At 57.6% G+C, this 56,672-nt stretch carries 53 protein-coding genes (1 of these 53 cut by a window edge); 19 read left to right on the forward strand and 34 right to left on the reverse strand.

The window, feature by feature from the left end:
- The first annotated feature begins 180 nt into the window (after positions 1-180).
- Entirely contained in the window at positions 181-969 is a 789-nt protein-coding gene (locus ACR0J7_RS03670; protein ID WP_480564229.1) for a lytic murein transglycosylase, read from the forward strand.
- A gap of 200 nt (positions 970-1,169) precedes the next feature.
- Positions 1,170-2,072, forward strand: a complete 903-nt coding sequence (locus ACR0J7_RS03675; RefSeq protein ID WP_480545397.1) for a hypothetical protein — start codon at positions 1,170-1,172, stop codon at positions 2,070-2,072.
- A gap of 36 nt (positions 2,073-2,108) precedes the next feature.
- Here the strand turns inward: ACR0J7_RS03675 and ACR0J7_RS03680 are convergent, their stop codons facing one another.
- Positions 2,109-2,852: a heme-dependent oxidative N-demethylase family protein gene (locus ACR0J7_RS03680; protein WP_480913310.1), complete on the reverse strand. Its 744-nt coding sequence runs from the start codon at positions 2,850-2,852 to the stop codon at positions 2,109-2,111.
- A gap of 122 nt (positions 2,853-2,974) precedes the next feature.
- Here ACR0J7_RS03680 and dddP point away from each other — a divergent pair, with 122 nt between their 5' ends.
- Complete coding sequence (dddP, locus tag ACR0J7_RS03685; RefSeq protein WP_480485264.1) at positions 2,975-4,318, forward strand: dimethylsulfonioproprionate lyase DddP; 1,344 nt, start codon at positions 2,975-2,977, stop codon at positions 4,316-4,318.
- A gap of 10 nt (positions 4,319-4,328) precedes the next feature.
- Here the strand turns inward: dddP and ACR0J7_RS03690 are convergent, their stop codons facing one another.
- Positions 4,329-4,523, reverse strand: coding sequence for a hypothetical protein (locus ACR0J7_RS03690; RefSeq protein ID WP_480485263.1), 195 nt, complete (start codon positions 4,521-4,523; stop codon positions 4,329-4,331).
- A 275-nt stretch (positions 4,524-4,798) separates the two neighbouring features.
- Here ACR0J7_RS03690 and ACR0J7_RS03695 point away from each other — a divergent pair, with 275 nt between their 5' ends.
- Positions 4,799-6,013 carry a bifunctional alpha/beta hydrolase/OsmC family protein gene (locus ACR0J7_RS03695; RefSeq protein ID WP_480485262.1) on the forward strand — a complete coding sequence of 405 codons (1,215 nt, stop codon included), beginning with the start codon at positions 4,799-4,801 and terminating at the stop codon, positions 6,011-6,013.
- A gap of 32 nt (positions 6,014-6,045) precedes the next feature.
- Here the strand turns inward: ACR0J7_RS03695 and ACR0J7_RS03700 are convergent, their stop codons facing one another.
- Both ACR0J7_RS03700 and ACR0J7_RS03705 read right to left on the reverse strand, forming a co-directional pair.
- Positions 6,046-6,378, reverse strand: coding sequence for a hypothetical protein (locus ACR0J7_RS03700; protein ID WP_480538140.1), 333 nt, complete (start codon positions 6,376-6,378; stop codon positions 6,046-6,048).
- A gap of 11 nt (positions 6,379-6,389) precedes the next feature.
- Positions 6,390-6,950 carry a hypothetical protein gene (locus ACR0J7_RS03705; protein ID WP_480485258.1) on the reverse strand — a complete coding sequence of 187 codons (561 nt, stop codon included), beginning with the start codon at positions 6,948-6,950 and terminating at the stop codon, positions 6,390-6,392.
- A gap of 355 nt (positions 6,951-7,305) precedes the next feature.
- On the opposite strand from ACR0J7_RS03705, the gene purB reads away from it, so the two are divergent.
- From purB to ACR0J7_RS03725, 4 genes are all read left to right on the forward strand, one after another.
- A complete protein-coding gene (purB, locus tag ACR0J7_RS03710; RefSeq protein ID WP_480485256.1) occupies positions 7,306-8,610 on the forward strand; it encodes an adenylosuccinate lyase in 1,305 nt (434 codons plus the stop codon).
- Positions 8,611-8,988: 378 nt separating this feature from the next.
- Positions 8,989-9,531 (forward strand): tetratricopeptide repeat protein, encoded by a 543-nt coding sequence (locus tag ACR0J7_RS03715; protein WP_480480357.1) that lies wholly within the window; start codon positions 8,989-8,991, stop codon positions 9,529-9,531.
- A 69-nt stretch (positions 9,532-9,600) separates the two neighbouring features.
- Positions 9,601-10,701 (forward strand): flagellar motor switch protein FliG, encoded by a 1,101-nt coding sequence (locus tag ACR0J7_RS03720; protein ID WP_480485254.1) that lies wholly within the window; start codon positions 9,601-9,603, stop codon positions 10,699-10,701.
- A gap of 120 nt (positions 10,702-10,821) precedes the next feature.
- The gene (locus tag ACR0J7_RS03725; RefSeq protein ID WP_480485253.1) at positions 10,822-11,745 is read left to right on the forward strand and encodes a lysophospholipid acyltransferase family protein; all 924 of its coding nucleotides are present in this window, start codon (positions 10,822-10,824) and stop codon (positions 11,743-11,745) included.
- Here ACR0J7_RS03725 and ACR0J7_RS03730 read toward each other — a convergent pair whose 3' ends face one another.
- Complete coding sequence (locus tag ACR0J7_RS03730; RefSeq protein ID WP_480538141.1) at positions 11,746-12,447, reverse strand: DUF1223 domain-containing protein; 702 nt, start codon at positions 12,445-12,447, stop codon at positions 11,746-11,748.
- Positions 12,448-12,673: 226 nt separating this feature from the next.
- Here ACR0J7_RS03730 and acnA point away from each other — a divergent pair, with 226 nt between their 5' ends.
- Together acnA and ACR0J7_RS03740 are read left to right on the forward strand one after the other, a co-directional pair.
- Positions 12,674-15,364 carry an aconitate hydratase AcnA gene (gene acnA / locus ACR0J7_RS03735; RefSeq protein ID WP_480869516.1) on the forward strand — a complete coding sequence of 897 codons (2,691 nt, stop codon included), beginning with the start codon at positions 12,674-12,676 and terminating at the stop codon, positions 15,362-15,364.
- Between the two features lie 126 nt (positions 15,365-15,490).
- On the forward strand, positions 15,491-15,775 hold the full coding sequence (locus tag ACR0J7_RS03740; protein ID WP_480480348.1) for a putative quinol monooxygenase: 285 nt from the start codon (positions 15,491-15,493) through the stop codon (positions 15,773-15,775).
- Positions 15,776-15,793: 18 nt separating this feature from the next.
- Here the strand turns inward: ACR0J7_RS03740 and ACR0J7_RS03745 are convergent, their stop codons facing one another.
- The 10 genes from ACR0J7_RS03745 to yajC all read right to left on the reverse strand — a co-directional run bounded on the left by ACR0J7_RS03745 (position 15,794) and on the right by yajC (position 22,794).
- Positions 15,794-16,330: a DsbE family thiol:disulfide interchange protein gene (locus ACR0J7_RS03745; protein ID WP_480913313.1), complete on the reverse strand. Its 537-nt coding sequence runs from the start codon at positions 16,328-16,330 to the stop codon at positions 15,794-15,796.
- Positions 16,323-16,481 (reverse strand): heme exporter protein CcmD, encoded by a 159-nt coding sequence (gene ccmD, locus ACR0J7_RS03750; protein ID WP_480480344.1) that lies wholly within the window; start codon positions 16,479-16,481, stop codon positions 16,323-16,325. Before ccmD ends, ACR0J7_RS03745 begins: the two co-directional genes overlap by 8 nt.
- Positions 16,478-17,251 carry a heme ABC transporter permease gene (locus ACR0J7_RS03755; protein ID WP_209596843.1) on the reverse strand — a complete coding sequence of 258 codons (774 nt, stop codon included), beginning with the start codon at positions 17,249-17,251 and terminating at the stop codon, positions 16,478-16,480. The genes ccmD and ACR0J7_RS03755 overlap by 4 nt, the downstream gene beginning before the upstream one ends.
- A gap of 61 nt (positions 17,252-17,312) precedes the next feature.
- Positions 17,313-17,969 (reverse strand): heme exporter protein CcmB, encoded by a 657-nt coding sequence (gene ccmB / locus ACR0J7_RS03760; RefSeq protein WP_209503504.1) that lies wholly within the window; start codon positions 17,967-17,969, stop codon positions 17,313-17,315.
- The gene (gene ccmA, locus ACR0J7_RS03765) at positions 17,966-18,580 is read right to left on the reverse strand and encodes a heme ABC exporter ATP-binding protein CcmA (protein WP_209596845.1); all 615 of its coding nucleotides are present in this window, start codon (positions 18,578-18,580) and stop codon (positions 17,966-17,968) included. The genes ccmB and ccmA overlap by 4 nt, the downstream gene beginning before the upstream one ends.
- A 144-nt stretch (positions 18,581-18,724) precedes the next feature.
- A complete protein-coding gene (locus ACR0J7_RS03770) occupies positions 18,725-19,078 on the reverse strand; it encodes an Mth938-like domain-containing protein (protein ID WP_480480338.1) in 354 nt (117 codons plus the stop codon).
- Positions 19,079-19,090: 12 nt separating this feature from the next.
- Complete coding sequence (locus ACR0J7_RS03775) at positions 19,091-19,843, reverse strand: sulfite exporter TauE/SafE family protein (RefSeq protein ID WP_480913316.1); 753 nt, start codon at positions 19,841-19,843, stop codon at positions 19,091-19,093.
- On the reverse strand, positions 19,836-20,810 hold the full coding sequence (gene secF / locus ACR0J7_RS03780) for a protein translocase subunit SecF (RefSeq protein ID WP_480480334.1): 975 nt from the start codon (positions 20,808-20,810) through the stop codon (positions 19,836-19,838). The genes ACR0J7_RS03775 and secF overlap by 8 nt, the downstream gene beginning before the upstream one ends.
- Position 20,811: 1 nt before the next feature.
- Complete coding sequence (secD, locus tag ACR0J7_RS03785) at positions 20,812-22,473, reverse strand: protein translocase subunit SecD (protein WP_480913318.1); 1,662 nt, start codon at positions 22,471-22,473, stop codon at positions 20,812-20,814.
- A 33-nt stretch (positions 22,474-22,506) separates the two neighbouring features.
- Positions 22,507-22,794, reverse strand: coding sequence for a preprotein translocase subunit YajC (yajC, locus tag ACR0J7_RS03790; protein ID WP_209503494.1), 288 nt, complete (start codon positions 22,792-22,794; stop codon positions 22,507-22,509).
- Between the two features lie 201 nt (positions 22,795-22,995).
- Between yajC and ACR0J7_RS03795 the strand changes: the two genes are divergently transcribed.
- Entirely contained in the window at positions 22,996-24,660 is a 1,665-nt protein-coding gene (locus ACR0J7_RS03795) for a mechanosensitive ion channel family protein (protein ID WP_480913320.1), read from the forward strand.
- A 72-nt stretch (positions 24,661-24,732) separates the two neighbouring features.
- The gene (serS, locus tag ACR0J7_RS03800) at positions 24,733-26,025 is read left to right on the forward strand and encodes a serine--tRNA ligase (protein WP_480480328.1); all 1,293 of its coding nucleotides are present in this window, start codon (positions 24,733-24,735) and stop codon (positions 26,023-26,025) included.
- Positions 26,026-26,083: 58 nt separating this feature from the next.
- Here the strand turns inward: serS and ACR0J7_RS03805 are convergent, their stop codons facing one another.
- From ACR0J7_RS03805 to ACR0J7_RS03825, 5 genes are all read right to left on the reverse strand, one after another.
- Positions 26,084-26,650: a helix-hairpin-helix domain-containing protein gene (locus ACR0J7_RS03805; RefSeq protein WP_480480326.1), complete on the reverse strand. Its 567-nt coding sequence runs from the start codon at positions 26,648-26,650 to the stop codon at positions 26,084-26,086.
- Between the two features lie 92 nt (positions 26,651-26,742).
- Entirely contained in the window at positions 26,743-27,726 is a 984-nt protein-coding gene (locus tag ACR0J7_RS03810) for a fatty acid desaturase (protein ID WP_480898119.1), read from the reverse strand.
- A 165-nt stretch (positions 27,727-27,891) separates the two neighbouring features.
- Entirely contained in the window at positions 27,892-29,355 is a 1,464-nt protein-coding gene (gene der, locus ACR0J7_RS03815) for a ribosome biogenesis GTPase Der (protein WP_480913321.1), read from the reverse strand.
- 49 nt (positions 29,356-29,404) lie between these two features.
- The gene (locus ACR0J7_RS03820) at positions 29,405-30,727 is read right to left on the reverse strand and encodes a PQQ-like beta-propeller repeat protein (RefSeq protein ID WP_480913323.1); all 1,323 of its coding nucleotides are present in this window, start codon (positions 30,725-30,727) and stop codon (positions 29,405-29,407) included.
- 44 nt (positions 30,728-30,771) lie between these two features.
- Positions 30,772-31,443, reverse strand: a complete 672-nt coding sequence (locus ACR0J7_RS03825; RefSeq protein ID WP_480480318.1) for a hypothetical protein — start codon at positions 31,441-31,443, stop codon at positions 30,772-30,774.
- A gap of 225 nt (positions 31,444-31,668) precedes the next feature.
- Between ACR0J7_RS03825 and ACR0J7_RS03830 the strand changes: the two genes are divergently transcribed.
- Entirely contained in the window at positions 31,669-32,895 is a 1,227-nt protein-coding gene (locus ACR0J7_RS03830) for an efflux RND transporter periplasmic adaptor subunit (RefSeq protein WP_480564192.1), read from the forward strand.
- On the forward strand, positions 32,892-36,743 hold the full coding sequence (locus ACR0J7_RS03835; protein ID WP_480913325.1) for an efflux RND transporter permease subunit: 3,852 nt from the start codon (positions 32,892-32,894) through the stop codon (positions 36,741-36,743). The genes ACR0J7_RS03830 and ACR0J7_RS03835 overlap by 4 nt, the downstream gene beginning before the upstream one ends.
- Before the next feature lie 43 nt (positions 36,744-36,786).
- Here ACR0J7_RS03835 and ACR0J7_RS03840 read toward each other — a convergent pair whose 3' ends face one another.
- The 3 genes from ACR0J7_RS03840 to ACR0J7_RS03850 form a co-directional block, all read right to left on the reverse strand.
- Positions 36,787-37,125 carry a DUF2147 domain-containing protein gene (locus ACR0J7_RS03840; protein ID WP_480913327.1) on the reverse strand — a complete coding sequence of 113 codons (339 nt, stop codon included), beginning with the start codon at positions 37,123-37,125 and terminating at the stop codon, positions 36,787-36,789.
- A gap of 118 nt (positions 37,126-37,243) precedes the next feature.
- Entirely contained in the window at positions 37,244-39,067 is a 1,824-nt protein-coding gene (locus ACR0J7_RS03845) for an ABCB family ABC transporter ATP-binding protein/permease (RefSeq protein WP_480913329.1), read from the reverse strand.
- Positions 39,068-39,125: 58 nt separating this feature from the next.
- On the reverse strand, positions 39,126-40,508 hold the full coding sequence (locus ACR0J7_RS03850; RefSeq protein ID WP_480913331.1) for a LysM peptidoglycan-binding domain-containing protein: 1,383 nt from the start codon (positions 40,506-40,508) through the stop codon (positions 39,126-39,128).
- Positions 40,509-40,635: 127 nt separating this feature from the next.
- On the opposite strand from ACR0J7_RS03850, the gene ACR0J7_RS03855 reads away from it, so the two are divergent.
- Positions 40,636-41,187 carry an LOG family protein gene (locus tag ACR0J7_RS03855; protein WP_267366848.1) on the forward strand — a complete coding sequence of 184 codons (552 nt, stop codon included), beginning with the start codon at positions 40,636-40,638 and terminating at the stop codon, positions 41,185-41,187.
- A 104-nt stretch (positions 41,188-41,291) separates the two neighbouring features.
- Here the strand turns inward: ACR0J7_RS03855 and ACR0J7_RS03860 are convergent, their stop codons facing one another.
- Positions 41,292-42,170 carry a metallophosphoesterase gene (locus ACR0J7_RS03860; RefSeq protein ID WP_480913332.1) on the reverse strand — a complete coding sequence of 293 codons (879 nt, stop codon included), beginning with the start codon at positions 42,168-42,170 and terminating at the stop codon, positions 41,292-41,294.
- A 4-nt stretch (positions 42,171-42,174) separates the two neighbouring features.
- Positions 42,175-42,774: a superoxide dismutase gene (locus ACR0J7_RS03865; protein WP_170704218.1), complete on the reverse strand. Its 600-nt coding sequence runs from the start codon at positions 42,772-42,774 to the stop codon at positions 42,175-42,177.
- Between the two features lie 100 nt (positions 42,775-42,874).
- Here ACR0J7_RS03865 and ACR0J7_RS03870 point away from each other — a divergent pair, with 100 nt between their 5' ends.
- Positions 42,875-43,630, forward strand: coding sequence for an FkbM family methyltransferase (locus tag ACR0J7_RS03870; RefSeq protein WP_480913334.1), 756 nt, complete (start codon positions 42,875-42,877; stop codon positions 43,628-43,630).
- 71 nt (positions 43,631-43,701) lie between these two features.
- Here ACR0J7_RS03870 and ACR0J7_RS03875 read toward each other — a convergent pair whose 3' ends face one another.
- From ACR0J7_RS03875 to ACR0J7_RS03895, 5 genes are all read right to left on the reverse strand, one after another.
- Complete coding sequence (locus tag ACR0J7_RS03875) at positions 43,702-44,211, reverse strand: hypothetical protein (RefSeq protein ID WP_480558212.1); 510 nt, start codon at positions 44,209-44,211, stop codon at positions 43,702-43,704.
- Positions 44,212-45,337: 1,126 nt separating this feature from the next.
- Positions 45,338-45,904, reverse strand: a complete 567-nt coding sequence (locus tag ACR0J7_RS03880; RefSeq protein WP_480480299.1) for a sarcosine oxidase subunit gamma — start codon at positions 45,902-45,904, stop codon at positions 45,338-45,340.
- A complete protein-coding gene (locus tag ACR0J7_RS03885) occupies positions 45,897-48,911 on the reverse strand; it encodes a sarcosine oxidase subunit alpha family protein (RefSeq protein ID WP_480564170.1) in 3,015 nt (1,004 codons plus the stop codon). Before ACR0J7_RS03885 ends, ACR0J7_RS03880 begins: the two co-directional genes overlap by 8 nt.
- A gap of 67 nt (positions 48,912-48,978) precedes the next feature.
- Positions 48,979-49,308: a sarcosine oxidase subunit delta gene (locus ACR0J7_RS03890; protein WP_480473438.1), complete on the reverse strand. Its 330-nt coding sequence runs from the start codon at positions 49,306-49,308 to the stop codon at positions 48,979-48,981.
- Positions 49,309-49,383: 75 nt separating this feature from the next.
- Positions 49,384-50,628 carry a sarcosine oxidase subunit beta family protein gene (locus ACR0J7_RS03895; protein ID WP_267365236.1) on the reverse strand — a complete coding sequence of 415 codons (1,245 nt, stop codon included), beginning with the start codon at positions 50,626-50,628 and terminating at the stop codon, positions 49,384-49,386.
- Between the two features lie 176 nt (positions 50,629-50,804).
- Here ACR0J7_RS03895 and ccmI point away from each other — a divergent pair, with 176 nt between their 5' ends.
- The 3 genes from ccmI to ACR0J7_RS03910 are packed head-to-tail and all read left to right on the forward strand — an operon-like array spanning position 50,805 to position 52,738.
- A complete protein-coding gene (gene ccmI, locus ACR0J7_RS03900; protein WP_480898109.1) occupies positions 50,805-52,025 on the forward strand; it encodes a c-type cytochrome biogenesis protein CcmI in 1,221 nt (406 codons plus the stop codon).
- Positions 52,022-52,486: a Holliday junction resolvase RuvX gene (gene ruvX, locus ACR0J7_RS03905; RefSeq protein WP_267365234.1), complete on the forward strand. Its 465-nt coding sequence runs from the start codon at positions 52,022-52,024 to the stop codon at positions 52,484-52,486. The genes ccmI and ruvX overlap by 4 nt, the downstream gene beginning before the upstream one ends.
- Positions 52,487-52,504: 18 nt before the next feature.
- The gene (locus tag ACR0J7_RS03910) at positions 52,505-52,738 is read left to right on the forward strand and encodes a DUF1289 domain-containing protein (protein WP_209503450.1); all 234 of its coding nucleotides are present in this window, start codon (positions 52,505-52,507) and stop codon (positions 52,736-52,738) included.
- A gap of 621 nt (positions 52,739-53,359) precedes the next feature.
- Here the strand turns inward: ACR0J7_RS03910 and ACR0J7_RS03915 are convergent.
- The 4 genes in view from ACR0J7_RS03915 to dusA are tightly spaced (at most 39 nt apart) and all read right to left on the reverse strand, a layout consistent with a single transcriptional unit that may run on beyond the window.
- Positions 53,360-54,085, reverse strand: a complete 726-nt coding sequence (locus tag ACR0J7_RS03915) for a SpoIIAA family protein (RefSeq protein WP_480913337.1) — start codon at positions 54,083-54,085, stop codon at positions 53,360-53,362.
- A gap of 39 nt (positions 54,086-54,124) precedes the next feature.
- The gene (locus tag ACR0J7_RS03920; RefSeq protein ID WP_480480289.1) at positions 54,125-54,907 is read right to left on the reverse strand and encodes a hypothetical protein; all 783 of its coding nucleotides are present in this window, start codon (positions 54,905-54,907) and stop codon (positions 54,125-54,127) included.
- Positions 54,904-55,728, reverse strand: a complete 825-nt coding sequence (locus ACR0J7_RS03925) for a sulfite exporter TauE/SafE family protein (RefSeq protein WP_480913339.1) — start codon at positions 55,726-55,728, stop codon at positions 54,904-54,906. The genes ACR0J7_RS03920 and ACR0J7_RS03925 overlap by 4 nt, the downstream gene beginning before the upstream one ends.
- A gap of 18 nt (positions 55,729-55,746) precedes the next feature.
- A protein-coding gene (gene dusA / locus ACR0J7_RS03930) for a tRNA dihydrouridine(20/20a) synthase DusA (protein WP_480485219.1) crosses the window boundary here: on the reverse strand, positions 55,747-56,672 show its 3' portion. The gene runs 82 nt beyond the window's last position; 926 of the gene's 1,008 nt are visible here — the last part of the coding sequence; its start codon lies beyond the right edge, outside the window; it ends in the stop codon at positions 55,747-55,749.

Genomic DNA, 56,672 nt, shown 5'->3' on the forward strand with positions numbered 1-56,672 from the left:
TTTTTACCTTCGCCCTTGCTATGCGCCCGATGCTGAGGATCTGAAATCCTTCAAAGGCACTCCGCAGATCAATCAACAGGCATTTGCAGGAACGGTTGGAGACACTCCAACGAACCGCTTTGCCCAATTCAAAGCTCAAGGTAGGCTGGCCACAGATTTCAACACCATCGGATTATCCTCATGTTTCGTCTTTACGTATTAATCGCCCTGCTTGTGTCTTCGCCCCTTCTGGCCGCGCCTTGTGGGAATACCAGCGCGGGGTTCGAGGCCTGGAAGGCCGATTTCGCCCAGCAGGCCCGCAAGGCTGGTGTGAAAAAGATGGGCCTTCAGGCGCTTGCTCAGGCGCAATACGCCACGGGCACAATTGCGGCGGATCGCAATCAGAAAAGCTTCAAATACACGCTGGACAAATTCATGCGTGTCAGAGGCGCTGATGCAATCGTCGCGCAGGGGCGCAAACGCAAGGCGGCAAATCCCGATTTCTATGCTGCTCTTGAACGGCAATACGGTGTTCCGGCGGGCGTTCTGATCGCCATTCACGGCATGGAAACCGGCTTTGGCAATTTTATGGGAGACAGTCAGGTTGTTTCCGCAATCACGACACTGGCCTATGATTGTCGCCGGTCCGAGTTCTTTGTTCCGCACGCAATCGGGGCACTGAAACTGGTCGATGCAGGAAGCATTACCGTGGCGACAAAAGGGGCAAAACATGGCGAGTTGGGTCACACTCAGTTTCTGCCGGGCAACGCCCTGACCTATGGCGTCGATGCCACCGGCGACCGTCGGGTGGACTTCTATGACATGACCGACGCGCTTGCCTCGACCGCCAATTTTCTTCGCAAGAAAGGGTGGAAGCCGGGGCGTGGCTATCAGCCAGGGGAGCGGAATTTTCAAGTGCTGCAACAGTGGAACGCGGCCTCTGTTTATCAGCAATCCATAGCAATCATGGCCGCCCGAATCGACCAATAGCCCGGTCGCACCAAAAACACACTCCGCACCCGCTTTCGCCACATTTCCGCCACAGTGACAAACAAAAGCCTTTAGTTTCTTGGTTTCCAATGCGTAACCAATGCCGGGGTAATATTACCTTTTTTGCATTTTCCGCCAAATTCTCCTCACGAATGGTTGTTACAGTGTTTGCTGAACAGTACGCAAAAAAGGACAGTGCAGTGGCTCGGAAGCACAGCTACCATGGCGGCCTGCAATTCAATGGCGACGCAAATGGCGCGATCGAGCGTTTTGGCACAATCGTTGCCACGACGCTGGAAGATTACGGCCATCTGGTCGAACGCAAGGCGTTGCTGAGCAATTCCGAAGCAAGCATTGTTTCAAGTCAGTACCTTGTGCGACTGACCTTGGATACAGGCACCCCCGAGCAGGAAGACCGGTACGAGCGTATGGATCGCGCCGCGGGGCTAAAAACGATAACAAAACCCCGCGCCGCAAATCCGCAAAACAGGTTGGTTCTTTCGATCACGCCGGTTTCCCCCCTGCTGGATGACTCCGAGATTTCGGAACTGATGATGGTCGTCATTCTGTATCGCATGGTCGATATCTGTTCGACCCGGCGCGTTGAATGGCTGTCGCCACACACGGTTCTGACGGTCGAGCAGTTCATGAGCGCCTTTGACACTCTGACCCCCAGCCGAACACGCGACAGAAAACAAATTTTTCAGTCGCTGACCGGGCAGTTTTCGGCAATGAATTTGCCCGAGAACGATGACACCATAAGTGTTCTTCATGCTTCGACGTCCCGCCCGATCCAGCTGACAGATGAACAATTGCTCAGCATCGCGTTTCGCAGTGAAGATACAAACAGGCCAGGTCAGGAAACGTTCGATGACGAAGATGGTGTCGTAAAGCCAAGTGACGTTTTGCGTCTCAGCAGTTGGTGCATGACGGGTGTACTGGCTGGCGTTTCGACCCCGATTGCCCTGTCAATGGCTGCTGTCAATCTGATCCGGGGTGAAGATTTTCGCCTCAACACACAGGTGCTTGTCTTTACCTTCGCGATAGTTGCCCTGAACGCAACGAACGCGTTTGCCGATGTTGCGGCCGCCTTGGGCCAATAAGAGAATTACAGAAGACCCTCCTTGGATGCCCCGCCTTTAGGCGGGGTTTTCCATTTTGGGAACCGCGTTCGCGGCCAGAATATAAGTGTGGATTGAAAAGACGACCGCATCCGTTTTCGGCAAGCGCAGCAGGGTTTGCCGCTCACTTCGCAAGTAGGACGTTTTACGTCGATCTGTGTCGCCCCGCCTGTCACTGGAGCTTCGGGGCTGAAACAGTTCGGGGTCTTCATACCAAAGCGCGTTAAAGCGCCAGAGTGGACGACCGGGCTGTATCCCGTCGAACAGGCGCTGCACCCGCTTGGCTATATTTTCGTCGTAACTTGCGACAGGCACATGGATGTCGATCAGTGGTCGCATGAATTTTTCCGACAAAAGCCAGCTGGCCGGGAAACACAGGATTGCGCCGGTCAATACATGTACAGTTCCGCGCTTTTGCAGGATGCAAAAATCCTCCTGAACCAGCCTGCACAATGTATCAAGCGGCTGCGCCCGGTCGACTGCGACACTTACTCCGTCGGGTCTCACGACTTCTTCATCCGCATTGGGATAGACCTGCGACAGCACAAGGTCGAGCAGTTCCCGAGCGGCCGGTTCAGCCTGCGGATCAAGCGCCAGAACGTCTTCGCGGCGTTCCGTCAGCAGCTTCTGCCGGCGTTGCATCTGACCGACAAAAGCCTCGTCCCGATGCAACCAGTTTTCCATCGTTGCAGGCTGGATACCCGGTAAAGCACGTAGGTCGCCGACATCATACGGTATTTTATCTTGCAGAATTTTATTCATACCAGTGGCTTAGCATGGGTCGAAATATTTGTCGGTCGAAAACGACAGGATCGCCGTCGCATTTTTCCAAGACGATCGATATGGGCACCTTAGGTTTGACTGAACAAGCAACGAGGTCCGTCATGAACAAGCATTACCGAGACACGCGCAAGATTGACCCCAGCCGAGGCGCTACGCTGGGTGATGGCACGCCAAACGAAAATGACCGGATCGAGATCGGACCGACACAGCTGGCTTTTGACGAATGGGCTGCTGCGGGGCTGGAACTGCCCAATCTTGCCCGGATGCGGGAACACCGCTGGAAACGACTGACGCAGGCCATCGTTGATCGCGGATATGGTGGCTTGCTGGTTTTTGACCCGCTGAACATCCGCTACGCAACCGACAGCACGAACATGCAGTTGTGGAATACGCATAACCCGTTTCGCGCGGTGCTGTTATGTGCCAATGGCTATATGGTGATCTGGGACTACAAGAACTCACCTTTCCTCAGCACGTTCAATCCGCTGGTGCGCGAGCAGCGGTCAGGCGCGGACCTGTTTTACTTCGACCGTGGCGACAAGGTGGATATTGCGGCAGATGTTTTCTCGAACGAGGTGCGCGTACTGATCGATGCGCATGGCGGCGGCAACAAACGTTTGGCTGTCGACAAGATCATGCTGCATGGTCTGCGCGCGCTTGAGGCGCAGGGCTTTGAGGTCATGGAAGGTGAAGAGCTGACCGAAAAGACCCGTGCCGTGAAGGGACCGGATGAGATTCTGGCCATGCGCTGTGCCAATCACGCCTGCGAAACCGCTGTGGCGGAGATGGAGCGCTTTGCACGCGCGAATGTCGGCAATGGAAAGACAACCGAGGATGATATTTGGGCTGTTCTGCACGCGGAAAACATCCGGCGCGGTGGCGAATGGATCGAGACCCGCCTGCTGGCATCAGGCCAACGCACGAATCCCTGGTTCCAGGAATGCGGGCCCCGCATCACGCAGCAAAACGAAATCATCGCCTTCGACACCGACCTGATCGGGTCATACGGGATATGCATCGATATCTCGCGCACTTGGTGGATTGGCGACCAAAAACCCCGCCCTGACATGATCTATGCCATGCAGCACGCGCATGAACATATCATGACCAACATGCAGATGCTGAAGCCCGGCGTAATGATCCCGGAACTTACCGCCATGTCGCACAGGCTTGATGACAAGTTTCAGGCGCAGAAATACGGCTGCCTGATGCACGGAGTGGGATTGTGTGATGAATGGCCGCTGGTTGCGTATCCGGACAAAGCCGTCGAAGGCGCATATGACTATCCGCTTGAGCCCGGCATGGTGCTGTGCGTCGAAGCCTGCGTTGGCGAAGTCGGTGGCGATTTCAGCATCAAGCTTGAGGATCAGGTTCTCATTACCGAAACCGGGTATGAGAACCTGTCCAGATATCCCTTTGACCCCCAATTGATGGGAATCGAATAAGGCCGGGCCCTCAATTCGACCAATGGGACCGGCGGACATTTCCATGCCAATCTTCCGTGGCAAGGCTGACCTGAACCTGTGAACCACCTTGGGGCGCGGGCCAGGATTGGCCAATCGCGAACCCGGCAACGCCGGCCAAAACTATAGCCAGGATCATACGTGAACGCAGGTCGGGTATCCGGGGTGCAATATCTGCATGTGACATCTGTGTCTCCTGTTTCAGCTTTCAGGAACCACAAATGGGATGTGGAGAGACATAAGTGAAACGAATGTTTGTTTGAACCATCATCAAATTTTTTGATATTAAAAGAAGGTAAGAGCTCTGCCGCCATGCGGCCCGAAGGCGGCAGGGATCTTGCGCAGTCTGTGAAACACCCATTCGTTCTCACCTTCCCGTTACGCGTGTGACTTAAGGGTTGTGACCCAAGGGGCAAATACACAGTATTGGGCGTGTTCCCCCGTACCATTCAAGGAGCCGACATGCCCACGGAACGCATCACTTTTGCCGGACATGACGGCAGCCAATTGGCGGCGCGACTGGATTTGCCGGACGGACCGGTGCTGGCTACGGCCCTGTTCGCCCACTGCTTTACCTGCTCCAAGGATATCCCGGCCGCCCGGCGCATTTCTGCCCGACTGGCTGCCATGGGCATTGCGGTGCTGCGGTTCGATTTCACCGGACTGGGCCATTCCGAAGGCGAGTTTGCCAATACGACCTTCACTTCGAATGTCGAGGATCTGATTTCAGCCGCGCAATATCTGGCTGGTCGAAAAATGGCACCTGCCCTGCTGATCGGCCACTCGCTTGGGGGCGCGGCGGTGTTGCGGGCGCGGGCTGGTATTCCGACTGTAAAAGCCGTCGTGACATTGGGTGCACCGGCTGACCCCGCCCATGTGTCGCATCACTTTGAGGCGGCGCTGCCTCAGATCGAAGAGGATGGCAGTGCCGAGGTCTCTCTGGGTGGTCGCCCCTTCCGCATAGGTAAAGCTTTTGTGGACGACATTGCCAAATCGGCCCTGTCATCTGCAATCGCCGACCTCAAAGCCGCCCTGTTGATCCTTCATGCCCCACGCGACGAAACGGTCAGCATCGACAATGCGAGCGCGATCTTTCTGGCCGCGAAACACCCCAAAAGCTTTGTAACTCTCGACGACGCCGATCATCTGATCACGCGCGCCTCTGACGCCGAATATGCAGCGGATGTTATTGCCGCTTGGGTTTCACGCTATGTGAAACTGTGCCCACCCGCTCCGCCACCGGGTGCGCCAGAGGGCGTTGTGCGCATAACCGAAGCAGATCCGGGCGGGTTCATGCAGGATATTCAGGCGGGTCCAAACCACCATCTGGTCGCGGATGAGCCCGCATCTTACGGCGGTACGGACAAGGGCATGTCGCCTTATGGCTTTGTCTCGGCCGGTTTGGGGGCCTGCACATCGATGACAATACGCATGTACGCCCGGCGCAAAGGCTGGCCCCTGACAAATGTCAGCGTCGATGTGTGTCATGACAAGGTTCACGCACAGGATGCCGGATTGGTGAATGATGGCAAGGTGGACCAGTTTCGCCGGAAAATCCGCCTGAGCGGCCCGCTGGATCAGGAGCAAAGGCAACGTTTGCTTGAGATTGCGGACAAGTGCCCGGTTCACCGGACGCTCGAAGGCTCGGCCCACATAACGACCGAGCTTCTTTCATAAGAAAGGCCGCCTGACAGGCGGCCTTTTGTTCCTTAGCGCCGCGGGCCCGGTCGATGAATGGGCGGGCGGGCAACCGGCGGGCGCGCGACAGGTGGGCGCGCGACAGGTGGGCGCGGGCGCGCGGGAGGTTTGGCAACAGGCGGTTTCGGACGCTCGGGGCGCACTGGTCGATCAGGTCGGTTGGGACGATCAACGTCAATATCCACATTAACGTCATGGTAGTAGTCGTTCCACAGCATCGAGTCGTAAAACGGGTCATACCCGTACCCGACCCCAACCGTCACACCGTCACAGGCCGACAGCGTCAAAGTCGCGATCCCAAACCCTAGCGTAAGGGACATCCGTTTGATCAGTCTAACGCTCATCGCTCCCTCCCTCACTGAAGTGCCCGGAACGACGCGAAAACGGCGTTCAGATCATCTGCATAAATCGGGTCTGCCCCGTCCCGCAGAATAGCAACTGCGATGGCAACCCGGCCTTGCGGAAGGTCAATGACGGTGGCGGTAAAGCTTACTCCCTTGCCGTCCCGGTGCCCGGTGCCCCGAAACACGCGGGCTGGCAATCCGCCGATACGGGTATCGCTGGTGCTGGTCGTCGTAGGGTCTTTGACCAGAAACTTGTCGATATCCTGCAAGTACCGGACGCCGCCCTGAATTGTTCCAACCCCCGCAGGTGATACGAAACCCATCCACACCGCGTCGTCTGTCACCGGCCGGAACCCCATGACCCGCGCGACCGCACGGGCGTCGCCCAGTTCGGTATCCTCAATCTCGCGCGGGCCGCCGGTACGAAGGACCCAGAAGTCTGGAACGTCAAACCGAAAGAGCGCTTGGCCTTCATCGGTGTATGTCACGGGTGTGTCAGCCAGTGCTGGTGCAGCTGCGCCGACCCAAAACACACCACAGAGGGCAAGTACAGAACATGATAAAAAACGCATATCTCAATAACCTGGTTATTTCCTTCCGATCAGATTGAACTGTTGCAGCGCTGTTTGTCCAGCATCGCTTGGCAGCAAGGGCAGGACAGGCATCCACCCCAACTGGCGGCATGATCCGGTGAGACCTAGTTGCAGGCGCAAAACCTGCCTTGTTGCGGAACCCTGCCCGTCAATACCGTACCAAATCCTTTGCAGGACAGTTTTCCGAACCCGTCTGCTGCTGAAAAGCCCGAACAAACGGCAAGAATCAGGGCAAACCGTCTCATATACGCTCTCGCATCTTGTTCCCTACCCCGCACGCGGTTAAACCCCGCGCCAACGCCTCATCCAATCTGCAAAAAAGGTGCCGTCGCCTATGATTCCCCGTTATTCCCGCCCCGACATGGTTGCCATCTGGTCGCCCGAGACCAAGTTCCGCATCTGGTACGAGATCGAGGCGCACGCGTGCGATGCCATGGCGGATCTGGGCGTGATCCCGCGTGAAAATGCCGAAGCTGTCTGGAAAGCCAAGGATGTGGAATTCGATGTCGCCCGCATCGACGAGATCGAAGCCGTCACCAAGCATGACGTCATCGCCTTCCTGACCCATCTTGCAGAGCATGTCGGCAGTGAAGAGGCGCGTTTTGTGCATCAGGGCATGACCAGCTCGGACGTGCTGGACACTTGTTTCAACGTACAGCTGACCCGCGCCGCCGACATCCTGATTGCCGACCTTGAAGGGCTTCTGGCTGCGCTCAAGCGCCGCGCGATGGAACATAAGAACACGGTTCGTATTGGACGCAGCCACGGCATCCACGCCGAACCGACAACCATGGGTCTGACCTTTGCCCGCTTCTACGCCGAGATGGACCGCAACCTGTCCCGGATGCGCGATGCACGTGCGGAAATCGCCACCGGAGCGATCAGCGGCGCGGTTGGTACCTTTGCCAATATCGACCCGCAAGTCGAGGAACATGTCTGTGACAAGCTGGGTCTGGTGCCTGAGCCGATCAGCACGCAGGTCATTCCGCGTGACCGCCACGCGGCCTTTTTTGCAACGCTGGGCGTCATCGCAAGCAGCATCGAAAACATTGCCATCGAAATCCGCCACATGCAGCGGACCGAGGTACTGGAGGGGGCTGAGTTCTTCTCGATGGGCCAGAAAGGCTCCTCGGCGATGCCGCACAAGAAAAACCCGGTGCTGACTGAGAACCTGACCGGTCTGGCGCGCATGGTCCGCGCAGCCGTAATACCGGCAATGGAGAATGTCGCGCTCTGGCACGAACGCGACATCTCGCATTCATCTGTCGAGCGCATGATCGGTCCGGATGCCACAATCACGCTGGATTTTGCCTTGGCCCGCCTGACAGGTGTGGTCGACAAAATGCTGATCTTCCCGGAAAACATGCTGGAAAACATGAACAAGTTCCCCGGGCTGGTCATGAGCCAGCGGGTTCTGCTGGCCCTGACCCAGGCAGGTGTCAGCCGTGAGGACGCCTATGCCATGGTACAGCGCAACGCGTTGAAGGTTTGGGAACACCGCACCGACTTCAAGGAGGAACTGTTGGCGGATGCTGATGTAACTGCCGCACTCAGCCCTGCGCAGATCGAAGAGAAATTCGACCTCGGGTATCACACCAAGCATGTCGATACGATCTTTGCGCGCGTGTTTGGCGACTAACGGTTATCTTTTCAGTCTGTTAGCCGGGGGTGTTCTGCCACGTGCATTGTACCCCCTTGTTTTTTGCCAGACCAACGGAAATGCGGTATCCTGCATGTGCTTTTTCCATACGAGGGAAACATCATGATCCGAACACTCCTAAGCGCATTGGCACTGGTTCTTGTGGCCTCGGCCGGGCTTGCCTGCGAACAACATTCCAAACAGACCCAATCCTGCGCACCCGGGACAACGTGGGATACTGAAACAAAAAGCTGCGCGAAATCTGTCAACAGCTGACAATTTTTGTCCAGTTCGTGAATAAAAGCGACCGTTCCCCTGTTAGCTTTTTTGTAGATCACACTATGATTTCAATAAGAGCCCCGAGAACGGAGTAAAGAAATGCGCCTTTTGTTAGCTTCTGCCCTTGCTTTGCAAGCCTTTGCCTTCGCGCCAGCTGTCCATGCCGCAGGTGGTGACAGCAGCAGCCCGCCGAAACCGACGAATACAACCAAGAAATGCCTGTTCGGCCGTGTATATGACGAAACCCGTGGAAAATGCGTCAAACCCGACAAGTCAAGCCTGACAGATGATCAGCTGTATGATGCGGTCCGCGAACTGGCGTATGACGGGCAATACGGGCACGCTCAAGACATTCTGCGCATCATGGATCAGGACGACGATCGTGTCCTGACCTATTGGGGTTTCACCTATCGCAAGATGGGCGAGCTGGAACTGGCAAATGTCTTTTATCAAAACGCGATCAATGCCAACCCAGACAATCTTTTGGCGCGCAGCTACATGGCGCAGGGGTTTGTGTCCGAAGGCCGAACCGATCTGGCGATCGAGCAATGGCGCGAAATAAAGTCCCGTGGCGGAGAAGGCACCTGGGCCGAGGCATCGTTGCGCGAAGCGATCCGAACGGGCCTGACATACAGCTATTAAGGTTCAGGGTTATTTAACCCGACTCTCTCTAATCTGCCTGTGGTTTGAAAACTTTAGCTCCACAGGCAGATGCAGAACACCAACGCATTAATTCAAACGGTTCAAGGGGCTTCGGCCCCATTTTCCGCAGGAGGTGGCGACAGCCCGCGCCTTGTTCCCCGATCTTTGACCAGCCGTCAAAAGGCGGCTGTTGTCGTGCGCCTGTTGTTGAACGACGGCGCCGATCTTCCGCTGGAGGAGCTTCCCGATGACCTGCAAGAGAAACTGACACATCAATTGGGGGAAATGGGCCTTGTAGACCGGGCGACTCTGGGTGCTGTGGCGCAGGAATTCAGCGAAGCCCTGGACAATGTCGGTCTGGCCTTTCCACATGGTCTTGCCGGGGCCTTGGATGCCGTCAGTGGAAAAATCACACCCGCGACAGCCGCGCGTTTGCGCAAAGTTGCCGGAGTTCGTCAGATCGGTGATCCCTGGCAAAGGTTGCGCGACATTCCAGCCCAGGACCTTGCGGCCATGGCACAGGCGGAAAGCACTGAAGTGGCCGCTGTGATGCTTTCAAAAATGGATACGGCACAGGCGGCGCAGATGCTGGGCCACATGCCGGGTCCGGTGGCACGGCGGATCACCTACGCAATCTCGAAAACAGCAAATGTCACGCCCGAAGCGGTTGAGCGGATCGGCTGGTCACTGGCTGCTCAGCTGGATCAGCGGCCTGTTCAGGCCTTCAATGACGGTCCAGGCGCGCGGGTGGGTGCAATTCTGAACCAGTCTGCGTCCGCCACACGTGACGACCTGCTGAACGCGCTGGATGAGGACGACGCCGATTTTGCCGATCTGGTGCGCCGCTCGATCTTTACCTTCGCCCATATCTCCAGCCGGATTTCGCCCCGTGATGTTCCAGCCATATTGAGGGAAGTCGATCAGCCTGTTCTGGTCGCGGCCCTTGCTGGTGCCGCCGCGGATGATGACAAGGCATCTGTCGAGTTTCTGCTGTCGAATATCTCCTCCCGCATGGCAGAAAACCTGCGCGAGGAAATCGCGGAACGCGGGCGGGTCAAGCAATCTGAGGCCGAAGATGCCATGACCCAGATCGTTGGGGCGGTTCGTACCTTGTCTGACGCCGGAACAATTACGCTGATTGAAAAGGAAGACGACGAAAACACGGGTTGAGGCAGGAACAGGCGCACCCGCCAGATCGTTAGGGCAGCCATTTCGCCAGGGTGCTTGAGGTTACGGGTACCGGGTTGTATGTCTGAGGCAACATTTCGCAACACGCGGTGAGACACCTCCATGCCCGTCGAAAAGTCGGAGCTCAGCCGGTTTGAGCTTGGAAAATACTATGTCGCCAATCTGTTCCTGCAGGGAATCATCGGCGCTATGCGCCAGCTTCCTTATGAAAAGCGCATAGCAACCATGGGTGCAATCATGAAAACCCTTGCGCCCGTCGTTGGATTTCGCACCCGTGTCCGCCGGAATCTAAAGCTCACCTGCCCTGAATTGTCTGACGCCGAGATCACAAAGATCTATCGTGACGTGTCGGATAATGCCGGTCGGGCAATAATGGAGCATTTCTCACCCGAAGGTTTCATCGAACGTCAGGTGAACGCCAAGATATCCGGGCCCGGTATTGCTGCGTTTGACGCCGCGATTGCCGAAGGGCGTCCGGTGATGATGATCACGGCGCATTTCGGTCACTATCTGGCCGCGCGTGTTGCCCTGCAGAAACACAGCGGCAAGCCGATTGGATGCCTCTACCGGCGGATGGCCAATCCCTATTTCAACGACGCCTATGTCGAAGCCTTTTACAAAACCGGCGCGCCGATGTTCGAACAGGGGCGGCGTGGTATGGTCGAAATGGTCCGGTCACTCAAGAACGGTGGAATCATTGCCATCGTGTCCGACCTGCATGCGCTGGGGGGCGAAGAGCTGACATTCTTTGGCAAGCCTGCCGTGACATCCGTGCTGAACGCAGAGCTGGCCATCAAGTACAAGGCCGTACTGATACCGTGCTATGCCGTGCGCCAGCCTAATGGCATCGACTTTGAAATCATCCTGCATGATCCCGTTCCGCACACGGACCCAAAGACGATGACTCAGTTCACCAATGACGATCTGGAACAGATCGTGCGGCAGCATATGGGACAGTGGTTCTGGATCCATCGGCGTTGGAAAAGCTGGAACGGGCTTGGCGTTCAACCGGACGACATGCCCTGATCACTTGGCCCAAGACGCGGCAACTATTGGCCCGTGACCGGCCCTTTGCACAAGCACGACGGCTGGCAAGCCTGGTTCAAGCTGCGCCGAGTATGTCTGCGGCGTTTGCCCATCCCACCGGCCCGCAATCTGCCAGGTCTCGACAACATTGGCATAATCCAATTCCCGCCCTGCTAGTTCACCACGGCGGATCGAGGCATGGCGCAGAGGCGAATACTGAACGATACGCACGTCATAGGTCTCACCTTCGGGCAATTCTACAGGCGTCACACTCACGGTCACTTCGTCAGCGTCTCGGATTGCTGTCACCGCTGCCTCGGGGGCGGCCTTTAGATGCGCATCAATCAGACGGTCGAGCTCCTGAGCCTGAGCGCCGACAATATCGTGCTGACCATTTATGATCATCTGGGGCGTATAGATCATGGATTTTCCGTTTTCGCGGGCATAGGCCCGTTGCCGGAGCGTGTGATCAGGATCGGCATATTCGTCCTTCCAGCCGATGTAATCCCAATAGTCGACATGCAGCGCCAGCCCGATGACATCGTCGCGTTTCGCCAGCTCATGCATGATCCGGTCCGCCGGCGGGCAAGACGAACACCCCTGTGAGGTGAACAGCTCAACCACCACAGGATCCTCACCGGCCATGGACTGGGTGGCGAGCAGGCAGGATATCAGGGCGGTCAAAGCAGCGGGTCTGAACATAAAAACTCTCGGATAAAGCGGGTGTTCTCTGGGATAGCCGTTTTGCCCTTCAACCGCCAATCAACGTTTCTTGAGGGCGGTACTTGCAATTCTCCGCCTAAATGTGTGCAATGGTATACAAAATTGCAAATCCAGTGTCATTGAACCTTGAACCAGCGGCTTGGGTGATGCAGATAACATTCAGCGATGCCCGAAATCCAAGTCATTTGAGAAGGGAGGCCACCCGATGCCCATTAAAGTCGGACAGGATACCGCTAAGACACGCCGCAGCCTGAACGTGAATGGCAAATCCATTTCCTACTATTCGATCCCCGCCGCGCAGCAGGCCGGTTTGGGTGATTTTTCCAACCTTCCTGCCGCGTTGAAAGTCGTGCTGGAAAACATGCTCCGATTTGAAGACAGCGGCTTTTCGGTCTCGGTCGATGACATCAAGGCATTTGCCGAATGGGGTGCCAATGGCGGCAAGAACCCGCGCGAGATTGCATACCGCCCTGCCCGCGTGCTGATGCAGGACTTCACCGGTGTTCCAGCGGTGGTCGATCTGGCCGCCATGCGCGACGGGATCAAGGGCCTGGGCGGCGACGCACAGAAGATCAACCCGTTGAACCCGGTCGATCTGGTTATCGACCACTCGGTCATGATCGACGAGTTCGGGAACCCGCGTGCGTTCCAGATGAACGTCGACCGCGAATACGAGCGCAACATGGAACGCTATCAGTTCCTGAAATGGGGTCAGAACGCGTTCAACAATTTCCGCGTTGTGCCTCCCGGCACCGGTATCTGTCATCAGGTGAACCTGGAATATCTGGCACAGACTGTCTGGACTGACACCGATCAGAACGGCGAAGAAGTTGCCTATCCCGACACACTGGTTGGCACCGACAGCCACACCACCATGGTCAACGGCATGGCCGTTCTGGGGTGGGGCGTTGGCGGGATCGAGGCCGAAGCCGCAATGCTGGGTCAGCCGATCTCGATGCTGATCCCTGAGGTGATCGGTTTTGAGTTAACCGGCTCGATGGTCGAAGGCACCACCGGTACAGACCTTGTTCTGAAAGTTGTCGAAATGCTGCGTGCCAAGGGCGTGGTGGGCAAATTCGTCGAATTCTATGGCGAGGGGCTGGACCGCCTGCCGCTGGCTGACCGTGCAACCATCGCCAATATGGCGCCGGAATACGGAGCGACATGCGGCTTCTTCCCGATCGACGGAGAAACCCTGCGCTACATGCGCAACACCGGCCGCGACGAAGACCGCATCGCGCTGGTCGAAGCCTATGCCAAGGAAAACGGGTTTTGGAGAGGCCCGGACTATGCGCCGATCTACACTGACACTCTGTCACTGGACATGGGCACAATCGTTCCTGCAATTTCAGGCCCGAAACGCCCGCAGGACTACGTCGCGCTGACCGGCGCCAAGGCCGCTTTCACCAAGGAAATGGAAGAGACCTTCAAGCGCCCCATGGGCAAGGAAGTCGCCGTCAAGGGCGAAGACTACACCATGGAGTCGGGCAAGGTTGTAATTGCTTCGATCACCTCCTGTACCAACACGTCGAACCCTTACGTGATGATCGGTGCAGGCCTTGTGGCTCGCAAAGCCGCAGCTCTGGGTCTGAACCGCAAACCTTGGGTTAAAACCTCGCTGGCACCCGGTTCGCAGGTTGTATCTGCTTATCTTGAGGCCGCTGGACTGCAAGAAGATCTGGACAAGGTCGGTTTCAACCTTGTTGGGTACGGCTGCACCACCTGCATCGGCAACTCGGGCCCGATCCAGAAAGAAATCTCGGAAGCCATTGCCGAGGGCGATCTGGTCGCCACGTCGGTTCTGTCCGGCAACCGGAACTTCGAAGGCCGTATCTCACCGGATGTCCGCGCAAACTACTTGGCTTCGCCGCCGTTGGTTGTTGTCTATGCGCTGGCAGGTACGCTCGACATCGATCTGACGTCCGAGCCCATCGGTCAGGACAAGGATGGCAACGACGTCTTCATGAAGGACATCTGGCCAACCCAAAGCGAAATCGCGGAACTGGTCGAAGCAACCGTAACCCGCGAAGCGTTCCAGTCGAAATATGCGGATGTCTTCAAGGGGGATGAGAAATGGCAAAGCGTCGAGGTTCCGCAACAGGAAACCTATGACTGGCCGCCAACGTCGACCTACATCCAGAACCCGCCCTATTTCCAGGGTATGGGGGCGGAACCGGGCACGATCTCGAACATCGAAGGCGCCAAGGTTCTGGCCATTCTGGGCGACATGGTGACCACCGACCACATTTCACCTGCGGGATCATTCGCTACCACGACGCCGGCGGGCAAATACCTGACCGACCGTCAGGTTCAGCCGCGCGAGTTCAACTCGTATGGCTCGCGGCGGGGCAATCACGAAGTCATGATGCGCGGCACCTTCGCCAATATCCGCATCAAGAACGAGATGTTGGACGGAGTTGAAGGCGGATACACCAAAGGTCCGGATGGCGAACAGACGTCGATCTACGATGCCTCGATGGCCTATCAGGCCAATGGCACCCCGCTGGTCGTGTTCGGCGGCGAACAATACGGCGCGGGCTCAAGCCGCGACTGGGCGGCCAAGGGCACGGCGCTGCTGGGCGTCAAGGCCGTAATCGCCGAGAGCTTTGAGCGTATCCACCGGTCCAATCTGGTTGGCATGGGCGTGATCCCGTTCGAATTCACCGGTGGAGATACCCGCAAAACCCTGGGTCTGAAGGGGGACGAAACCGTCTCAATTCACGGGCTGGATACGGTCGAGCCGTTGCAGGACGTGCCCTGCACCATCACCTACGCAGATGGGGCTGAGACGACCATCCAGTTGAAATGCCGGATCGATACCGCGCCTGAGATCGAATACATCGAAAACGGTGGCGTGCTTCAATACGTGCTGAGGAATCTGGCGAAGGCCAACTAAGCCTGACCAGTCTGGACAAATGACAAGGGCGCCTGCGGGGCGCTCTTTCCTTTTCTGTATTTCAGTATCCCGTTCACGCATTTTTAAGTGGATTCCTTGACCCTGCTACAAAAACCGGAGGCGCGTATGCAGGAAGTCGTCATTGTCAAATCCACGCCCCTGCCGGGGAAATTCGCGGCGCTTGCCAAACTGATCGGGGATCTGGTTGCCGAAACCCGAAAATTCCCCGGATGTCGTGCCGCTTATCTTCTGCTCTCGCCCGCAAACAACGAACAAGTCGTTGTTCACATCTGGGAAAACCCCGACGCGCTTGAAGCCTACCTGAACTGGCGTGCCGACAAAGGCGATTTTCTGCGAATCAACGAGTTTCTTGAGGTCGAGCAGGATTTCCAAACCTACCAGCTCGCCTGAACCAGAGGTTGAAAGGCCCTACTCAGCCGCTTTCTCAAGCGCAGGCCGGATGGTGCTTTCGATGACACGTTGCGTGATCGGGCCTGCAAAGCGCAGAATGATCGTTCCATCACCGTCGATCACGTAGGTCTCGGGAACACCGTACAAACCCCAATCAATTGCCATGCGGCCCTGTTCGTCGCGGCCCATGGCGACGTAAGGATCGCCAAGATCAGCCAGAAAAGCCTCGGCACTGCTCAGCTTGTCTTTGTAGTTGATGCCATAAACAGGGATGCCTTCAGCTGCCAGCGCTTCGAGATTGGGGTGCTCGACGCGGCATGGGGCGCACCAGCTGGCCCAATAGTTGACCAGCTTGACCTCTCCGTCCCGCAGCGTTTCGTCGTCGAAAAGGGTCTTTCCCGGAAACTCGGTTAGAACCACGGGCGGCGCCGGTTGGCCTTCACGGGCCGAGGGCAAAGCGTTGGGATCTTCGCGAAACATGCCGATGCCTGCGAGAACCGCGAATGCGCCAAATATCAGAGGTGGCGCAACCATCAGGGGCGAGATTTTAGCCATTGCGCGACATCCTCTGTTCGACCTTTTCCATTTCAGCACGCACCTTGCGCCCGCGCATCACGCTGAACGCAACCAGTACCACGATAAGGGCAATGGAAACGGCATAAGACGACAAAACAGCGTCTGCATATTTTCCAAGATCGGGGATCATCCGCCCACCCTTTCCCGTGCCTGTAACGCCTTGATACGACGGGCGCGAATTTCCGTTCCGGTGCGGTACAACACCAAGGCGATGAACAGCAGAACAAATCCGATGATGCAGGCCAGCAGAGGGTAGAAAAAGACATTGCTGACTTTCTCTTCCGTATCCGCCCCGGTAACGGCCCCGGCCCGCATGACCGATGCGCCCTGATGCAGGCCCTGATTCCAGAAATTCACCGCATACCGGCTGAGGATCGCAAAGACCGACCCAACAAGACACAGAACCGAGGTCAGATCGGCTGCGGTATCAGGGTCCTCAATAGCTTCCCACAAGGCGACATAGCCAAGGTAGAACAGAAACAGGATCAGAAACGAAGTCAGGCGCGGGTCCCAGGCCCACCATGTACCCCACATGGGCTGTCCCCAGATGGCCCCCGTCAGCAGCGCAATCAGGGTCATTACGATCCCGATCGGTGCAGCAGCGCGTGCCGCAAGCGCGCTGACATGATGGCGGCGCACCAACCAGACCAATGAGGTGGCCAGCATCATCAGCCAGCAATTGATCGCCATCAACGCCGCCGGAACGTGCAGATAGATGATCTTGACCGTCGACCCCTGCTTGTAGTCATCCGGTGTATAGAAAAAGCCCCAGATCAGACCGACAACGATGCAGATGGTCGAGACGATCCAGAAAAACGGCAGGACCCGTTCGCTGGTTTCAAGAAACTTGCGCGGGTTGGCATATTCCCAGAGGGCGTTAGCTTTGGCTGCGATTGACATGGGCCCTATCTAGTCCGATTTGGGGTGGTTCTCAATTGACATCCATCAAACTTGTCGCGGTTCACCGCAGATTGATACGTAGCACGGCAGCGCTGGCAAAGGGCAACAATGCGATGGTCGCCGCTGTGATCCCGGCCAGCATCAGCAGTGGCGTCTGCACCTCCATCCCTGTTGCACCACGCCGGGCAACCTCGGCCCCGAATATCAGGGTGGGGACGTAAAGTGGCAACACCAGAAGCGACAGCAATAGCCCGCCACGTTTCAGACCAACGGTCAGCGCAGCACCAAATGTCCCGATGACGCTCATGGCTGGGGTACCGATCAGGAGCGAGATCACCAGCCAGAAAAACCCCGGCATCGGCAGGTTCAGCAAAACACCCAGAAACGGCGCGGCCAGAACCAGCGGTAAGCCGGTGGTCAGCCAATGGGCCAGCGCCTTGACCGTGACAACCGCTTCAAGCGGCAGCGGTGCTGTAGCCAGCAGGTCGAGCGAGCCGTCTTCCCAGTCCAGTGCCAGCAGGCGGTCAAGCGACAGAAGGCAGGCCAGCAAGGCCCCCAGCCAGAGCACTCCGGGCGCAATCGTAGACAGCAGCGAGGATTGCGGCCCCACTGCAAACGGCACCATCACGGTCACGATCAGAAAAAAGGCCAAACCCAGCCCGAACCCGCCGCCCGCGCGGAAGGCCAGTTTCAGGTCGCGCAGCAACAGGGCGATCACAGGAAACCTCCGTCGAAATCGTCGATGGGTTTGGGTTTGGCCTTGTTCGGACCGACGTCCAGAACCTCGCCATCCAGGCCAAGGTCGATATGGGTCGCGATTAGGGCTGAACCGCCCTGACCCAGATGTGTCCGCACAGCGTCGGCAAACATTTGCACCGCGTTTCTGTCCAGCGAGACGGTCGGCTCGTCCAGCATCCAGATCGGCCGCCCTGTGACCAGCATCCGTGCTAACCCCAACCGCCGTTTCTGGCCCGCCGACAGATTGCCGGCGTGACGGTCGGCGAGTTCGTTCAATTCAAAAGCGTCCAGCGCTGGCTGGATGTCATATGTGCCAAAGACCGCTGCCCAGAATGTCAGGTTTTCAGTCACTGACAATGTCGGTTTGAGCCCGTCCGAATGGGACGCGTAAGCGATCTGGTCCTCGGCCCCTTCGATCTTGCCTTCCAGCGGAGGTTGCAAGCCAGCCAACGTGCGCAGAAGCGTCGTTTTGCCGATACCGTTTGGGCCCCGCAGGATCAGAGCCTTGCCCGGCGACAGCTGAAAGCTGAGGCCCTCTAGGACGGGAACACCGCCACGTGTGATCGACAGATCTGTTACAGTCAAAGTCATGAGACCCGCTTAGCGGATTGTCCGCAGGGGCAAAAGGCGAGATTTGCCGCAGGATGCCAGCGCACCACAGCTGACACATGTCGGAGTGAGGGGCCAGCCCCTCACACTCCCCGGGATATTTTTGGCCAGATGAAGAGAATCCCGTCAGACAGGGATCAGGGCAAGTGCGATGCGGCGACCTTCGGCGAGCAGCACATTGTAGGTGCGGCAGGCGGCGGGGGAGTTCATGATTTCAACACCAAGTCCGACATTTTCCAGCTCAACCCGTAGCGATTGGGGGATGTGGGCCATGTCTGCGCCCGTGCCGATAAGCAGGACGTCGATTCTGCCCGCCAGGTCCAGAAGGGGGTGTCGGTCGTCATAGCCGCCCCACTCTGCCGGGCCTGCCGGGCCTGTCAGGACAGCGCCGTGGAAGACATCGCCACCAATTCGAAAAAAACCGGGGCCATAACCGTCTATGGGTTTGGCATCTGTAAAAGTAATCTGATTCAGACGCATGATGTCCCTTCTTCAATCCAGAAGCGGCAGTCCGGAAATGACCGCAATCAGGATGACCGAATAGGCCGCGAGGCGGTAGATCCGTTCCCGTTTCGGGTCGAACAATGCCTTGCCGATAAGCGTAGTGATCAGATAAGGCACGCACAGCAGCAGGACAATCCATAGGATCGACAAATCTGCGGCACCGCTGATGAGGATGTTGAAAACGATGACAACGTCGAGCAATGCCAGAAAAATGATGGTGTTGGCACGAATCTTGCGCACATCTGTGGAACTGGCCAGATAGAACACGATGACAACCGGGCCGGTCAGCCCGGTCATGCCGCCGACAACGCCTGCGCTACCGCCGATGGCGAGACGTCCGGGCAGTCCCAGTTTACCCTCCCACCGCCAGCCAGTAACCACGGCCAGCAGGGTCAGACCGGTAATGCCGCAAACAACCCAGCGCAGCGCAACCGAGTCCACCTGCACCATGATCCACAGCCCCAGCGGCACGGTTATCGTTGCGGCAAAGCCCAGAGTGCTGATTTCGACCTTGTCACAATCCCGCCACGCCTGCGGAGCCAAGGCAAAGGTTGATGCAATACCGGTGGCGGCCATCAGAAAGACCACTTCTGCAATAGGCAGGAACTGGGTCGCCACCGGCACAAAGATCATCGCGGTGCCAAAACCTGTGAAGCCGCGGACAAGTCCCGCGGCTCCGATGGTAAGGATCAGCCAAGTGAGGCCCGGCAGGGCCAAGGCCTGTTGTAGAGCCTCAGGCATCAATATTGGCAAACTGGTTGCCCGCCGTATTCGACGGTTTGGACCAGTCGCGCTTGACCCCCAGCCACAGCAGGATGGTTGAGGCCACGAAGACCGACGAATAGGTCCCGACAACGACACCCCAGATCATCGCGAAGACAAATCCGCGGATGACGTCCCCACCCAGCAGATAAAGCGAGATCAGCGCCAGTAAAGTTGTGACCGAGGTCATCACCGTTCGGCTCAGGGTTTCGTTGATCGATACGTTCAGAACCTCTTTCAGGTCCTTCTTTTTGTATTTCCGCAGATTCTCGCGCACCCGGTCGAAGACGACAACCGTGTCGTTCAGCGAATAGCCGACGATGGTCAGCAGCGCCGCGATGATCGCCAGATCGAAGCGGATTTGCAGTTCCGAGAAGATGCCGATGGTCAGGATCACATCGTGCACCAATGCGGCAACTGCCCCCAGTGCAAACTGCCATTCAAAGCGCAGCCAAATGTAGACAAGAACGGCGCCGATGGCCAAGACAACCGCGATAACAGCAGTCTGGATCAGCTCGCCCGACACTTTTGGGCCAACGGATTCGACGCTTTCAAAGGGCAGTTTTAGTCCGGGGTCTGCGGCAGCCAGCGCTTCGCCGACCTGGGTGATCACATCTGCGGTGACCGCTTCGGCGTCTTCCTGAGCCTGAATACGGATCATCGCGACATTTTCATCGGGACCGAAGCTTGGATCAAAAATCTCGGTGATGGTGACGTCACCCAGTTGCAGCGGAGACAAAGCATCGCGGTATACACCCACGTCGATTGCATGATTGCTTTGGGTCCGGATCGTGGTTCCACCGCGGAAATCGATGCCGAAGTTCAGCCCCTGCAGCAGAAATGAGGTGAACGCAATCACCATCATCAGGCCGGAGATTCCAAGCCAGATTTTCCAACGATTGAAGAAGTCGAACGAGGTGTTCTGCGGTACGAGTTTCAGTCTCATGTCAAACCTCGATCGTTTTCGGTCGGCGGCGTTCGAACCACATGACAACCATCAGGCGCGTCACGAAGATCGCGGTGAAGACGGATGTCAGGATACCCAGGCCCAGAGTGATCGCGAACCCGCGCACAGGGCCGCTGCCCATGGCAAACAGGATAACGGCGGTGATGAAAGTGGTTATGTTGGCGTCCAGAATGGCCGACAACGCCTTTTCATAGCCCAGATCGATGGCGCGGGCCGGACCTCTGGCGGATTTCAGTTCTTCGCGGATGCGCTCAAAGATCAGCACGTTGGCATCCACTGCCATACCGACCGTCAGAACGATCCCCGCAATCCCCGGCAGTGTCAGTGTTGCGCCGATCAGGGACAGCAAGCCGAACAACAGGCCCACGTTGATGATCAGCGCGATATTGGCGAAGACACCGAACAGGCCATAGCTGAGCGCCATGAATACCAGCACCGCGACAAAGGCCACGATTGTGGCAACTTTACCTGCGTCGATACTGTCCTGCCCCAGTTCGGGGCCGATGGTGCGTTCTTCCAGGAACTCCAGCCCCGCAGGCAAAGCACCGGCACGCAGCAGGACGGCCAGATTGGTGCTTTCCTCAACGGTGAAGTTACCGGTGATGATGCCCGACCCGCCCGGGATATGGCTTTGGATCACGGGGGCCGAGATCACTTCGTCATCCAGCACGATGGCAAAGGGTGCGCCGATATTGTCACGGGTATAATCCCCGAACTTGCGCGCACCGGATGTGTTGAACCGGAAGTTGACCGCAGGGCGGCCGTTCTGATCGAAGGACGGCTGGGCGTCGACCAGTTCCTCTCCTGTCACGACCGGTGCGGATTCGATGTTGTAATAAACTTCGTTTTCGTCAATCGACGGCACGATTTTTTCACCGACGCCTGCGACGGCATCCGGATCGGTTCCGCGCCCGACAACCGGATTAAACGTCAACTGTGCCGTTGTTCCGATGATTTCCTTAAGTTCGCCCGCACTGCCGATACCCGGCACCTGAATCAGGATTCGATCCGTCCCCTGGCGCTGGATTGTGGGCTCTCGCGTACCGACTTCGTCGATCCGGCGGCGGATGATTTCCAGCGCCTGACGCACCGTGCGATCATCCGAGGCCAGTTTTTCTGCCTCGGACAGTTGAACAACAATCGTGTCGCCATCCGCACGGGCTTCGATATCTGTGGCACCTACACCTGTCAGTGTCTGCACCTGCCGGGCCAGACCGCGAACAACCTCCAACGCCTGTGGCATTCCTTCGGGCTGGCTGATGCGCACGCGAATCTCATCCGCGGCCGAGTCCTGACGGCGGATGGTTCCCACCGTGGCACGTTCATCGCGCAGCGCGTCGCGGATTTCCGGCCACATCGCCTCCATCCGGGATTCGTAGACGTCCTGCACCTGAACTTCAGCCAGCAGATGCGCACCGCCGCGCAGGTCGAGGCCAAGATTGACCAGGGATGACGGCAGCCAGTTCGGCCATTGCGCGACTTCAGCCTGTATCTGCGGCGTGTCATTGCCCAGCTCGATCGCAGCCTTGGCGTCGTTGGATTGCTCGACCCGCGTGTAAAACGCGTTTGGCAGGGCCATGAGCAGACCGGTCACGCAGACCAGCCAGATCAGAACCCGCTTCCAGGTATCAAATTGCAGCATTACCCTGCCTTTTCAAGGAATTGTCGCGCGAAGTTACTTCGCCGGCTCGGTCTTGTTAAGAACCTGGGCGATGGTCGATTTGACCACGCGAATCTTGACGCCCTCGGCGATTTCGACCTCGATCTCGTTATCGCCTTCCTTGACCTTCGATACCTTGCCGATCACGCCGCCTTGCGTGATCACCTGATCACCCCGACGCACGGCATCAACCATGGCCTGATGTTCCTTCATCTTCTTTTGCTGCGGACGGATCAGCAGGAAATACATGATCGCGAAGATCAGGATCAGCGGGAGAAACTGGGCGATTGCGCCACCATCCATGGGACATTCCTTTGTTCTAGTCTTGCGGCACAGTTCCGCAAATTTGGGCGGAACCTATGCTTTGAAATGTCGGTTTGCAAGCAAAGGCGGTCATGTACCCCACCTGAATACTGGCATGTCCCGGCAACCACGGGCAAAGCGTTGCAGATATGCCCTAGGAACATAACCGAAACCGGGTATAGTTTGTCCGAAGGGGGACACATGACACGGCCGCTCAAGCCTTTCCTTTCGTTGCTTTATTTACTGACTGCCCTGTCGGTGACCGTGTGGCTGTCCGATGCGGCCATGTCGCAGGAAGCACCCGCGGAATCCCCCCTGACCGAGACTGCGGGATCGGACACGTTCATGGCCCCGGTCATAGTAGACGGGGACATTCTGTTTCAGGTGCGCGGATCAAGCGCCCTGCCTGCTCCGGAGCGCGCCGAGGGCGTACAGGACAAGATCATTGCGGTTGCGGAAGCGTCGGAAGCACCTTTGGTCGAGATCACCTATGAAGAGACCGAATTTGGCATCTGGATTCTGGCCGATGGCCAAAGAATCTCGATCGTTACTAAAGCTGACTCTGAACTGGATCAGATGGAACTAAGTGTTCTGAGCGTTTTGCATGGCAATGCGATCAAACAATCCATTGAGGCGTATCGAGCCAACCGAACCGATCAGGCGCGCGTTTCCGGTGCTATCGAAGCGGCTGCCTGGACGTTGGGATTTGCCCTGTTTGTTGTCACAATCCTGTGGCTGCACCGTCGGATCAGGCGTCGCACATTGAAGCTGGTAAAACGCTACTTAAAGGATGTCGAAACGGCGACAGCCAAAAGCGTTCAGGCCGAAGCAATCGCGGCCCTTATCCGCTATGGTCTGAACTTCGTGCTGCTGATCATCTTCTTTCTCGGTTTCTACTATTACCTGTCCTTTGTTCTTTTGGCTTTTGCGGAAACCAGATATTTCGCACAGCTTCTGCTAACCTATCTGACCGAGCCGGTGCTGCTTATCTTCCGGGGCATCCTCAGCTATATCCCCAATCTGATTATGCTGGGCCTGATCACATGGGTCACGCTGTATATCATCAAAGGTCTGCGCGTGTTCTTTGATGCGGTCGAAGCCGGTTCGTTCGAAATGGGTGATTTCGAAAAACACTGGGTCAACCCGACGTTCAACATTGCCCGTGTCGTCGTTATTCTGATCGCGCTGGTTTTTGCGGTTCCCTATATTCCGGGCTCAGACTCGGCCGCGTTCCAGGGGTTAACCCTTCTGGTCGGCGCCATGCTGTCTTTGGGCGCGAATTCAGTCGTGTCCAACATGCTGGCCGGGCTGTTTGTGATTTACCGCAGGTCTACCTCAATCGGCGACCGTATCCAAATCGGAGACCATATCGGCGATGTCGTTCAGATCAAACTGATGGAGACCCATCTTAAGTCGATCAAGAACGAACTGATTTCAATCCCCAATGCACAGTTGATGAATTCAGATGTCGTGAACTTTTCGAAGAAAACTGATGGTAACGGGCTGTTGCTGCACACGACCGTTGGCATCGGCTACGAAGAACCCCCTGAAAAGGTTGAGGCGATGCTGATTGAGGCCGCCAACCGCACCAAAGGTATCAAGGCCAATCCTGAACCTTTTGTGCTGTGGACGGCGTTGGCCGACTACGCGATCAACTATCAGATCAACGGCTATACCACCCGCGGCAGCATCATTCCCAAAATCCGTTCGGACCTGCATCAAAACATTGTTGCGGTATTTAACGAAAACAATGTGCAGATCATGACGCCTTCTTATGTGGCTGACCCGCCTGAGCCTAAAATACCGGCCGGGGCATGGGAGGGCCATCTGGCGCATGAAACCCACGAAGACGCTGATAAGACGTAACCGGTGCTACACCCTGCCCCGCAGATGGTGCATAAGCGGGTTCAGTGATTCACGCATTCAAGGATCTGAGACATGCACGACATCCGCGCCATTCGCGAAAACCCTGCCGCTTTCGACGCCGCCTTAGCGCGCCGTGGGGACGCGCCGGTGTCGTCAGATCTGCTGAGGCTGGACGAAAGCCGGCGTGCCAAGATTCTGGCTGCCGAAACCGCACAGGCCGAACAAAACAAGGCCAGCAAGGAAGTCGGTGCAGCCAAAGGGCGCGGCGACGAGGCTGAATTCGAACGCCTGCGCGCGCTGGTCGCCGAGAAAAAGGCCGAAGTCGCCCGGATGCAGACCGAGGCCAAGGATCTGGATGCCTTGCTAACCGATCAACTGGCCCGCATCGCCAACCTGCCCGCCGATGACGTACCGCAAGGCGCGGACGAAAACGACAATGTCGAAGCCAACCGCTGGGGCACCCCGCGCGATTTCAGCTTTGCACCGAAAGAGCACTACGACATTCCCGCCGTCGCAGCCGCAATGGATTTCGAAACCGCCGCTAAAACCAGCGGCAGCCGGTTTGTGAACCTGTCCAAGGGGGTTGCCCGGCTCCACCGTGCGCTGGCCCAGTTCATGTTGGACACACATATCGACAAGAACGGGCTGACAGAAATGCAGACACCGGTTCTGGTTCGGGATGAGGCGATGTATGGCACTGATAAACTGCCTAAATTCGGTGACGACAGCTATCAGACGACCAATGGCTGGTGGCTGATCCCGACCTCCGAGGTCACGCTGACCTATTCAGTGGCCGGTGACATTCTTGAAGAGTCTGCCCTGCCCATCCGTATGACCGCCCATACCGTCTGTTTCAGGTCCGAGGCAGGAAGCGCGGGCAAGGACACTGCAGGAATGCTGCGCCAGCACCAGTTCGAAAAGGTCGAGATGGTCTCGATCACCCATCCCGACGCGTCAGATGACGAACAAAAGCGCATGTTGCGCTGCGCCGAGGATCTGCTGGAACAGCTGGGTATCCCCTATCGCACTGTTGTTTTGTGCACCGGTGATATGGGCTTTGGCGCGCGCCGCACCTATGACATCGAAGCGTGGCTGCCCGGACAGGACACCTATCGCGAGATCAGCTCGGTCTCGACCACAGGTGCGTTTCAGGCGCGTCGGATGAATGCCCGTTTCCGGCCTGAAAGTGGTGGCAAACCCGAATTTGTTCATACTCTGAACGGTTCCGGTCTGGCTGTCGGGCGTTGTCTGATCGCAGTTCTGGAGAATGGGCAGAATGAAGACGGCACTGTTTCGCTGCCCGAGGTACTTGGCCCCTATCTGGGCGGCAAGCTGACCCTGCAACTTGACGGTACTTTGGCCTGACACACAAAACCGGCACCGTCAGGCACCGGTTAGGACATCAACTGAAGGCGAAGAGGTTTTACTTCTTCGCTTTTTTCTTGTCCTTCTTCTTTCCGCCTATCTTGCCGTCTTTCTTTTTTCCGTCCTTTTTTGACTTTTTGTCCTTTTTGGACTTGGCTTTCACCTTGTCTTTGGCCTTGGAAAAGGCGGCTTCCATCTCTTTGCGCTTCTTCGCGGCTTTTTCGGCCTTAGCCTTGGCTTTGGCCTTTTTCTTTTCAGCAGCCTCGGCTTTTTCGGCGGCTGCTTTTTCTTCTGCCGCCTTGCGTGCGGCTTCCTCGACCCGTTTCTCGGCTGCGGCTGCGGCGATTGTTTTGCGGGGTGCGGCTTTGCGTGCGGTCGGTCTGCGCGTCGCGGGCGTCCGGGCCGCAGTTCGGCGTGTTGCCGGTTTCGCAGCAGGCGGTTTTGCAGCAACGGCATCTTTGGCAGATGCAATCAAAACCAGCGCGCGCGCCTCACCGATCCGAGGGACCTTGACCAAATCAGCAGGAGTGGCCTTGGCTATCGCCTCGGCCGTCTTGAAGCCATTGGCAACAAGGGCCTGGCCAAGTGCCTCTCCTACACCTTTTATGTCGGTCACTGCGGTCATTATAGGTCCTCTCTCTGTCTCGTTACCGACTCGTATATACAAAAGATACACGAGCCCGCAAGCTGTGTGGTGGTCGCCTCTGTTCTGCCAGCTTAGTTATGGGCAAGACCAGCGGTTCGGTTGTCTCTCGGAAAGGGTACGAGGCGCTTGGCATTTTCGTCCCATAGCTTCAGGTTCAATGCTGCCACGGCCTCGGGAAATTTGATCCGGCGGGGGGTATATTCCGGCGGCAGGTTATAGTGGCAGGCACGCAGGCGATATGATGGGATACGCGCGTTGAAATGGTGGATGTCATGCAACGTGATGCAAGCCACAGCCATATCGAACCACCATCCGAAATCCAGCGCGGATGACCCCTCAAGCGCTGCTGTCTGAGGGTTCAAATCGGGGCGGCGATCCCAATAGGTATCTTCGAAGTTGTGCTGAAGATAAACAAGGAAGACGCCCAGCATTCCACCCAAAAAGGAAAACACCAGCCAGACCCAAATGCCCGTCATACCCGCGATCAGATACAACAATCCAAGAAAAACAACGATCGACAGGTTGTGCAACACCACGCCTTTGGCGCCAAAACGCGCCGTATTCTTGGGCCAGCGGTATCGGATGAAATAGGTGAACAACGCGCCGGCCGGAACCAGGATGAACGGATTGCGATACAGCCGGTAAAACAAACGTGTTTTCCAATCAGCTGCATTCCACTCTCGCAGGGTCATCGTGTGAATTTCACCTGTCTCGCGGTGCTCAAGATTTCCGATGCCCGCATGGTGCAGATTGTGGTTCTGCTTCATCACCTCGAACGGGGCGAAAGTGAAGGGAGACAGGCCATGCCCTGCCCATTCGTTTTGAATCCGTGTTTCAAACAGAGAGTGATGCCCGCAATCATGTTGCAGCACATAAAGCCGTACTGCGGCAAAGGCGAACACGATCCCGGCGGGTATCATGATGTACCATCGATCAACAAAGGTGATCGCAACGGTCAGCGACGCGAAATACACCGCAAATGTGCCAAAATAACTTGCCGCGGCCAATCTGTTGTCCTGCACCGCGTAATGTCTTGTATATTCCCTCAAATCCATCCAGCCGTCTCCTTACGATGGCCGTTCAGTTTTCTGTTCAAATCTAGGTGCGGCTAGTCCGCGTGCAAGCAGTGCGTGCCCAAACAAATGCACACGCATGAATGCTAGCGCGGGGAACAGAAACTGTCACGCCCCCGTGAGGTAAGATGCTGAAAATTGGCGCAGTTACACGCGGCCCTTGAGATGCTTGGCCAATGCGCCCGCATTTTTCTTGCGCCGCCCCTTATACGGGTTCTTGTCGCCCTGCCCGCGCAGCGTCAGACGGATTGGGGTGCCAGGCATGTCAAAGTCCTGACGCAACCCGTTGACCAGATAGCGGGTATAGCTTTCGGGCATCTTATCGGGATGAGAACACATCACAACAAAACCCGGCGGCCGCGTTTTCGCCTGGGTCATATAGCGCAGCTTGATGCGGCGGCCCTGCGGGGCCGGCGGCGGGTGTTGTTCCAGCATGGCAGTCAGCCACCGGTTCAACGCCGCGGTTGGCACACGGCGGTTCCAGACATCATGGGCGCGCAGGATGGCGGCGCGCAATCTCTCAAGCCCGCGGCCCGTTTTCGCCGAGACGGTAACCAGAGGGGCACCGCGCAGCTGCGGCAGCAAGCGATCAAAGGCTTCTTTCAGCTCCCGCAGCTTTTCCTGCTTGTTTTCCTCGACGTCCCACTTGTTTACAGCAACAACAACAGCCCGGCCTTCACGTTCGGCCAAGTCGGCAATTCTCAGGTCCTGTTGTTCAAACGGAATGGCCGCGTCCAGCAGTACGACGACAACCTCGGCGAACTTCACCGCGCGCAGACCGTCTGACACCGAAAGCTTTTCAAGCTTTTCCTGTACCTTTGCTTTCTTGCGCATTCCCGCCGTGTCAAAGATCCGCATCGGAATGCTTTCTCCATCCGGGTCGGCCCAATCGATCCGCAGGCTGATAGCGTCACGGGTAATCCCGGCCTCGGGCCCCGTCAACAGGCGGTCTTCGCCGATGATCTTGTTGATCAGCGTGGACTTGCCCGCATTCGGACGGCCGACCACGGCCACCTGCAACGGCTTGGCAGCGGTGATCAGAGGCATTTCGCCCTCACCGTCTTCATCCAGCTCAATATCTGTTTCCGGGGCTTCTTCGACCTGTTTTTCCTCGGCTGCATCCGCCAATGGCATCAGCTGAGCATAAAGGTCGGTCATCCCCTCGCCATGTTCACCCGACATGCGCACCGGTTCACCCAAACCCAGATTGTATGCCTCGAGCACCCCGGCATCCGCTGCGCTGCCTTCAGCCTTGTTGGCCGCAAGGATCACGTGCTTGGACCGCTTGCGCAGGATTTCTGCAAACATCTCATCCGTGGGCGTCAGCCCGACCCGCGCGTCGATCATGAACAGGCAGACATCGGCCATGTCCACGGCGCGCTCGGTCAGGCGGCGCATCCGGCCCTGCAAACTGTCATCTGTCGCGTCTTCAAGCCCGGCCGTGTCGATTACGGTAAAGCGCAGATCGCCCAGACGCCCTTCGCCCTCGCGCAAGTCACGCGTCACACCAGGCTGGTCGTCGACCAGGGCCAGACGTTTGCCCACGAGGCGGTTGAACAATGTGGATTTGCCCACATTCGGGCGCCCCACGATGGCGAGGGTCAGCGACATGATACTCTACTTTCAAGACTCAAGTTGCGCCCTTTAACGCATCTTGCCGTCAACGGAAAGCGTGTAGATCACCTTTGGTCGAAACAACATACAGCGTCTGCCCGGCCACAACGGGGGATGCTGTCGCGCCTCCGGGAACTTCAGCCTGATGTACCAGTGTTCCGTCAACTGGATTGAAGAACCGCAGATACCCGTCGTTGGACGCAACCACGATACGACCCCCGGCCAGAATTGGGCCGTAGTGCGCGAAGATCGGTCCCCGGCGGCCACGCTTGTCCTTGACAAAGCCCGGCAGGTCCTGCGCCCAGATGACAGACCCGTCCGCCGCGTTCAGGCGCACCAGCTGGCTGCGATCACTGATCAGGAAAATGCTGTTGCCCGCAGGCCAGACTGTATCGACCGCACCTTCATCCGCCGTCCACTGGCGCTCACCGGAAGCGGCATCAAATGCGACGGTCCGGCCCGAGTGATTGCCGATGTAGATACTGTTGCCAACAACCATCGGACCGCCGGTCACATCGACGATTTGTGCCGCAGCGCGCCCGCGACGCCCCCCTGCCACAGACGCGTTCCATCGACGGATACCGCCGCGGCGGAACGTGGCGGCTACGTCGCCCGAGCCAAAGGCAAATACGGCCAGATCAGACGCAATTGCAGGCGCAGGCGCACCCAGAACGTTCCCGACGCTTGGTGTCCCTTCGAATTGCCAGGCTATGCGTCCGTCCTTGGTGTTTACAGCCCAGCCGGTTTTGTCTCCGGCCACAACGTATAACAGCCCGTCGTTCACCAGCGGAGCGCCGCTGCCAGTCGCTTCCAAGCGTTTTTGCCAGCGCACAGAACCCGATTTGGCGTCCAGCGCGGTCAACCGACCGAACCCCGACGACACATAAAGGACGCCGTCAGCGTAAGCTAAGCCACCACCTGTTGCATCCGAGTCGCCATCACTTGGCGGGATCAGATCGGTCTCCCATGCCAACTGTCCCTGCGGTGTGACCGCTGAAACGGTCGCTCCTGAGTCCAGTGTGAAAATCAAACCGCCCGCAACCACCGGCTCGGCGGTAATGCGCTGCTTGCGCGAGTCACCCTGCCCGATCGAAACTGACCAGATCCGCTGTGGCGTCGCGCGCAAAGCGGCATGCGTGGTCCGGTACGCGGGCGTTCCCGGACTTTGTGACCAGTTGGCGTTGACCTGTTGCCCCGGCAAGCTGATCGGTTGCGAGCCGCGCTTTTCGACCGTTTCCAGATCTGAAACAGGGCGAATATCCTCGCGTTCACCGGGCAGAATGGCTTCGGGCGGCTCACAGGCCGCCAATGCGGTCAGGGCCAGCGCCGCAAAAGGCATTCCCGTGCGGGAAAAAAATCTTTTTACCATGATACTCCGAACTCGCCTGTCGTTAAGTCTTTTGTCCCGCCTGGTCAGCCTTGCTGCGCCACCAAAGGTTCAGGTTCCCCACCCAAAGCAATGATCATTTGCGCGGCGCGCTGTTGCAGGTCGATACCCACCTCGGCATCCTGCCGCAGCGCCTGCAACCGGTCCAGCGCAGCATCGACATTGCCGTCGGCCACGTCAATCAGGGCCAACTGTTCTTCCGCCAGCAACCGCAGAGGAGCTCCGGGGGATGCCAACGCCTCGAACTGTTGCCGTCGATCGGCGGCAGGCAAAGTATCGCCTTGCAACAGCAGCGATTTGAAGCTTGCAATCGCGCGGTAAATCTCGGGCAGGTCGCCCTGAACGGCAACCGCGTTCAGGCTGTTGACCGCGTCCTCTCGGGATCCGGATTCGACCTGTGACGCGGACAGCAACATATCCAGCACGGCTTTCCCGCCCGGTGACATCGCCTCTGCCTGCGCAAGACCAGCAGCCCTTGCAGCCGGGTCATTTTCGGACAACGCAGCAAGAATGGTGTCACCCAATTGCTGAGCTTGCGCCGTGTCCCGCGCCTTGCGGTATTCATTGAAAGCGGCACCGCCTACGATCAACACGACGGCGACGACACCCACCCAGCCCCAGCGACGCAGCAACAGATAGATCCGGTCGCGGCGCACCTCTTCGGTGACCTCATCAATGAAACTGTCAATATCGCTCATCCAAGCCCCCGGGCTGTCTATCTTGTGTAAGTGCGCCATGTCATACCCCGGCACCAACGCCAAGCCAAGGGTTCGATTTTGCACATTTTGACCGCTTTGCTTCCCTCTTGCGAAAAAATGCAAACCGAACTATTCAGTTCAGTATGGAAAAGATGCCGAACAGACCCCATTTCATGGCGTGACAGCCCAAGTATTAATGGCGCAGATTCTTAGGAGAAACACTGTATGCGTTTGATTTCATTCATCAACGCCCTTCTCGTGATTGTTGCACTGTATTTTCTGGTGTTTGAACGTGACACCTTGTTCGCCTTTGCCGGACGCGGTGATGCCGTGGAAGCAACACAAGACGAAGCAGCAGAAACCGAAAACTCCGATATCTCTGCCGTGGGCGTTGTCGCCGTGCGCTCGCAAGCGCGCGAAATTGACAGCGCCGTGCTGCTGCGTGGTCAGACCAAGGCGAACCGGCAGGTCGAAGTGCTTTCAGAAACCACGTCCACCGTTATCTCTGAGCCCAAACGCAAAGGTGCGTTTGTAGAGGCCGGTGACATATTATGCGAACTTGATCCCGGCACGCGCCCGGCACAACTGGCCGAAGCCATGGCGGGCAAACTGGAAGCCCAGAGCCGCATCCCCGAAGCCGAAGCACGCCTGACAGAGGCACATGCGCTTGTGGCCGAGGCCGAGATCAATCTGACTGCCTCGCGCAAACTGGCTGAAACCGGATATGCGTCGGAAACCCGCCGCATCTCCAGCGAAGCGGTGATGAGCTCTGCGAAAGCCGGTGTGAAAACAGCTGAAGCAGGGCTGGAAGCCACGCGTGCAGGCATCGAAGCAGCCGCAGCAGCAGTCGAGGCCGCACAGCGAGAGGTTGGCCGCCTGACCATCAAAGCCCCCTTCAAGGGCTTGCTGGAAAGCGACACTGCAGAACTGGGCAGCCTGATGCAGCCTGGATCACTTTGCGCGACTGTCATTCAACTGGACCCGATTAAGCTGGTCGGCTTCGTGCCCGAGACCGAAGTCAATCGGGTGCTTGTCGGGTCCGAAGCATCGGCGACACTTGTAACCGGTCGGCAACTGGGCGGTCGGGTCACGTTCCTCAGCCGTTCAGCGGACGAGACAACACGTACATTCGAGGTGGAAATCACCGTTCCGAACCCAGACTTGACCATTCGCGACGGTCAGACCGCCACCATCCTCATCGCGGCTGAAGGAACGAAAGCTCACCTGCTGCCGCAATCGGCGCTGACACTCAGCAACGAAGGAAAATTGGGTGTGCGCACAGTTGGCGCAGGCAACGTTGTTGACTTCATGCCAGTCCGCATCCTGCGCGACACCGCCGAAGGTGTCTGGATCGACGGCCTTCCGGAAACGGTTGATATCATCGTGGTCGGGCAGGAGTTCGTGATCCGCGGTGTTACCGTTGCACCTACTTATCGGGAAGCCTCGCAATGACGGGTATCGTCGCATGGGCCGCAGGCAGGGCCCGAATGGTAATGGCGTTCATCGCTATTTCACTGGTCGTAGGCGGCTTTGCCTATGTCTCGCTTCCGAAAGAGGGTGAACCGGATATCGAAATCCCTGCCCTTTTCGTTTCGGTGCAGTTTCCTGGGATTTCAGCGGAAGACTCGGAAAACCTTTTGGTCAAGCCAATGGAGACCGAACTGGCGGATCTCGACGGGCTCAAGGAAATGACGTCGACTGCGGCCGAAGGCTATGCCGGGGTCGCGCTGGAGTTTGAATTCGGTTGGGACAAGACCTCGATCATGGCGGACGTGCGCGATGCCATGAACACGGCCCAGGCTGATTTCCCTGAAGGTGCGGAACAATACTCGCTGACGGAAATCAACTTTTCCGAGTTCCCGATCGTCATCGTCAACCTGACCGGAGCTGTTCCGGAACGCACAATGGCCCGTGTCGCCAAGGACTTGCAGGACGAGCTTGAGGCGCTGGATTCCGTTCTAGAAGCGGGTATCGCGGGCAATCGTGACGAGTTGCTTGAGGTCATCATCGACCCACTGCGGCTTGAGGCGTACAACGTGACCGCGGCCGAGCTGATCAACGTCGTACGAAACAACAACCAGTTGATCGCAGCGGGCGAAGTCGAAACCGCACAGGGTACATTCTCGGTCAAGATCCCGTCGTCATTCAAAACAGCGCAGGATGTCTATGCCTTGCCGGTCAAGGTCAATGGCGACCGGGTTGTTACGCTGGGAGAGCTTGCGCAGATCAACTACACTTTTGAAGATCGCGAAGGTACCGCCCGTTTCAACGGCGAGGCGACCGTCGCGCTGCAGGTTGTCAAACGCAAGGGATTTAACCTGATCGACACCGTTACGCAGGTGAAAGAAACCATTGCTCTGGCCAAGACCAAATGGCCCCCCGAGCTTCAGGCGGCGGTCGAGCTTGGGACGTCGAACGACCAGAGCCGTATTGTCGGTTCGATGGTCAGTCAGCTTGAAGGGTCCGTTCTGACTGCTATCGCCTTGGTAATGATCGTGGTTCTGGCATCTTTGGGTACGCGGGCCGCGCTTTTGGTGGGTTTTGCAATCCCGACCTCGTTCCTGCTGTGTTTCGCGTTTCTGGCAGTCATGGGTGTCAGTATCTCGAACATCGTGATGTTCGGCCTCATCCTGGCCGTGGGGATGCTGGTTGACGGTGCCATCGTGGTGGTGGAATACGCAGACAAACGCATCAAGGAAGGCGTCGGCCCGATGCATGCTTATGTCGAGGCGGCCCAACGCATGTTCTGGCCCATTGTATCCTCGACCGCGACGACGCTATGTGCCTTCCTGCCGATGCTCTTCTGGCCCGGTATTCCGGGCGAATTCATGGGAATGTTGCCGGTCACGCTGATCTTTGTTCTGTCGGCTTCGCTGATCGTGGCGCTGATCTACCTGCCAGTCATGGGTGGTGTTTCGGGGCGTCTGAGCCGCGTTTTCGACCGGTCTTCGAACTGGCTCCGGGCGCGTACCCGGTGGTGGGTTCGGGCAGTGATGGTACCCCCGTCGCTCTACATGATTTTCCTTGGCGCAATGCAGGTTTTGAACCCTGACTATCTGCTGCCCGGAGGAGTGGTCGCCGGTGCCCTGCTGTTCCTGTTCGGGGCCTTTGCCGGGTCTGTAACGCTGAGCGCGGCCAAGTTCGAACGAGCGGAAGAAGACCACGTCCACACCGCTGACGAACACACACCTTTCGGACATGTGATAGGGTTCCTTGTCGGCAACCCGATCATGCCGATCGTGTCGCTAGCGGCAGTTTTCTCTGCCGTGTATTTCGTGACCTTCGTCTGGTTCCCGCAGGAATCCCGAGGTGTCGAATTCTTCGTTGAAAGCGAACCGGAACAGGCAACTGCTTACGTCCGTGCCCGTGGCAACCTGTCACTGGCTGAAAAAGACGAGATGGTGCTGCAGGCCGAACAGATCATTGGATCTCATCCGGCAGTAATCAACGTCTTTTCCTTTGCAGGCGAAGGCGGTCTGAACCAGAACACCGGCGGTGCGCAGGCACCAGCGGACACGGTGGGGCGCGTCCAGTTCGAAATTATACCATGGGAAGATCGCCCGAACGTTTCGGAATCCGCTTTGTGGGGATTGTTTGAGCGCCACTTTGTGGCTCCAGAATTTGATGGCGATTACGTAATCGACGATCTCAACGCCAAACTGGCGACAATACCCGGAATCGTTGTTGAAATCCTGGCATTGGAACAGGGCCCGGCCTCGGCCAAGCCCGTTCACCTGCGCATCAAGGGGGACGGTTGGGACGAGCTGACATCGGCCACTGTCACCGCGCGCCAGATCTTTGACGAAACGCCGGGGCTGATCAAAACCGAAGACACCCTGCCCTTGCCGGGCATCGATTGGCAGATCGACGTCGATGTGGCGAAGGCCGGCCGGTTTGGGGCTGATGTGGCCACCGTCGGTGCCATGGTGCAGCTGGTGACACGCGGCATCCTGCTGGGTGAGATGCGCCCCGACAGCACAGATGAAGAGATCGAGATCCGTGTCCGATTGCCGGAAGAGGATCGCGTGCTGTCGACATTGGACACGCTCAAGGTCCGCACGCCGGACGGGTTGGTTCCGCTGTCGAACTTCGTGACCCGGGAACCCGTGGCCAAACTGGCCCAGATCAACCGTGTCGACCAGCAACGTTATTACGATGTGAAGGCCGATGTAATTGACGGAATTCAGATCCTTCAGATGATCCCACTTGATGAAGATGGCGAACCAGTAGAGAACGGAGCGCTCGACGTTGGTTTCGGTTACGAGGTCACTGATGAAGGAGCTGGAAATGGTGAAGCGTACAACGTCACCATGATACAACCCAGATCTTTCCCGTTCTCGCTTTTTTGGAGTCCACAGGTACTTCGGTACAATGTTCCAGAAGTCACCCAATCGATTGATATCTCAACTGTTCAAAGCCAGATAGATGCCGAGAAGGCCACAGTGCAACTCGTCCCGATGAACGCGAACGAGCGGATCGAGAAGCTAACGCAGTGGCTGAACACGGACCCGTTCCCCACCTCAATCAGTTGGGAATGGACCGGGGATCAGGAAGAGCAGGCTGAATCCGGCGCATTTCTGGTGAATGCCTTCATGGGCGCATTGGGGCTGATGTTCGTGATCCTGCTGGCCCAGTTCAACTCGTTCTACAATTCGGTGCTGGTGCTGTTGGCGGTTGTTCTTTCGACCACCGGGGTGCTGATCGGCATGATCGTGATGGAGCAACCCTTTTCGATCATCATGACCGGCACCGGCATCGTTGCGCTGGCAGGAATTGTGGTGAACAACAACATTGTTCTGATCGATACCTATCAGGAATACAGCGCCTATATGCCAAGGATCGATGCAATCGTCCGCACTGCGGAATCCCGCATCCGCCCGGTCCTGCTGACTACGTTGACGACTATGGCAGGTCTGACCCCGATGATGTTTGGGCTTTCGCTGGACTTTATCAATGGCGGCTATTCCATCGACAGTCCCACTGCCCTGTGGTGGAAACAGCTGGCCACAGCGGTTGTCTTTGGTCTTGGAATCGCCACTGTTCTCACGCTGATCGTGACGCCGTCGCTTCTGGCACTGCGTGTCTGGGTGACAACTTACGCAGTCTGGCTCAGTCGCGGGCTTGCCCGTGTGACTGCGGGGCGGTCCAGTCAGATCGCGCAGGACATGGCTATTGGTCGCTCGGCCCGCAAACTACAGGCGACCGAGATTGTGTGGGATGAGCCGTCACAATCCGAGACCCGGCCGCGAGACGAGCCTATAGATCAGGTTCCGGGATCGCCGCTAAAAGCTGCAGAATAAGGATGAAAGGACCGGGATTTCCGGTCCTTTTCGTTTTCTGTCGTCACAATCTGGACCATGTCTGGTGCGCGCAAATCGCGTGTTCACAACCTTTGACCATGAGCTTGTTTCCCTGCAACGTCATCTGTGGAACAGCGTCAACGTCGATCAGGGGAACCCAGAACTCACCCCCGCCGTATTTTCCACCGCCTTCGCTGGACACATCCCAGAACAGCTTTTTCCCAATATTCGGCGTTTGAACTTCTTTGCCCGATGAATCAAAAGCCGAAAGTATCGTGCCGCAGAACTTGTCCGCGCAGGCGGATATCTTGATGTGCGAGATCAGGTTCTTGCGATCAGGCTCGGTCTTCCAAACGCCCTCGATCGGGTCAGCTGCTACCATAGCCGGAAGAAGAACCACGACCGCTATAGGTACCAATCGTCTTGCTAAACCATTGATCATGGCGTCCACCTTCATTCACGGCGCATCCTAGCACATCCCGCGGGGCAAGATGAGCCCCTCAGGCGGCCTCACTGTCCGACTGCTGGCGGTTCCACAGTTGAGCATATCGCCCGGACAGCGCCAACAGCTCGTCATGTGTGCCCTGTTCGATGATCTCACCGGCCTCAAGAACAACAATCCGATCCGCCTCGGCAATCGTGCTGAGGCGATGGGCAATCGTGATCACGGTCCGCCCTTCTCCTGCGTGCGCCAGCGCATCCTTGATGTCCTGTTCCGTATCGGTATCCAGGGCCGAGGTCGCCTCGTCCAGCAACAGGATCGGAGGGTTCTTCAGCAATGTCCGCGCTATGCCAACCCGTTGCTTTTCGCCGCCGGACAGTTTCAGGCCGCGTTCACCCACCATGGTGTCGTATCCGTCGGGCAGCGATGAGATGAAGTCATGAATCTGGGCGGCGCGGGCTGCGGCCTCGACGTCCTCCGGGGTGGCATCGTCGCGCCCATACGCAATGTTGTAGCGAATGGTGTCGTTAAACAGCACCGTGTCCTGCGGCACAACGCCAATGGCCGCGTGCAGGCTGGTCTGGGTCACATTCCGCACATCCTGCCCGTCGATCTTCAGCGCGCCTTTGGTCACGTCGTAAAACCGAAACAACAGCCGCCCGATGGTCGACTTGCCAGACCCAGTCGCCCCGACGATTGCGACCGTCTGTCCGGCCGGAACCATCAAGGAAACACCCTTGAGGATTTCCCTTTCGGGGTCATACCCAAAATGCACATCTTCAAGTGTGACCTCACCACCTTTGACCGCAAGGTCGGGTGCATCGGGCTGATCGGTGACTTCGGCAGGTTGTTCGAGCAGATCAAACATCTGCCCCATATCAACCAGCGATTGCCGGATCTCACGATAGACCGTCCCCAGAAAGTTCAGCGGTACGGTGATCTGGATCATGTAGGCGTTGACCATGACAAAATCGCCCACGGTCAGGTTCCCATTCTGAACGCCAATTGCGGCCAGAACCATGACTCCGATCAGGCCGCAGGTGATCAGGAAGGATTGGCCAAAATTCAGAAACGCCAGCGAATAGGCGGTTTTCAGCGCCGCCCCGGCATAGGCTTTCATCGACACGTCGTAACGTGCAGTTTCGCGGGATTCCGCGTTGAAATACTTGACGGTTTCGAAGTTCAGCAAACTGTCAATGGCGCGCTGATTGGCTTCGGTGTCCTGATCGTTCATCTCACGCCGCAGCTTTACCCGCCATTCGGTCACGGCAAAGGTGAACCAGATATAAAGGCCGATGGTGACGGCGACGACGACCAGATACCAGACGTCGAACAACCACATCAGGATGATCGCTACCAACAACAGCTCAAGGATCAGCGGCCCGATCGAGAACAGCAGGAAGCGCAGCAGGAATTCAACGCCTTTGACGCCCCTCTCGATGATACGGCTCAACCCGCCGGTGCGGCGCGAGACGTGATAGCGCATGGAAAGGTTATGGATATGTCTGAACGTCTCCAGCGCCAGCGCCCGCAAGGCCCGCTGTCCAACAGGGGCAAAGGCGGCGTCCCTCAATTGCTGGAACCCAACTGTCATCATGCGCGCCACGCCGTAGGCAACCGTCACGCCCACTGCGCCCAGCGCCAGCGGCGGCACGCCTTCACCTGCCAACGAGTCAACGGCGCCTTTGTAAAGGATCGGGGTATAGACGGCGATCAGTTTGGCCATTACCAGCATCGCCATTGCGATAACCACGCGGCGCTTTACCCAAACCTCGTCCTGCGGCCAGAGGTAGGGCGCGACCTTGCGGATTGTGCGCCAGCCTGAACTGCGCTCGCCGCTCTGCACCCCGTCACTCGAGGCCATCGGAGATGTTCGTCTCATCACGTACCTTGTCTGCGGTCAGAGAAAGGCTCTGGCCCGCAAAGGGCCAGCGCGTTGATTATTCCGGTATCGTAAAGATTTGCCCCGGATAGATCAGATCCGGGTCGCGGATCAAGTCGCGGTTGGCTTCGAACAGGCGCACATACAGGATGCCATCGCCAAAGCGGTCACGCGAGATCGCCCACAGCGTGTCGCCCCGCTGCACAGTGACCGACCGAATTGCCGGGGCATTGTCCTGCGCGGCTGTTCCGTCACCGCCACCTGATGCTGCTTCCAAAACTTCCACAGGTTCGCGTTTGAACGGGGTTTCGACCCGGCTGAGGACCTTCCCGTCCGTGTTCACCGCGTCAACACGCAACGTGTAAACACCGGGGTCGATGCCGTCCAGATCACTCCGCCAGGATCCATCCTGTTCCGGAGCGAGGTCGGCAACAAGACGATTGTCCAGATACACCCTGATGGCCGCGCCGTCCTGTACTCGCCCGGTCAACTGGACATCACCGGTTTCAGAATACCCGATGGTATCCAGCGCGACCTGTTCCGGCGGGGTATCCCGAACCACGGGCGGCTGCACGAGCTCAACGCCTTCTTCGCCCGACCGCAGTACCGCGATCTGCTGACCCGTTTCAGTTGTCTCTACTGCTTCGTCGGCAACCTGCGTTTCGCCGGTATCCGGCGCGGTCGCCACAGGGTCTGATGTTTCGGTTTCAGCTGGGGTTTCGGTCTCTGGATCGACAACCGCCGAGGCTATCTGTTCTTCAGCTTCGGTTGTTTCGCCCTGATCGGCAGCATCAGTTTGCTGCGCAACCGGCTCTTCCTCGACCGGCTTCGGCAGAGCGGCGATCAGATAGTCGTCAGACCGGGTTGTTTGCCCGCCGCTTTTGCTGCGCAGGATTAGCCCCTGCGCGGCATCGCTGAAGGGGATCGAGACGAACTCGGCGAACTGCCCGCTGCTGTCCACCGTGAATGTGTGCACGGTTTCACCGTTCAACAGAACCTCAATCTGACTGCCCGGTTCGGCGTCACCTGACAAAAGCGCCGTTCCGTCTGCTTCAACAAAAATCTGATCCAAAACCGGGGGGGCCGTGGGTGCCTGTACATTCTCTTCCGATTGGGCCGTTGTGGTATCTGTGTCTGAAACAACATCTGTTGCCGCAGCCGTGTCTTCGGCGGGATCAGCGGTTGGTACCTCATCCGGTGTCACGGCGGCCTGCTCAGCTGGTTCTGTTGTGGTAGTTTCCGCAGGCGCTTCGGCCGCTTGTTCCTGCGGTTGCGTAGCTGCAACAGACACGGGTTCCTGCGGTGCACCCGCCTCAGGCTCTGGCGCTTTGGTGAAAGCGCCGGACAGATACAAACCCCCAACACCCAGCACGGCAACCAGACCCGCAATCACACCCCAGACAAAATTGCCCGAGCTTCCGTTTCCCGATTTGGCGTCCATTGTTTTCCTTTCACCCCGCCGTACAAAAGCTTTGTCTTCAAAAGCCTTCCAGCGGACAGTTGAGCCAATCTATCAATCCCGCTATCAGGGGTCAAAACCTCTGACACAACCCCGGAGCGTCTCTTTCATGTCTCAGAAATCCGTCTGTGTGTATTGCGGGTCACGCAATGGGGCCGAGAAAGCTTATTCTGAAACCGCACGACAGTTTGGCAGCCTGCTTGCGCAGGAAGGCTGGCGGCTGGTTTACGGTGCCGGAGATGTCGGGCTGATGGGCGAAGTCGCCCGGGCCGCGCAACAAGCCGGTGGAGAGACCTTTGGCGTCATTCCAGTACATCTGGTCAAACGAGAGGTCGGCAAGACCGACCTGACCCATTTCGTGATCACCGAAACCATGCACGAGCGGAAAAAGGTCATGATCATGAACGCTGACGCCGTTGTTGTCCTGCCCGGTGGGCCGGGATCACTGGACGAGCTTTTTGAAGCGCTGACCTGGCGGCAGCTGGGCCTGCACGACAAACCCATCGTCATCGTCAATGTGAACGGCTATTGGGATGCGTTGAAAACCCTGTTGCATCAGGTGATCGGGCAAGGCTTTGCAGATCGATCACTGGGTGACTTTGTCATTTGGGCTGAAGATGCAGAAACAGCGATGACGGCCCTGCGCGACAAGCTGCGGTAAACCCGGCAGGTCGCGAAAGTGTCTGACCGAACGCAGCTGTGCATCGTTGCCGCACATATGCGGGCAAGACATTGGGCTGGTCGATTTGGTGAAGCCTCAGGTCTTTAGGCAGACAGTTCGATAACCGTGATCTCGGGGGTTACACCAAATCGAACCGGAAGAATGGAACATCCAATGCCGCCGGACACAACCAGATCACGCCCGCCTTCGCGCACATGCCCATAGGCATATCTGTTGCCGTATTTGGAGGGCACGATCGGCGACCAGCCAAACAGACGAATCTGACCGCCATGCGTATGACCGGATAGCGTCAAAGCCACCCTGTCGGGCACTTGAGGGAAGATGTCGGGCTCATGCGCCATCATCACAACCGGGGCATCATCGGTGATTTGCGCCAGTGTCCCCGACAGATCATCCAGCCCCTGCGGTTTACCGTTGCGCCAGATCGCAAGCTGGTCTTCAAGACCCGCCAACCAGAAACCAAGAGCTTCTAGCTTGATGGCGGTATTCGACAAAACCGTAATTCCGCTCTGCTCCAGCGCATCGGCATATTGGTTGGGGCCAGCACCACGGCGCTGCGCCTGCCGGTCATCCCACCAATCGTGATTGCCAAGTACAGCAAAGACGCCGTTCTTGGCCTCAAAGTTGGCAAGAACCGGTGCCAGATCTTTCATTTCGACAGGACGCAAAACGCCTTTGTGGCTTGCGAAGAAATCACCCAGAAGCAGGATCATATCCGGCGCAAGCGCATTCGTACGCCGTACCACCTGTTTTATTCGGTCCAGCCCGACCAAAGGTTCGCCCAGATGCAAATCTGCCAGTACGGCAATCCTGAGCGGCGGCGCAGTCCAATCCTCTCGCCGGACGCGCCATTTTCGCACGCGTAGCCGCAGGCCGGGTTCGATGAAAAACCCGTAGACTGATGTGATTAGGCCTGCCAGCGTCACCGCCAGCAGGCCCTTGATAAACCGGCGTCGGTTCAATGACTTACATCCGCGACGCGACGTTTTCCCAGTTCACCAGATTGTCGAGGAAGTTCGACAGATAAGCCGGACGTTTGTTGCGGAAGTCGATGTAGTATGAGTGTTCCCAAACGTCACAACCCAGCAGCGCAGTCTGACCAAAGCACAGCGGATTCACGCCGTTTTCGGTCTTTGTCACGGCCAGCGAACCATCCGCGTTCTTGACCAGCCACGCCCAGCCCGAGCCGAACTGACCGGCACCAGCGGCGCTGAACTGCGATTTGAATTCGTCGACCGAACCAAAGCTTTCGGTCAGAGCTTTCTCAAGCTCACCGGGCATGGCGTTGTCGCCGGGGCCCATCATTTCCCAGAACTGGTTGTGGTTCCACAGCTGGCTGATGTTGTTGAAGATACCGTTCTGCGCGACGGCATTTGCGTCGTAGGTGCCAACGATGATCTCTTCCAGCGACTTGCCGTCCCATTCGGTGCCGGCGATCAGTTTATTGCCATTGTCGACATAGGCTTTGTGGTGCAGATCGTGGTGATATTCCAGTGTTTCCGCGGACATACCCTTGGCTGCCAGCGCGTCATGTGCATAAGGAAGATCAGGAAGTTCAAAAGCCATGTCGGCCCCCTGTATAAATTTGAGTTGCGGTTCCCAAGGTTAAATGCTTTGGCAGCCGCCGCAGGTCAAGGGCCGAGACAAGAAAACCCGGAGGCAGGCGATGCTGACACAGGCGCGCAAGATGTTCTACCGCGCCCGCGGTTACTATGCGGGCAACCTGAACGGTGAGCCGTTTCGTCTGGACCCTTATCACTCAAAGTTCTGGCGCAAAGCCTCCACAGGCCAGTGGGAGCCTGAAACCTTTGCTGTTCTCGACCGGTATCTTTCGCCTGAAAGCGATTACCTGGATATCGGCGCATGGATCGGACCGACCGTTTTATACGGCGCGCGCAAGGCTCGCCATGTCTGGTGTTTTGAGCCAGATCCTTCGGCCTATCGATTTCTGGCGTGGAATCTGGACCTGAACCAGATCAGGAATGTCTCAGCCTTCGGGGTCGCTTTGTCTGACAAGTTCGGCGTGGCCCGCATGGCGTCGGTCTGGGGTGAGCCCGGGGATTCGACCACATCCCTGCTGCACAATGAAGCCCATGGGAATGACGCGCTGACGATTACATTGGAGCAGTTCCAGTCGACCTGTGATCTGTCGAAGGTTTCACTGGTCAAAATGGACATTGAAGGGGCGGAGTTTTTTGTACTTCCCACGCTAATACCCTGGCTCAAACAGCATCGTCCCCCATTGCTGCTGTCAACACATGCGCCACTACTGAATGAGGAAGACCGAGCCGACAGAATGAAGCATCTGGCCGACCTATTGTCGTTTTACGATACATGCCAGCGGGAAGGTGCTGCGTCAGATCACTCGATGACGGATGAGGGTGCCTTGACCCGCTTCCAGACCTATCTTTTCACGTCCTAGTACGATCAGAAACAGCTGTCTGCGGATTGGGAAGAACGCGCGAAACGCTCCCCCCTTCCGCGATCCGAATATCAGTATAGCGTGTGGGTATTGACCGCTTTGCAGCGTCCGACACCGCTTGGCCGGTTAGTTACATTCGCCTGCGGAAAACGCGCAATCATCTCGAACTCATTCGTTTGCGGGTTCATCATTGCGGTGTAGGACACACGCACTTGACCGCCCGAGTTCGCCATGAGGCTGACCCGCCAATTCATCTGGTATTCACCGCGTCGGTTGACCTTGAACTTGGTGTCCTTGGGTTGCTGTTCGTTCCTACCCGCCGATCTGTTGTCTTCGCCGATCACCCAATCATAAGCCCGAGCACGCTTGTTTTCAGCATCAACACTCAGCCAAACCTCGGGCGGGATCCACCCCCGAGCTTCCATACTATGAAGCTCACACATATAGTTCGCAACTTCGGCTTGCGCGGCAGCGGCCAATACAGAAAAACCAATAGCAAGAAATTTTCTTTTCATTTTCAGCACCTTTTTGTCAACTGGATGGTGTGGGTATCTGTTTGCATTTTCCTCGGGCAAAACCATCTCGCGGCAGGTACGCACTGTGTGAGGTTGATCGTGTGGTCGCCTTCAAAGTTCGGCGGTCCAGAAACACTGTGAACTCGTGATTGAGTAGATCGATCGCGTCAATACGCGACTCGTTCGACGCGTAGCTTCTGCCAGTCGCAGAATAGACATAGTCTCGACCGACCCAGGCAACCGACAAGTTTCGAATACTGTCGCGCTTGACCCTGGCTGGTCCTGGCTGTGTATCGATATCTGGCATCTCGATCTCATGGATATAGGCGGAACGACCATATTCATCGACCGAAAACACAAGGAATTCGGGAGTCGGTTTGTTGACAAGGCCATGGCCAAACTTGCACTCATACGTCTCTGTAAAGGTTTGAGAAGCTGAAACAGCCGGTATGGACAAAAGTCCAAGCGTCAATGCAAATGCTATCTTTTTCAAAGTATTACTCCGCTCTTTCCTTACCTTTGGAATGGTATCTCAACGCAGATCCCGTTTGCGTTTCCGTCATGTGAAGATTGTACATCCGAATTCGAGCTGGCTATTGCCTTCATTGTTTCGCGATTCAGGAAAATCGAAAACTCTTGGCGCCCTAAATCAAGAACCATCCTGCGAGGGTCACCGCTTCTGGTTCGTCTGCCAGTTCGTGAAAACGTATAGGCGTCGCCCGGCCAACTGATCGAAAGTACCCGAAAGCTGTTTCTGTTGATAGAAGCCGATCTTTTCGGCGTGTCTATACCCCGCATTTCAACTTCGTGGAGCAACGCCTGGCGCCCGTACACGTCAACTGAAAAAACAACGCGGGTCGGAGTTGGCCGATTTGCCAGGCCTTTGGCAAAAACACACTCAAATGTCTCTGAATAAGTCTCGGCTATGGCCGCATTAGGTATAGTTGAAATAGCAATTAAGCCGCTTGCGATTAGTCTAAAGAAATTCATAATAAAGTTCTTATTTTTCAGCCTTTTGGTGATCGTTAGCCCAATCACACCGCTCCCGCAACAGGAGAAATCGCGCAACGAAATTCTCGACAGACCCTGTTGTGTGTCCCACACTCAAATCGCTTTGCAGCAGCACAAAATTCGATGGCCGCCTGTCCAGGACGAGGCGGCCATCGAATAAAACGTCAGATGTGTAGACAGGTCAGTAAACGCCAACCTCACTGCCCGGTTGCGCCGCAACCTTCAGCAGTTTGAAAACGTAATCCGCAGCCGAACGAAAGCAGACCACGCGGAAAGTTTCGGCATCGTCCATCCAGAACGCACCTGCCACTTGCGCCAGGCGCGAACGGCGGATTTGGCCGAGTTGGAAGGCCTCGGCCGACAGATCAACCGGAGCGACTTTGCCCAACACTTCTCGTGCGCTGGCGCCTGATATTGTGAAGACCGCGCGGGCATCCGAGACGTTGACGGCCAGTGCGTGAGTTTTTCCCAAAGCTTTGATAATTGCGGCCAGTTTGGCCTCGACCTCGGCATAAGGGACCAGCACCAGCAGCTCGTCCGGTGACATCCAGCATACGCCGGTATCTCCGCTGACCAGCGCCTCGCGCTGACCGGGTACGTTCTGCCCAGTCGCGTCCTTGACGGCCTTGGCGAGGCTTTTGTCGGACAAGTCACCGCGCAGGGTGATCATACCCTGCAGGCCACATTCCCTGACATTGGCGATGCCATCATAGCTGGCGTGGTTCAATGCGCTGATGGGTTCAGACATTCTGCTTCTCCCCGTCCTTGTCGAAGAAGATCGGGTCCACGATCTTGGCTTTGTAGGTTTTGCCGTCCGTGCCCGGGAACTCGACGATTTCACCCATCCGGTCCGGGCCGTGCTTGATCAGGCCCATAGCGATCCCTTTACCGAGGTTGGCCGAGTAATAGGTCGAGGTCACACGCCCGATCATGTTGCGCTGACCGTTGGCATTCACACCCTCACCGACCGCATAGGCACCGTCCGGCAAAACTGATCCATCCACAGTCTCCAAACCGACCAATTTCCAGCGTTCTGGATCGGCCATGTGAGTCCGTGAATGGGCGCGTTTACCGAGGTAGTCCCCTTTCTTTTTCGACAGCGCCCAGTGCAGCCCAAGATCCTGCGGGATCACGGTGCCGTCGGTCTCGTCGCCGATCATGATAAAGCCCTTCTCGGCCCGAAGAATGTGCAGACATTCTGTGCCATAAGGCATCACACCGAATTCCTTGCCTGCCTCCACCAGGGCGTCCCAGAACGCCTGACCCTGCGAGGCAGGAACGGCGATTTCGTAGGACAACTCGCCCGAGAACGAGATGCGATAGGCGCGGCAGTCGAACGCGCCGATCTTGCCATCGCGCCATTCCATGAAGGGCAGCGCCTCGCGGCTGACATCCATACCGCCCAGCTTTTCAAGAACCTTGCGGGCGTTCGGGCCGACCACAGCGACCTGAGCATATTGCTCGGTCACGTTGGCGACATAGACTTTCCAGTCCCACCATTCGGTTTGTAGCCATTCTTCCATGTGACCATGGATACGCTCGGCCCCGCCGGTGGTGGTGTGGCACAGCCAGGTGTCCTCATCGATGCGGGCGACCACGCCGTCGTCAATCAGAAAGCCGTTTTCCGAACACATCAGGCCATAGCGGCATTTGCCGACCTTCAGCGTGGACATCATGTTGGTGTACAACATGTCCAGAAACTTGCCTGCGTCGGGGCCTTTGACGATCAGCTTGCCCAGCGTCGATGCGTCCAGCAGGCCAAGGTTTTCGCGGGTGTTCTTCACCTCACGGTTCACGGCGTCATGCACGGATTCACCAGGACGGACATAGGCGTAAGTCCGGCGCCAGTGGCCGACCGGCTCCCAGTCCGCGCCGTTCTTGTCGTGCCAGTTGTGCATTGGGGTCTGACGGATCGGCTGGAACACTTCACCCCGCGCTTCACCGCCGATCGCGCCCATCGAGATGGGGGTATAAGGCGGGCGGAAGGTCGTGGTGCCGACCTTCGGGATTTCGGATTCCAGCGCATCAGCCAGAATCGCCAAGCCATTGATATTGCTCAACTTACCCTGATCCGTCGCCATACCAAGTGTGGTGTAACGCTTGGTGTGCTCAACACTCTCATAGCCCTCGCGCGCGGCCAGCTGCACGTCCGAGACTTTGACGTCGTTCTGGAAGTCGAGCCAGGATTTCATGCGCAGCTGGATTTCGGCGTTTGCCGGCATCAGCCAGACAGCCTCCATCGGTGCTTCTGCAGTGGTTTCGCCAACCGGAGCCTTGATGTTTTTCGGCTTGAACCCGGCCGCCTTGGCTGCTGCTTTTCCTACAGTGTGGGCGTCAGTCAGAACATCGCCCAGCGCCAACGCGCCATTCGATGCCCCGGCGGCCAGAACAAAGCCCTCACCATTTGCGCCCAGCGGCGGGCGTGAGGGATCGGGGCGGAAAAAGGCATTCGCGTCATCCCAGGTCAGCTTGCCACCGCAATGAGACCACATATGAACGACCGGCGACCAGCCGCCCGACATGGCCACTGCATCTGCTTCAACCTCTTCACGAGCGCCTCCAACACCTTCCTGGTTGCAGATGGCGACTTTTTTGACGCGCTTGCCGCCCTTGACCTTGGCAATGGCCTTGCCCGGATCGACGCGGATACCCAACTGGCGGGCTTCCTCTGCCAAAGGTCCAGCCGTTGCCCGTGCGTCAACAATACGCAAAACATCCACACCCGCTTGCTTCAGCGTAATCGCGGTGCGATAGGCGTCGTCATTGTTGGTGGCGACGATGACACGTTCGCCCGGGGTTACACCCCAGTTCACGGCATAATCGCGCATGGCCGAGGCCAGCATCACACCCGGAACATCGTTACCCGCAAAGGACAACGGGCGTTCAATTGCGCCGGTTGCAGTCACAATTTGCTTGGCGCGGATACGCCAAAGGCGGTGGCGCGGGCCCTGCACGCCCGGCGTGTGGTCTGTCAGGCGCTCATAACCCAGAACGTAACCATGGTCATAAACACCCGCGCCCATGCAGCGAGAGCGCATGGTGACGTTGTCCATTGTTTCGAGTTCGGAAACCAATTGCTCCACGAACTTATCCACAGGCTCATCATTGACTGTGCCGCCGTCAACCGGAGCGCGACCGCCCCAATGTGCGCTCTGCTCAATCAGCAGAACCTTGGCACCCGAAGCTGCCGCCGCCTTTGCCGATTGTAGGCCAGCCACACCGCCACCGATGACCAGAACATCGGTGAAGGCATAGAAGTGCTCATAGGTATCGGCATCGCGGCTGTCCTTGTCGGGCGCTTTGCCCAGACCGGCAGACTGACGGATGAACGGCTCGTAGACGTGCTTCCAGAACGGTTTGGGGTGGATGAACGTCTTGTAGTAGAAGCCAGCCGGCAGGAACCGGGCGAATGCCGTATTCACCGCGCCGATGTCGTGTTCAAGGCTTGGCCAATGGTTTTGCGAAACCGCAGTCAGGCCGTTGAACAGCTCGGTCGTGGTGGCGCGCTGGTTCGGTTCAAACCGGTTGCCCTGCCCCAGCCCGACCAGAGCGTTTGGCTCTTCCGCACCGCTGGCGACAACGCCGCGGGGGCGGTGGTATTTGAACGACCGGCCCATCATCATCTGATCGTTGGCCAGCAGCGCCGAGGCAAGCGTGTCGCCCTCATAGCCCTGCATCGACGTGCCATTGAAGGTAAATGTGACCTTTTTCGACCGGTCAATCAGCCGGCCTTGTTTTGCGAGACGGGTGCTCATTGTGCGGACCTTTCGCGGGTGGAGGCGTCGGAGCCTCCGGCGGGAGTATTTTTGAAAAGATGAAGCATCAGGAGAACTCTCTCCAGGTCCATCCGGGACGCTTTGCGGCGATGGCCTCTTTGATGTCCTGCGGTGGCTCGGAGGTCTGAGCCGTGTAAGTGCCAAACACTTCTAGCGTGCTTGTGCAGCGCGCCGCGTGAAACCACTTGCCACAGCCATTGGCATGGCGCCAACGTTCAAAGTGCACGCCTTTGGGGTTTTCGCGCATGAACAGGTAGTCGTGGAACTCGTCATCCGACGAGCCGGGACCAAAACGCTTCAGATGCGCCTCGCCACCGGCGGCCAGTTCTGTTTCTTCGGCATCAACGCCGCAGTAAGGGCAATTCAGGATCAGCATGTTGTCATCCTTTTGGCGGTTGGTTGGCGCAGCGGCCAACCAGAATTCTGTTTCTTGGCAACCTCGGACCCACCTTCAGTGGGCCACCCCGGCGGCCACGCTTTCGTCGATGAAGCGGCCTTCCTTGAAGCGGTCCAGCGAGAAGGCCTCGGTCAAAGGTGAATGACCTGTGGCCATCAGCTGCGCCATGCCCCAGCCCGAGCCCGGGATTGCCTTAAAGCCGCCGGTGCCCCAGCCCCCATTGATAAAGCAGCCCTGCAGCGGAGTTTTCGACAGGATAGGCGAGCGGTCACCGGTCATGTCCACAATCCCACCCCACTGGCGCAGCATCTTCAGGCGCGAGATCATCGGGAAGGTTTCGACCAAGGCGCGGACGGTTTCCTCGATATGATGGAAGCTGCCACGTTGGGTGAAGTTGTTGAACCCGTCGGTACCACCACCGATCACCATCTCGCCCTTATCAGACTGAGACATGTAGCCGTGAACGGTGTTGGCCATCACGACCACGTCCATGCAGGGTTTGATGGGTTCGGATACCAGTGCCTGCAATGCGACGGCCTCCAGCGGGAGACGGAAACCAGCCATCTCGGCCAGTTGACCGGAGTGGCCCGCAACGACGATACCCAGCTTGTCACAATCGATGGCACCCTTGGTGGTGTCCACGCCGACGACACGACCGTTTTCCGAGCGTACGCCGGTGACCTCGCATTGTTGGATGATATCCATACCCATCGCCGAACAGGCGCGCGCATAGCCCCACGCCACGGCATCGTGACGCGCAGTGCCCCCGCGTTCCTGCCAGAGCCCGCCCAGAACCGGATAGCGGGGACCGTCCAGATTGATGATAGGCACAAGTTGCTTGACGCGTTCGGGTCCGATCCATTCGGTCTTCACACCTTGAAGGGCGTTTGCATGGGCCGTGCGCTGATAGCCGCGAATCTCATGCTGGGTCTGCGCCAGCATGATCACGCCACGCGGGCTGAACATGATGTTGTAGTTCAGATCCTGGCTCAGATCCTCATAAAGGCCACGTGCTTTCTCGTAGATCGCCGCTGAAGGATCCTGCAGGTAGTTCGAACGGATGATCGTTGTGTTTCGACCCGTGTTACCACCACCCAGCCAGCCTTTTTCGATCACCGCGACATTCTGAATGCCGTAGTTCTTGCCAAGGTAATACGCGGTCGCAAGACCATGCCCGCCAGCACCGATGATGATGACGTCATAACGTTTCTTGGGCTCGGGCGAACGCCAGGCGCGTTCCCATCCGGTGTGATAGCGCAGGGCCTCCCGCGCGACAGCAAAGGCTGAGTAGTGTTTCATAAGCGAATCCATCCGGTTCGGTGATTGCGCGCAGATATGCCGCGCGGCGACAGTTTAACCGCGCCGCGCAACGCCGCAATATCGCACTATTGCGACATGTCGTTCATTCGCGGCCATTTGTCCCTTTTGTCGGACGCCCCACAGGTCTAAGTCAGGGCAGTATCTTCGGAGGGGCCATGACGTTCTGGGTTCTGATTTTTCTTGTCGCGCTTCTGATTGCGGCATTTCTGAGCTTCACATTGCTGCGCAAACGCCGCGGGGATGAACCTGCGGCGGCGTACGATCTGCGGGTGTATCGCGAACAGCTGACCGGTGTGGACCGGGATTTGGCGCGCGGGGTGATTGGTGAGGCAGATGCGGAACGGGTCCGCACCGAAATCTCCCGACGAATTCTTGCCGCTGACGAACAGATGAAAAAGGGTGGCTCGGGTGCCGGGCCATCACGGACCGTCTCGATTGTGACAATCCCGGTTGTCATGCTGATCATCATCGGGGGCGCGATGGCGATGTATCATCGTATTGGCGCCGTCGGGTTGCCCGACATGCCCCTGACCGCGCGACTCGAACTGGCTGAGGAGGTCCGTGCCAATCGCCCGTCCCAGAACGCCGCAGAAGAACTGGCGACCCCACCTCAAGCGGCCCAGCTTGACGAAAATTACGTGTCTCTTCTCAAGCAGTTGCGAGAAACCGTTGCGGCCCGTCCGGATGATTTGCAGGGGCAGATGCTTTTGGCGCAGCATGAGACCAATTCGGGAAACTTCAAGGATGGATATACCGCGCAACAAAGGGTGATCGAACTGTCAGGCGACGCAGCCACAGCCGAGCATTACGCGGATTTTGCCGAGATGATGATCCTGGCTGCGGGTGGATATGTGTCGCCCGAGGCTGAACAGGCTCTTGCCGAAGCTTTGAAACGCGATCCTCATCACGGTCCGGCCCGGTATTATTGGGGGCAAATGCTGGTTCAGACCGGACGACCAGACCTTGCCTACCGCATTTGGGTTGAAACGCTGAGGGAAGCCCCAACAGGCGCACCATGGGCAGGCGCGATCCGGGATCAGATAGATGAGTTGGCCTTTCGGGCAGGGGTTTTCAATGCACCGGACCTGAGCGCACCGTCCGGCCCAAGTCGCGAAGATATGGCCGCAGCAGCGGAAATGAGCCCCGAGGAACGGCAGCAGATGATTCAGGGAATGGTGGATCAGTTGTCCGACCGCCTGGCGACAGAAGGCGGCGCGCCCGAGGAATGGGCTCGTTTGATCGCCGCACTGGGTGTTCTGGGTCAGGGCCAACGGGCCATGGATATCCACAATGAGGCGCTGGAGGTGTTTGCCGGAAACACCGAGGCGTTGCAGATCATTGGTGCCGCAGCCCTGCAAGCCGGGATTGCGAAATGATCCACGACGTGTTCGAAGACTTCGCCAAGGCGCTGCCCCCGATGCAAGCGCTGATTGGGCTGGATCTGGGCGAAAAGACCATCGGTGTCGCAGTCTCCGACCGGATGCGGGGCGTGGCCAGCCCGTTGGAGACTGTAAGGCGCAAGAAATTCACACTCGATTCCGCCCGGTTGATTGAAATTGCAACGGATCGCGAGATTGGCGGCATTCTGTTGGGTCTTCCCAAAAACATGGACGGCACAGAGGGGCCGCGCTGCCAATCTACGCGGGCATTTGCGCGAAACCTGTCCCGTCTGACGGAATTACCTATCGGATTCTGGGATGAACGGCTGAGTACGGTTGCGGCAGAAAAAGCACTGCTTGAGGCGGATACGTCACGAAAACGTCGCGGACAGGTTATTGATCACGTTGCAGCAGGTTATATCTTGCAGGGAGCGCTGGACAGGCTGCGCTTTTTGTAACAGGTCGGAGACCGATCGATGACGAACATGGTTTGGAAGCGCAATGAGGTCGAAAGCCCTTGTGTCCAGATTTGTGTTGTCCATCCAGCCGAGCGTATCTGCACCGGATGTTACCGCACGATTGACGAGATCTCTCGCTGGTCCAGGATGGACAGCAGCGAACGCGCTGAAATCATGAACGACCTGCCGTCTCGTAAACCGCGGCTCAGCAAGCGGCGCGGCGGGCGTGCCGCTCGCATGAATGGCTCCTGACCGATCAGCCTAGACGTTTTGACGACATTTCTGCCGGCTGTGCAGCGCTTTTCGGGATAGGCGCGTTCGGCGCGGTGCCCCGTAATTCTTTCTGAAACAGAAACGCAATCTCGGATTGGCTGGTTTTGGACCGCCGATCATCATTGCCCACGCATTCCGATTGCAGCACGTCAGCCGCACGTTTGGTCTTTTTGGTATTAGTGAGTCTTCCGATCAAAGTCTTTAGTGGCATTGCGGACGTCCCGTTTCCAGTAACCGTGCCACTGCGGGTCGAGTTCGAGCTCCGAGGGGGTCTAGCTCTTGAACATTGTGGTTCAACGTGAGTGGTAACCCGCAGCGACAGGGTGTGGCTAAAGGTATTTCCCGTCACAAGAAGGGGGAAAACACGCGGCGTTTGATCGTTATTGATGCCTTAATCAAGAAAAACTCACAAAAGCGCATAATTTCCTAACGTCACTTTTCGACACGCTTTGCCAAGACTAGGAAAGCGGGGGCTGAAGCTGCGAAAAATCCGCCGTCAGCAGCCGAATCATGCCTGACATCGCACGACCGGATTCGAGGCTGTGTCACGAACCTTGACCGATTGGGTGTTGCCTGCTCAGGCGTTCCGCAGTCAAAGGTTTATCCGGCGGCCAGCCATGCGCTGGCGTTGTCGTACTCTTCGGACGGGAAAAACTGCGTCCGGGTCCCTAAAACATGGCTCGCGACCTTCTGCGCCATTCGCTGCCAGCTTTTGTCCCCAACGATCGCGGCGCGGTCCAGTTGCCCTATATGTCGGCTGGCCAACCGAAAATGCGCCGCAAGCGCTGACAGCCCTTGCCAGCCATCAAATTCCCTGAGGTCTATCAGCAGGCGAAACCCTGGCCGGTCCTGTAACAATGCATCCAGATCACGTTCTGCCTGTTTGTACCATTCAGGGTCCAGCTTGCCCAATAGGCTGATCTGAACACATGGGCCGCTCAGGTCAGTCACGTGGATCGATCCCAGGGACTCACGCATCCAGCGTCGGGCCGCCTCAAGCTCGGTCAGATCGAACACCTGAACCGGACAGGGCAGAATGGGGGCCGCCAGACGAACGCTTGTCTGCACCCAGCCCTGATCCGCCACAACAGCGATCCGGTCGAACCCGCGCCAATGGCTTAACCCCAGCTTGGTGTCGGACCAGGCCGCGCCCAGATCGTACCCCTGGAATTCAGGTTGTATTATCGCCAGTAGCCGAACCGTGTCATGTTCGGTCAGCGCAGCCTCGATCGCGGGAACCAGAGTATTGGCGTAATCGGCGCTGGTCACTTGCCCCGACAACTCGACTTCTATGAGTGCACCGTCAGAATTCGTATGAACCGTCATCATCGGTCAAAACCTCCAAAGCCAATTAATGACAGGACGTTAGGCGGATTCGATCCATTCGGCTACTCCACCGGAGCATTCGGGGCGGAAATAGGCGATCATTCGACCATCCTGCCCCGCCGTCGCCCCTGCGGCCCAAGGTGCAACCCCGTGCAGGCAATGGCGGTGCAGCAGATAGGCCTCTCCCGGCTTTGCAGGCACCTCGATCCTTGGGCAGGTCGCAAACACCTCGCGACGGGCGGATTGGTAGATATCCGTTATGTCAACGTCGTGCAGGACCTCAGGCGGCATCCCTTCTAGCGCCTGCCTGAACGCGGCCCGTAGAATGTCATGACTGCCGTCCCACACCACCATCGGAGACGCGTCTGCGCTGGCCTCGGTCAGTGGAATGCCCAGAATCCATGCATGAGGTTCGTCAACCCGGCGGCGGCGATCCGGCCCTGTTGGGCGCAAACCGTCCACATGGGCCGCATCCCTGTTTCGACGGTAGCGGGTGGCCGCTTCATTCTCACCCCGGCGCGGGCGCGGATAACCCGGATAAACAACAGAAACCTGCCCCTTGTGCAGCGGTAAATCTCCAAAGTGTTTGTCGATGAACGCCATGGCCTTGCCGTTCAACGGCCCGGACTGCCCGACCCTGCCCTTCGTGTCATTGGGCAGTGCGTCGACACCGATGAACCACGTCCCTTCGCAATCCAACCATTCCGCGTGGACCGGATCCTTTGTAGACGCCCGTGCGGCAGGCAAAGCGTGGCTCACCCATTCGGCCAGCACCGGATCATACGGGAATTTCACCCAGCCCCGGGCCGAAAAATCGCTCATAAGCCTACAGCCTTGCGCAGCATGTTCAGCGCGACCAGCGTCAGGAACACGGCGAAGACACGTTTCAACGGTTTTGGGTCCATTGCATGGGCCAGCTTTACCCCCCATGGCGCGGTGATCATTGTCATTGCGACAACGATCCCGAAGGCCACAAGATTAACCGCGCCAATGGTCAACGGGGGGCGATGCTCGGGCGCGATATCCACAAACAAGAACCCAATGACCGACGGTACGGCGATGATCACCCCAAACCCGGCCGCGGTCGCGACCGCGCGGTGGATAGGGGTGTTATAGAGGCTCATCAGCGGCACACCGAAACTGCCGCCGCCGATGCCCATCAGAACGGAAAGAAACCCGACCAGCGGGGACAGGACGGCCCGTTTGATACCGCCGGGCATTGAGTCGCCCACCCGCCATTCTGCGCGACCCAACCCAAGATAGGCACCGATCACCATGCCCAGAATTCCGAAAAGTGCCTGCAAAGCCTCGGTCCGCAGCGCCGATGCGACCAGCACTCCGACAATTGCGCCGACGACAATACCCGGACCCCAGCCGCGCAGGATATCCCAATCCACCGCACCCTTCTTGTTGTGGGCAAGAACCGACCGCAAAGACGTTACAATGATCGTGGCCAGCGACGTCGCCAGACAGAGCTGCATCAATTGCGGACCGCCATAGCCAAGCGTTTGAAACGCATAGAAGAACGCGGGGACCAGCACGATACCGCCGCCCACTCCCAACAGCCCGGCAAGCACACCGGCCAGCGCGCCGATCACAAGCAAAAGGCCCATCATCTGGGCCAGCAAAATTGTCTCGGGCATCGTCCCCCCTTTTGCCGTCTAAACCTCGACCATCGGCGCTATGTGGTTCAGGGCCTGTAGCATGACTTCTGGCCCGGCCCCTTCATGCACGGCCCCTTCGGACAAGGCGCGCCTCCATGCCCGCGCACCGGGACGCCCCGCAAAGAGACCCAGCATATGCCGCGTGATCTGGTGCAAACGCCCGCCATTGGCAAGGTGCCCCTCAACATAGGGCACCATTTCTTGAACAACCGTCATCGGATCGCGAACGGTTCCAACGCCAAATATGCGCCGGTCAGCATCTGCCAGGATATCACCGGGTTGATGATAGGCCGCCCGACCGATCATGACACCGTCAAGACCCGCGTCCAGATGTGCTGCTGCTTCATCCAAGCTGGCGATACCACCATTGATCGATATATGCAGATCCGCAAACGCGGCTTTCATCCGATGCACAAGGTCATAGTCGAGCGGTGGAACATCGCGGTTTTCCTTGGGGCTCAACCCCTGCAACCACGCCTTGCGCGCATGGATCGTTACTCTTTGACAACCTGCCGCACTGATCTGCTCAAGAAACGCAGGCAGAGCTTCTTCGGGCTCTTGATTATCCACACCGATGCGGCATTTGACCGTGACATCCACATTAACCGCGTCGCGCATTGCTGCGACGCATTCTGCAACCCGCGCCGGATCTTTCATCAGAACCGCCCCGAAAGTACCAGACTGCACCCTGTCCGACGGGCACCCACAGTTCAGATTGATCTCATCATATCCTGCATCAGCACCCAAACGCGCCGCTTGCGCCAGCTCCTCCGGATCGGACCCACCCAACTGCAAAGCCACGGGATGTTCCTGCGGTGAATGATCCAACAGATGCAGCGCCCCACCCCGAACAAGCGCCGGTGCGGTTACCATCTCTGTATACAGCAGGGTTTCCGAGCTAAGCAGCCGATGAAAATACCGAC

This window comes from Ruegeria sp. O4, from assembly GCF_056535125.1.

What these genes read in the sequence shown, in the direction of transcription:
- ACR0J7_RS03700 (WP_480538140.1), bottom strand. Translation starts at nt 6,378, where the DNA reads ATGAGCGTTAGACTGATCAAACGGATGTCCCTTACGCTAGGGTTTGGG.
- der (WP_480913321.1), bottom strand. Translation starts at nt 29,355, where the DNA reads ATGTCGCTGACCCTCGCCATCGTGGGGCGCCCGAATGTGGGCAAATCC.
- ACR0J7_RS03745 (WP_480913313.1), bottom strand. Translation starts at nt 16,330, where the DNA reads ATGGCTAAAATCTCGCCCCTGATGGTTGCGCCACCTCTGATATTTGGC.
- ACR0J7_RS03910 (WP_209503450.1), top strand. Translation starts at nt 52,505, where the DNA reads ATGACGAACATGGTTTGGAAGCGCAATGAGGTCGAAAGCCCTTGTGTC.
- ACR0J7_RS03820 (WP_480913323.1), bottom strand. Translation starts at nt 30,727, where the DNA reads ATGGTAAAAAGATTTTTTTCCCGCACGGGAATGCCTTTTGCGGCGCTG.
- secD (WP_480913318.1), bottom strand. Translation starts at nt 22,473, where the DNA reads ATGCTGCAATTTGATACCTGGAAGCGGGTTCTGATCTGGCTGGTCTGC.
- ACR0J7_RS03715 (WP_480480357.1), top strand. Translation starts at nt 8,989, where the DNA reads ATGCGCCTTTTGTTAGCTTCTGCCCTTGCTTTGCAAGCCTTTGCCTTC.
- ccmD (WP_480480344.1), bottom strand. Translation starts at nt 16,481, where the DNA reads ATGATCCCCGATCTTGGAAAATATGCAGACGCTGTTTTGTCGTCTTAT.
- ACR0J7_RS03690 (WP_480485263.1), bottom strand. Translation starts at nt 4,523, where the DNA reads ATGTCACATGCAGATATTGCACCCCGGATACCCGACCTGCGTTCACGT.
- ACR0J7_RS03770 (WP_480480338.1), bottom strand. Translation starts at nt 19,078, where the DNA reads ATGCGTCTGAATCAGATTACTTTTACAGATGCCAAACCCATAGACGGT.
- acnA (WP_480869516.1), top strand. Translation starts at nt 12,674, where the DNA reads ATGCCCATTAAAGTCGGACAGGATACCGCTAAGACACGCCGCAGCCTG.
- ACR0J7_RS03680 (WP_480913310.1), bottom strand. Translation starts at nt 2,852, where the DNA reads ATGAATAAAATTCTGCAAGATAAAATACCGTATGATGTCGGCGACCTA.
- ACR0J7_RS03730 (WP_480538141.1), bottom strand. Translation starts at nt 12,447, where the DNA reads ATGTTCAGACCCGCTGCTTTGACCGCCCTGATATCCTGCCTGCTCGCC.
- ACR0J7_RS03875 (WP_480558212.1), bottom strand. Translation starts at nt 44,211, where the DNA reads ATGGTTTTGCCCGAGGAAAATGCAAACAGATACCCACACCATCCAGTT.
- ACR0J7_RS03885 (WP_480564170.1), bottom strand. Translation starts at nt 48,911, where the DNA reads ATGAGCACCCGTCTCGCAAAACAAGGCCGGCTGATTGACCGGTCGAAA.
- ACR0J7_RS03720 (WP_480485254.1), top strand. Translation starts at nt 9,601, where the DNA reads ATGCAGAACACCAACGCATTAATTCAAACGGTTCAAGGGGCTTCGGCC.
- ACR0J7_RS03775 (WP_480913316.1), bottom strand. Translation starts at nt 19,843, where the DNA reads ATGCCTGAGGCTCTACAACAGGCCTTGGCCCTGCCGGGCCTCACTTGG.
- secF (WP_480480334.1), bottom strand. Translation starts at nt 20,810, where the DNA reads ATGAGACTGAAACTCGTACCGCAGAACACCTCGTTCGACTTCTTCAAT.
- ACR0J7_RS03840 (WP_480913327.1), bottom strand. Translation starts at nt 37,125, where the DNA reads ATGGTAGCAGCTGACCCGATCGAGGGCGTTTGGAAGACCGAGCCTGAT.
- ACR0J7_RS03880 (WP_480480299.1), bottom strand. Translation starts at nt 45,904, where the DNA reads ATGTCTGAACCCATCAGCGCATTGAACCACGCCAGCTATGATGGCATC.
- ACR0J7_RS03835 (WP_480913325.1), top strand. Translation starts at nt 32,892, where the DNA reads ATGACGGGTATCGTCGCATGGGCCGCAGGCAGGGCCCGAATGGTAATG.
- ACR0J7_RS03825 (WP_480480318.1), bottom strand. Translation starts at nt 31,443, where the DNA reads ATGAGCGATATTGACAGTTTCATTGATGAGGTCACCGAAGAGGTGCGC.
- ACR0J7_RS03725 (WP_480485253.1), top strand. Translation starts at nt 10,822, where the DNA reads ATGCCCGTCGAAAAGTCGGAGCTCAGCCGGTTTGAGCTTGGAAAATAC.
- ACR0J7_RS03695 (WP_480485262.1), top strand. Translation starts at nt 4,799, where the DNA reads ATGCCCACGGAACGCATCACTTTTGCCGGACATGACGGCAGCCAATTG.
- yajC (WP_209503494.1), bottom strand. Translation starts at nt 22,794, where the DNA reads ATGGATGGTGGCGCAATCGCCCAGTTTCTCCCGCTGATCCTGATCTTC.
- ACR0J7_RS03740 (WP_480480348.1), top strand. Translation starts at nt 15,491, where the DNA reads ATGCAGGAAGTCGTCATTGTCAAATCCACGCCCCTGCCGGGGAAATTC.
- dddP (WP_480485264.1), top strand. Translation starts at nt 2,975, where the DNA reads ATGAACAAGCATTACCGAGACACGCGCAAGATTGACCCCAGCCGAGGC.
- ruvX (WP_267365234.1), top strand. Translation starts at nt 52,022, where the DNA reads ATGATCCACGACGTGTTCGAAGACTTCGCCAAGGCGCTGCCCCCGATG.
- ACR0J7_RS03670 (WP_480564229.1), top strand. Translation starts at nt 181, where the DNA reads ATGTTTCGTCTTTACGTATTAATCGCCCTGCTTGTGTCTTCGCCCCTT.
- ACR0J7_RS03845 (WP_480913329.1), bottom strand. Translation starts at nt 39,067, where the DNA reads ATGAGACGAACATCTCCGATGGCCTCGAGTGACGGGGTGCAGAGCGGC.
- ACR0J7_RS03795 (WP_480913320.1), top strand. Translation starts at nt 22,996, where the DNA reads ATGACACGGCCGCTCAAGCCTTTCCTTTCGTTGCTTTATTTACTGACT.
- ACR0J7_RS03855 (WP_267366848.1), top strand. Translation starts at nt 40,636, where the DNA reads ATGTCTCAGAAATCCGTCTGTGTGTATTGCGGGTCACGCAATGGGGCC.
- ACR0J7_RS03705 (WP_480485258.1), bottom strand. Translation starts at nt 6,950, where the DNA reads ATGCGTTTTTTATCATGTTCTGTACTTGCCCTCTGTGGTGTGTTTTGG.
- ccmI (WP_480898109.1), top strand. Translation starts at nt 50,805, where the DNA reads ATGACGTTCTGGGTTCTGATTTTTCTTGTCGCGCTTCTGATTGCGGCA.
- ACR0J7_RS03895 (WP_267365236.1), bottom strand. Translation starts at nt 50,628, where the DNA reads ATGAAACACTACTCAGCCTTTGCTGTCGCGCGGGAGGCCCTGCGCTAT.
- ACR0J7_RS03920 (WP_480480289.1), bottom strand. Translation starts at nt 54,907, where the DNA reads ATGAGCGATTTTTCGGCCCGGGGCTGGGTGAAATTCCCGTATGATCCG.
- ACR0J7_RS03805 (WP_480480326.1), bottom strand. Translation starts at nt 26,650, where the DNA reads ATGACCGCAGTGACCGACATAAAAGGTGTAGGAGAGGCACTTGGCCAG.
- ccmA (WP_209596845.1), bottom strand. Translation starts at nt 18,580, where the DNA reads ATGACTTTGACTGTAACAGATCTGTCGATCACACGTGGCGGTGTTCCC.
- ACR0J7_RS03925 (WP_480913339.1), bottom strand. Translation starts at nt 55,728, where the DNA reads ATGCCCGAGACAATTTTGCTGGCCCAGATGATGGGCCTTTTGCTTGTG.
- ACR0J7_RS03890 (WP_480473438.1), bottom strand. Translation starts at nt 49,308, where the DNA reads ATGCTGATCCTGAATTGCCCTTACTGCGGCGTTGATGCCGAAGAAACA.
- serS (WP_480480328.1), top strand. Translation starts at nt 24,733, where the DNA reads ATGCACGACATCCGCGCCATTCGCGAAAACCCTGCCGCTTTCGACGCC.
- purB (WP_480485256.1), top strand. Translation starts at nt 7,306, where the DNA reads ATGATTCCCCGTTATTCCCGCCCCGACATGGTTGCCATCTGGTCGCCC.
- ACR0J7_RS03870 (WP_480913334.1), top strand. Translation starts at nt 42,875, where the DNA reads ATGCTGACACAGGCGCGCAAGATGTTCTACCGCGCCCGCGGTTACTAT.
- ACR0J7_RS03830 (WP_480564192.1), top strand. Translation starts at nt 31,669, where the DNA reads ATGCGTTTGATTTCATTCATCAACGCCCTTCTCGTGATTGTTGCACTG.
- ACR0J7_RS03810 (WP_480898119.1), bottom strand. Translation starts at nt 27,726, where the DNA reads ATGGATTTGAGGGAATATACAAGACATTACGCGGTGCAGGACAACAGA.
- ACR0J7_RS03850 (WP_480913331.1), bottom strand. Translation starts at nt 40,508, where the DNA reads ATGGACGCCAAATCGGGAAACGGAAGCTCGGGCAATTTTGTCTGGGGT.
- ACR0J7_RS03865 (WP_170704218.1), bottom strand. Translation starts at nt 42,774, where the DNA reads ATGGCTTTTGAACTTCCTGATCTTCCTTATGCACATGACGCGCTGGCA.
- ACR0J7_RS03915 (WP_480913337.1), bottom strand. Translation starts at nt 54,085, where the DNA reads ATGACGGTTCATACGAATTCTGACGGTGCACTCATAGAAGTCGAGTTG.
- ACR0J7_RS03755 (WP_209596843.1), bottom strand. Translation starts at nt 17,251, where the DNA reads ATGTCAATCGCAGCCAAAGCTAACGCCCTCTGGGAATATGCCAACCCG.